This window comes from Streptococcus mitis SK597, assembly GCF_000148545.1.
Classification (GTDB): domain Bacteria; phylum Bacillota; class Bacilli; order Lactobacillales; family Streptococcaceae; genus Streptococcus; species Streptococcus mitis_C.
The window spans coordinates 1-43,574 of record NZ_AEDV01000043.1; the positions used below are offsets into that span (position 1 = coordinate 1).

General features: G+C 39.2%; 33 protein-coding genes and 4 pseudogenes. 12 read left to right on the forward strand and 25 right to left on the reverse strand.

Annotation, left to right across the window (positions count from 1 at the left end; all coding sequences use genetic code 11):
- Positions 1 to 21: 21 nt before the first annotated feature.
- Positions 22 to 219 carry a hypothetical protein gene (locus SMSK597_RS07560; protein ID WP_000680772.1) on the reverse strand — a complete coding sequence of 66 codons (198 nt, stop codon included), beginning with the start codon at positions 217 to 219 and terminating at the stop codon, positions 22 to 24.
- A 427-nt stretch (positions 220 to 646) separates the two neighbouring features.
- Here SMSK597_RS07560 and SMSK597_RS07565 point away from each other — a divergent pair, with 427 nt between their 5' ends.
- The gene (locus SMSK597_RS07565) at positions 647 to 1,405 is read left to right on the forward strand and encodes an ABC transporter ATP-binding protein (RefSeq protein WP_000173358.1); all 759 of its coding nucleotides are present in this window, start codon (positions 647 to 649) and stop codon (positions 1,403 to 1,405) included.
- A gap of 1 nt (position 1,406) precedes the next feature.
- Positions 1,407 to 3,395: an ABC transporter permease gene (locus SMSK597_RS07570; RefSeq protein WP_000489395.1), complete on the forward strand. Its 1,989-nt coding sequence runs from the start codon at positions 1,407 to 1,409 to the stop codon at positions 3,393 to 3,395.
- A 147-nt stretch (positions 3,396 to 3,542) separates the two neighbouring features.
- Here SMSK597_RS07570 and SMSK597_RS07575 read toward each other — a convergent pair whose 3' ends face one another.
- Positions 3,543 to 4,238, reverse strand: a complete 696-nt coding sequence (locus SMSK597_RS07575; RefSeq protein ID WP_000005269.1) for a VIT1/CCC1 transporter family protein — start codon at positions 4,236 to 4,238, stop codon at positions 3,543 to 3,545.
- 513 nt (positions 4,239 to 4,751) lie between these two features.
- Between SMSK597_RS07575 and SMSK597_RS07580 the strand changes: the two genes are divergently transcribed.
- From SMSK597_RS07580 to SMSK597_RS07595, 4 genes are all read left to right on the forward strand, one after another.
- Positions 4,752 to 5,516 carry a hypothetical protein gene (locus tag SMSK597_RS07580; RefSeq protein ID WP_001126653.1) on the forward strand — a complete coding sequence of 255 codons (765 nt, stop codon included), beginning with the start codon at positions 4,752 to 4,754 and terminating at the stop codon, positions 5,514 to 5,516.
- A gap of 16 nt (positions 5,517 to 5,532) precedes the next feature.
- Positions 5,533 to 6,165, forward strand: coding sequence for a hypothetical protein (locus tag SMSK597_RS07585; RefSeq protein ID WP_000312620.1), 633 nt, complete (start codon positions 5,533 to 5,535; stop codon positions 6,163 to 6,165).
- Positions 6,166 to 6,314: 149 nt separating this feature from the next.
- Positions 6,315 to 7,016 carry a response regulator transcription factor gene (locus SMSK597_RS07590; protein WP_000101116.1) on the forward strand — a complete coding sequence of 234 codons (702 nt, stop codon included), beginning with the start codon at positions 6,315 to 6,317 and terminating at the stop codon, positions 7,014 to 7,016.
- Positions 7,013 to 7,891 (forward strand): sensor histidine kinase, encoded by an 879-nt coding sequence (locus SMSK597_RS07595; RefSeq protein ID WP_000221839.1) that lies wholly within the window; start codon positions 7,013 to 7,015, stop codon positions 7,889 to 7,891. The genes SMSK597_RS07590 and SMSK597_RS07595 overlap by 4 nt, the downstream gene beginning before the upstream one ends.
- 40 nt (positions 7,892 to 7,931) lie before the next feature.
- Here SMSK597_RS07595 and SMSK597_RS07600 read toward each other — a convergent pair whose 3' ends face one another.
- The 4 genes from SMSK597_RS07600 to SMSK597_RS07615 form a co-directional block, all read right to left on the reverse strand.
- A complete protein-coding gene (locus SMSK597_RS07600) occupies positions 7,932 to 8,684 on the reverse strand; it encodes an ABC transporter permease (protein ID WP_000581962.1) in 753 nt (250 codons plus the stop codon).
- Positions 8,685 to 8,694: 10 nt separating this feature from the next.
- Positions 8,695 to 9,603 (reverse strand): ATP-binding cassette domain-containing protein, encoded by a 909-nt coding sequence (locus tag SMSK597_RS07605; RefSeq protein WP_000859638.1) that lies wholly within the window; start codon positions 9,601 to 9,603, stop codon positions 8,695 to 8,697.
- A gap of 141 nt (positions 9,604 to 9,744) precedes the next feature.
- A complete protein-coding gene (locus SMSK597_RS07610) occupies positions 9,745 to 10,554 on the reverse strand; it encodes a Cof-type HAD-IIB family hydrolase (RefSeq protein ID WP_000593610.1) in 810 nt (269 codons plus the stop codon).
- Positions 10,555 to 10,823: 269 nt separating this feature from the next.
- On the reverse strand, positions 10,824 to 11,111 hold the full coding sequence (locus SMSK597_RS07615; RefSeq protein WP_001145223.1) for a DUF3270 domain-containing protein: 288 nt from the start codon (positions 11,109 to 11,111) through the stop codon (positions 10,824 to 10,826).
- 447 nt (positions 11,112 to 11,558) lie between these two features.
- Between SMSK597_RS07615 and metK the strand changes: the two genes are divergently transcribed.
- The 3 genes and pseudogenes from metK to SMSK597_RS12825 form a co-directional block, all read left to right on the forward strand.
- Entirely contained in the window at positions 11,559 to 12,749 is a 1,191-nt protein-coding gene (gene metK, locus SMSK597_RS07620) for a methionine adenosyltransferase (RefSeq protein ID WP_000003911.1), read from the forward strand.
- A gap of 504 nt (positions 12,750 to 13,253) precedes the next feature.
- Positions 13,254 to 14,324: a tyrosine recombinase XerS gene (gene xerS, locus SMSK597_RS07625; protein WP_000817864.1), complete on the forward strand. Its 1,071-nt coding sequence runs from the start codon at positions 13,254 to 13,256 to the stop codon at positions 14,322 to 14,324.
- A 262-nt stretch (positions 14,325 to 14,586) separates the two neighbouring features.
- A pseudogene (locus SMSK597_RS12825) lies at positions 14,587 to 14,745 on the forward strand (integrase); the annotation flags it as partial.
- Between the two features lie 137 nt (positions 14,746 to 14,882).
- On the opposite strand, the gene eno reads toward SMSK597_RS12825, so the two are convergent.
- On the reverse strand, positions 14,883 to 16,187 hold the full coding sequence (gene eno / locus SMSK597_RS07630; RefSeq protein WP_000022821.1) for a surface-displayed alpha-enolase: 1,305 nt from the start codon (positions 16,185 to 16,187) through the stop codon (positions 14,883 to 14,885).
- A 163-nt stretch (positions 16,188 to 16,350) separates the two neighbouring features.
- Between eno and SMSK597_RS07635 the strand changes: the two genes are divergently transcribed.
- Positions 16,351 to 16,797 carry a YueI family protein gene (locus tag SMSK597_RS07635; RefSeq protein WP_000131090.1) on the forward strand — a complete coding sequence of 149 codons (447 nt, stop codon included), beginning with the start codon at positions 16,351 to 16,353 and terminating at the stop codon, positions 16,795 to 16,797.
- Here SMSK597_RS07635 and SMSK597_RS07640 read toward each other — a convergent pair.
- The 18 genes and pseudogenes from SMSK597_RS07640 to SMSK597_RS13835 all read right to left on the reverse strand — a co-directional run.
- Complete coding sequence (locus SMSK597_RS07640) at positions 16,794 to 17,909, reverse strand: glycerate kinase (protein ID WP_000706389.1); 1,116 nt, start codon at positions 17,907 to 17,909, stop codon at positions 16,794 to 16,796. The genes SMSK597_RS07635 and SMSK597_RS07640 overlap by 4 nt on opposite strands.
- Before the next feature lie 9 nt (positions 17,910 to 17,918).
- Entirely contained in the window at positions 17,919 to 18,563 is a 645-nt protein-coding gene (serB, locus tag SMSK597_RS07645; protein ID WP_000084485.1) for a phosphoserine phosphatase SerB, read from the reverse strand.
- 58 nt (positions 18,564 to 18,621) lie between these two features.
- Positions 18,622 to 20,055, reverse strand: a complete 1,434-nt coding sequence (gene glgA / locus SMSK597_RS07650) for a glycogen synthase GlgA (RefSeq protein WP_000697308.1) — start codon at positions 20,053 to 20,055, stop codon at positions 18,622 to 18,624.
- On the reverse strand, positions 20,052 to 21,191 hold the full coding sequence (gene glgD / locus SMSK597_RS07655) for a glucose-1-phosphate adenylyltransferase subunit GlgD (protein ID WP_000687040.1): 1,140 nt from the start codon (positions 21,189 to 21,191) through the stop codon (positions 20,052 to 20,054). The genes glgA and glgD overlap by 4 nt, the downstream gene beginning before the upstream one ends.
- Positions 21,181 to 22,323: a glucose-1-phosphate adenylyltransferase gene (locus SMSK597_RS0102420; protein ID WP_000787246.1), complete on the reverse strand. Its 1,143-nt coding sequence runs from the start codon at positions 22,321 to 22,323 to the stop codon at positions 21,181 to 21,183. Before SMSK597_RS0102420 ends, glgD begins: the two co-directional genes overlap by 11 nt.
- A complete protein-coding gene (gene glgB / locus SMSK597_RS07660) occupies positions 22,313 to 24,241 on the reverse strand; it encodes a 1,4-alpha-glucan branching protein GlgB (protein ID WP_000361118.1) in 1,929 nt (642 codons plus the stop codon). Before glgB ends, SMSK597_RS0102420 begins: the two co-directional genes overlap by 11 nt.
- Before the next feature lie 275 nt (positions 24,242 to 24,516).
- Complete coding sequence (locus SMSK597_RS07665) at positions 24,517 to 25,941, reverse strand: NADP-dependent glyceraldehyde-3-phosphate dehydrogenase (RefSeq protein ID WP_000199363.1); 1,425 nt, start codon at positions 25,939 to 25,941, stop codon at positions 24,517 to 24,519.
- 520 nt (positions 25,942 to 26,461) lie between these two features.
- On the reverse strand, positions 26,462 to 28,741 hold the full coding sequence (pulA, locus tag SMSK597_RS07675; RefSeq protein WP_000288993.1) for a type I pullulanase: 2,280 nt from the start codon (positions 28,739 to 28,741) through the stop codon (positions 26,462 to 26,464).
- Positions 28,742 to 28,759: 18 nt separating this feature from the next.
- The gene (locus tag SMSK597_RS07680; RefSeq protein WP_004237965.1) at positions 28,760 to 29,719 is read right to left on the reverse strand and encodes a diacylglycerol kinase family lipid kinase; all 960 of its coding nucleotides are present in this window, start codon (positions 29,717 to 29,719) and stop codon (positions 28,760 to 28,762) included.
- 2 nt (positions 29,720 to 29,721) lie between these two features.
- On the reverse strand, positions 29,722 to 31,680 hold the full coding sequence (gene ligA / locus SMSK597_RS07685) for an NAD-dependent DNA ligase LigA (RefSeq protein WP_001042578.1): 1,959 nt from the start codon (positions 31,678 to 31,680) through the stop codon (positions 29,722 to 29,724).
- 92 nt (positions 31,681 to 31,772) lie between these two features.
- Positions 31,773 to 32,951 carry an MFS transporter gene (locus SMSK597_RS07690; protein ID WP_004237967.1) on the reverse strand — a complete coding sequence of 393 codons (1,179 nt, stop codon included), beginning with the start codon at positions 32,949 to 32,951 and terminating at the stop codon, positions 31,773 to 31,775.
- Positions 32,952 to 33,030: 79 nt separating this feature from the next.
- Positions 33,031 to 33,894, reverse strand: coding sequence for an Rgg family transcriptional regulator (locus SMSK597_RS07695; RefSeq protein WP_004237969.1), 864 nt, complete (start codon positions 33,892 to 33,894; stop codon positions 33,031 to 33,033).
- Positions 33,895 to 33,896: 2 nt separating this feature from the next.
- Positions 33,897 to 35,798, reverse strand: coding sequence for an ABC-F family ATP-binding cassette domain-containing protein (locus SMSK597_RS07700; protein ID WP_000584905.1), 1,902 nt, complete (start codon positions 35,796 to 35,798; stop codon positions 33,897 to 33,899).
- Positions 35,799 to 35,958: 160 nt separating this feature from the next.
- Positions 35,959 to 36,834 carry an Rpn family recombination-promoting nuclease/putative transposase gene (locus SMSK597_RS0102425; protein WP_000218325.1) on the reverse strand — a complete coding sequence of 292 codons (876 nt, stop codon included), beginning with the start codon at positions 36,832 to 36,834 and terminating at the stop codon, positions 35,959 to 35,961.
- A 240-nt stretch (positions 36,835 to 37,074) separates the two neighbouring features.
- Complete coding sequence (locus SMSK597_RS13820; protein WP_029745442.1) at positions 37,075 to 37,725, reverse strand: mucin-binding protein; 651 nt, start codon at positions 37,723 to 37,725, stop codon at positions 37,075 to 37,077.
- 66 nt (positions 37,726 to 37,791) lie between these two features.
- Positions 37,792 to 38,034, reverse strand: a pseudogene (locus SMSK597_RS13825) (mucin-binding protein); the annotation flags it as partial.
- Positions 38,010 to 39,113: pseudogene (locus SMSK597_RS13830) on the reverse strand (MucBP domain-containing protein). The pseudogenes SMSK597_RS13825 and SMSK597_RS13830, both read right to left, overlap by 25 nt.
- Before the next feature lie 1,759 nt (positions 39,114 to 40,872).
- Positions 40,873 to 40,977: pseudogene (locus SMSK597_RS13835) on the reverse strand (YSIRK-type signal peptide-containing protein); the annotation flags it as partial.
- A 276-nt stretch (positions 40,978 to 41,253) separates the two neighbouring features.
- Between SMSK597_RS13835 and SMSK597_RS07720 the strand changes: the two are divergent.
- Both SMSK597_RS07720 and SMSK597_RS07725 read left to right on the forward strand, forming a co-directional pair.
- The gene (locus SMSK597_RS07720; protein ID WP_000121685.1) at positions 41,254 to 42,972 is read left to right on the forward strand and encodes a phospho-sugar mutase; all 1,719 of its coding nucleotides are present in this window, start codon (positions 41,254 to 41,256) and stop codon (positions 42,970 to 42,972) included.
- A gap of 110 nt (positions 42,973 to 43,082) precedes the next feature.
- A complete protein-coding gene (locus SMSK597_RS07725) occupies positions 43,083 to 43,430 on the forward strand; it encodes a thioredoxin (protein ID WP_000434635.1) in 348 nt (115 codons plus the stop codon).
- Positions 43,431 to 43,574 lie beyond the last annotated feature (144 nt).

The window sequence follows — 43,574 nt, forward strand, 5'->3', positions numbered from 1 at the left end:
CATCTTTTTGAACTCATGTTTCTAATCTGATTTTTCATGCTGAGACAATACATTTTTTGAAAAATGGTGGATGCTGATAACAACTGATAGCCAGCAAATAGCATAAGCAGTAGCTGTAAATTGTGTACCGATAAAGTATGTCTGTTTAACTAAGAGCTGACCGATGAATGGAGAGAGGAGATAGAGAAGTCCGATGAGTATATGTTCTTTGTGTTTCATTAAAGCGCACCTTCTTTCCTGATACTTAGAACGACTTACAAGTGTTCAATTTAATGGTATGTTATCTAGGTAAGCTTACTCAAATGTTAGTTCCCGATTCCTCCTTTCCAAAGTAAGCCTTTTTACACTTATATTTTACAATTTTAAAAATAGAAAATCAAATTATTTTCTAAGTAATTTTGCTTACATTTCCCCCAATCTTACAAAAATGTAAGATTAAAGTCTCTTTTGTAAGGTTAGGTTATGGCAAGCGGTCTTTTTTTGATGTAAACTAGTCTCATAAAGAACAAAGGAGTAACATCATGAAACAAATCTTACAGAAGAAAACAAGAAAACCAAGTCACAAAGAAATCGAGCGTGTTCAGCTGGGATGCGCTATGATGCAAGCTACATTTCATTTGATGGGATATTAAGAAAGGAGATTCTCATGACACTTTTAGATGTAAAACACGTTCAAAAAATTTATAAAACACGTTTTCAGGGCAACCAAGTAGAGGCCCTCAAGGATATTCACTTTACCGTAGAAAAGGGTGACTACGTTGCCATCATGGGTGAGTCTGGTTCTGGTAAATCCACTCTTCTCAATATCCTAGCTATGCTGGATAAACCAAGTCGTGGTCAGGTTTACTTGAATGGAACTGACACCGCAACCATTAAAAATTCACAGGCTTCTAGCTTCCGTCGTGAAAAGCTGGGATTTGTCTTCCAAGACTTTAATTTGTTAGATACTCTGTCTGTTAAGGACAATATCTTGCTTCCGCTTGTCTTGTCAAGAAGACCTATTACGGAAATGATGAAGAAGTTGGTGGTTACAGCTGAGAATCTAGGCATCAACCAATTACAAGAGAAGTACCCTTACGAGATTTCAGGAGGGCAGAAACAGCGTGTAGCAGTAGCTCGCGCCATCATCACAGAACCTGAAATTCTCCTTGCGGATGAACCAACAGGTGCCCTTGATTCCAAGTCCTCTGCAGCCTTACTTGATGTCTTTGATGAAATCAATGAGCGCGGCCAAACCATTCTTATGGTAACCCACTCAACAGCAGCAGCCAGCAGAGCTAAACGTGTACTCTTTATCAAAGACGGCATTCTTTACAACCAAATCTACCGTGGAGAGAAGACAGAACGTCAGATGTTCCAAGAAATCTCTGATACCTTGACTGTGATGGCAAGCGAGGTGAATTAGTATGTTTCGATTAACCAATAAGTTAGCGGTATCGAACTTGATTAAAAACCGCAAACTCTACTACCCTTTTGCGCTGGCTGTTCTCTTGGCAGTCACAGTCACCTATCTCTTTTACTCTCTAACCTTCAATCCCAAGATTGCTGAAATCCGTGGAGGAACAACCATTCAGGCTACACTTGGATTTGGTATGTTTGTCGTCACCCTTGCGTCAGCTATTATCGTCCTCTATGCCAATAGTTTTGTTATGAAAAACCGTTCCAAGGAACTGGGAATTTATGGCATGTTAGGCTTGGAGAAGCGTCATCTTATCAGTATGACCTTTAAGGAGTTAGTGGTATTTGGGATTCTAACTGTTGGAGCAGGTATCGGTATTGGAGCCTTGTTTGACAAGTTAATTTTCGCTTTCTTGCTCAAACTGATGAAATTGAAGGTTGAGCTGGTCGCTACCTTCCAAATGAATGTTGTCATTGCAGTACTTGTTGTCTTTGGTTTGATTTTCCTAGGCCTCATGTTCCTGAATGCCCTTCGAATCGCCCGTATGAATGCCCTCCAGCTCTCACGTGAGAAAGCTAGCGGAGAGAAAAGAGGTCGTTTCCTTCCTCTCCAAACTATTCTTGGTTCGATTAGTTTAGGGATCGGCTACTATCTTGCCCTTACGGTAAAAGATCCTCTGACAGCCCTAACAACCTTCTTCCTAGCTGTTTTACTGGTTATCTTTGGGACCTATCTCTTGTTCAATGCAGGTATTACCGTTTTCCTTCAAATCTTAAAGAAAAACAAGAAATATTATTACCAACCAAATAATCTTATCTCTGTTTCCAACTTGATTTTCCGTATGAAGAAAAATGCGGTTGGACTAGCAACTATCGCTATTTTGTCAACAATGGTCTTGGTTACCATGTCTGCAGCGACAAGCATTTTCAATGCTTCAGAATCCTTTAAAAAAGTGATGAATCCGCATGACTTTGGAATTACTGGACAAAATGTTGAAAAAGAAGACTTGGACAAACTCTTGAGCCAGTTTGCAAGTGACAAAGGTTATAGTGTCAAAGAGAAAGAAGTGCTTCGTTACAGTAACTTTGGTATTGCAAATCAAGAAGGAACCAAGTTAACTATTTTTGAAAAAGGACAAAATCGTGTCCAACCTAAAACAGTCTTCATGGTATTTGACCAAAAAGATTACGAAAATATGACTGGTCAAAAGCTTTCTCTATCAGGGAATGAGGTCGGTCTTTTTGCCAAAAATGACGGACTGAAAGGACAGAAAGCTCTAACTCTAAATAACCATCAATTTTCTGTCAAAGAAGAATTTAATACAGATTTTATTGTGAATCATGTCCCAAATCAGTTTAATATTTTTACTACTGATTACAATTACCTTGTTGTTCCTAATTTGCAAGCATTTTTAGACCAATTCCCAGATTCGGCTATCTATAATCAGCTGTACGGTGGTATGAATGTAAATGCCAGCGAAGAAGAACAACTCAAGGTCGCTGACGAGTATGATAAATACCTCGATCAATTTAATGCACAATTAAACACTGAAGGTAGCTATGTGTATGGTAGCAATCTAGCAGATGCTAGTGCTCAGATGAGTGCCCTCTTTGGTGGTGTCTTCTTTATCGGTATTTTCCTATCCATTATCTTTATGGTCGGAACTGTTCTGGTTATCTACTACAAACAAATTTCTGAAGGCTACGAAGACCGTGAACGCTTTATTATCTTGCAGAAAGTCGGTTTAGATCAAAAGCAAATCAAGCAAACCATTAACAAACAGGTTTTAACTGTTTTCTTCCTTCCTTTGCTTTTTGCCTTCATACACCTAGCCTTTGCCTACCATATGCTTAGTCTGATTCTAAAAGTGATTGGTGTACTGGATACGACTATGATGTTGATTGTGACCTTGTCTATCTGCGCTATCTTCTTCATCGCCTATGTGCTGATTTTCATGATTACTTCTAGAAGCTATCGCAAGATTGTACAAATGTAAAAAAAGATACCTCGACTTCAACATCGAGGTATTTCTTGTATTTTATACTCAATGAAAATCAAAAAGCAAACTAGGAATCTAGCCGCAGACAGTACTTGAGTACGGCAAGGCGAAGCTGACGTGGTTTGAAGAGATTTTTGAAGAGTATTAAATGCTGAAAAGTTGTCCTAGCAGAAAGGTAACTCCCATGGTTAAAAGACCGATAGCAAGGTTCCGAATCATAGCTGTTTTGGTTGGTGCTTTTCCAAGTCTGGCACTAGTGTAACCAGTGAGAAGAAGGGCCACACCGACAATCAGGACAGTAGCAGGGATGCGGTAATCACTTGGGAAAATGGTCACTGAGAGCATTGGAGGCAAACTTCCAAGGAAAAAAGAAATAAAGCTAGAGATGGCAGCATGCCAAGGATTGGTAAACTCTTCATACTCAATCCCGTATTTTTCCTCTACCAGAGCCTTGAGTGGATTTTTAAGAAAGGCCTTGTTGGTTAAGAGTTGGGCAGAGGTTTCGCATTCTCCATTTTGGATATAGGCGGCATAGAGAGACTTTTTGGCTAACTCTATATCTTGATCCAGCAAGACTTGCTCACGCGCAACGGCTGCTTCCTCGGTATCTTTTTGAGTTGAAACGGATACGTACTCCCCACCAGCCATAGAAAAGGCACCAGCCAAGATAGCCGCAAAGCCTGATAAAAAGATAATCCAGATATTGGTCGTGGCACTGGCAACCCCGATAACCACACCAGCAATGGAAATAATCCCATCATTGGCACCAAGAACGCCCGCACGCAGGATATTTAAACGACCTGCAAAATTTGAATCAATTTCGTGATTTGTTTCTGACATATTATTCTCCTTTTTATCCAGTATAAAGGAAAAATATAAGGAAATCAATCTTTTAAAAGTATCTGAAAAAAGTTGCACGATTTTAATTTTACGAGCTTTTTTTAAAAGTTAGAAACACCACTAGCTAGTAGAGAAGGATAAAAGCAAAGCAAAGCTGATAGACTAGTCCTTTTTCTAGTTATCTATGGTATAATAGGAGGTAGATTTACTAATCGGAGTAAGAAATATTTTATGATTAAACTAGTAGCAACAGATATCGGTATAAGTAAATTGATACAATAGAATATAAAGAAAGCCTTGGAAAAAAGTTGTTTTAAGGATTTTTACTGTCTATAGATAGAAGGAAATGGGTATCAGAAATACTTTGATTCTATGGAGACACCCTTGATTTGTTAAACGTTAAATTGTATGTTTCCAAAGTCAATCATCTTGAGACAGTATAAACGTATGTTATAAAATGCTATAATCATTCATAATATTTAATTTTAAATTACTGTATGCGAGGAATGGAATATGCCAAAATCATTTGATGAATTTTACTTTTACACTGCGGATAAGAAAGAAGATATTCAGATTTTAAATGATTATTTTGTAAAATATAAAAATCTAGGAATTTATCAAGATAATATGTTCTGCCCAGAGTGTAAACAAGCAGAGTTATCTTACATCCCTAAGACTTCACAAAGGAGAGCACATTTAAAAAGAAAGACTAGTTCTAAACACACTAATTGGTGCTCTTATCAATTTGATTATGCTAGCAAAGAGTATATAGAGGAATATTTTAAAAATCTTCGTGATGACCAAATTAAAGATAAGCTTGATGCCATGATGAGAAGTCTTTTTTTAAAAAAAGAATATTTGCCTCAAACACCGATAGCTCTAGGAGATTCTAGTGATGAAAATCCTGTAGTTCTGACAAGAAAGGTTGAAAGACAAGTACATCATAAATCTTTAAGAAGAAAAAGTATTGAAAAATGGCTAGATAAAGAACTTGAAGATGAACTTCATCTTTTCTATGGTAAAGTACGTTTAAGCATTTCAGAATGGCATAATGAACAAGGATATACTCTTTATTTTTTGAATATTTTTTGTAAGGATTCGAATAGGAAATGGAAAAAGAAAGCAAGTATATATCTTGGTGGTAAAGTTTTGCTTAAAGTTGAAGAAGATACAGATTATTATTTAGTTGCAATTGGTCATTTAGATTTTTCAAAAGGATTTCCTCCAAAACTGAAGTTGGCAAGTAGACAAGCTTTCTCCATTGAGAAAGTTTTATGATAAGCAGAGGTGTAAAATGGCTTGGGTTGAATATTTAATTGATAGTTTAAAGAGAATTTTCTTAAAAAAGTCTATATCTGATTTTGAAAACGAAACAGAGAATGGAGAGGAAGGATATGATTCTAGATTTAATGATTCTACTTCAGAAGAACGAGGGATCAATATTAAAACGTATTATGAAAATTGGGAGAATCAGACATTTGAATCTCTATTACAAGAGCATGGCTGTGTAGAATTAAAATTTCTGATTAATAATAATGAAATTTCTGAGAGTTTTAGTTTTTGTAATATTGGTATAAACTATAGTATTACCAAAACTGCAGATTTTAATTTCAGGTATAGAAGTATTAGTGTGCTACCTAAGTATAGAGAAAGAGGTGTATGTAGCTACTTGCTATTAAAATCAATTATTGTAGTTTTAGAAACACTAGAAAACAAAAATGTAGAATTTTCTTTAGTAAATACAGTAAAAATTGAAATTGAAGACAGATTTTCAATTTACGATTCTATTTTAACGGAAAAAATGCCTAATAAAAATATGCAATATAGGGTATTTTTATCTGAAAATAGAGATACTGATTTAGCACAGTTAAGGGAAATGTACAATAGCAAACTAGAAAAAATAACTGCTAATTTAAAATTTGCTTAGTATGAAAGTATCGATCTAGTCATCATTTAATCAATATTTCATCTGAAAGAAATTATTTAGTTCACATAAAGTGTGTTGTTCTGCTTGAAAAATTGAGAGACTTTGAAACAATAAAACATGCTATAATAGTTGCAGAAAGGTTGGTATTTATGGCTAGGATATTGGTTATTGAAGACAATAGTGACATTCAAGAGATTTTGCGAACACTTCTTACTGAGGAGCATGAGGTAATTCAAGCCTTTTCTGGTACAGAAGGAATCATGCGTTTTGACCAAGGTGGGATTGACCTCGTTTTGCTAGATATCATGCTTCCTGGGAAAAATGGTGATCAGGTTTTAAAAGCCATCAGGGAACAAAGTCAAACTCCAGTCATTATGCTAACAGCTTTGAGCGATAAGAAGTTAATCAGTCAATACCTCTTAGACGGTGCCAATGATTACATAGTCAAACCTTTTGATTTGGACGAAGTCTTTGCCAGAGTTACTGTTCAATTACGTCAAAGTGCAGAAAAACAGCCTATGGAAATAGGAAAAACTGAAAATCTGCCACAAAACTTGAAAAATATCCAGTTTGATGCCGAAAGTTTTGAAATCAACAATAGTCAGGAAACGATTCGCCTTGCCAAAAAAGAATGCTTGATTCTCCAAACTCTCCTTAAACACCCTAAGAAAATTTTTACAAAAGAAGAACTTTATGAATTGGTCTGGGAGGATAGCTACCTACCTGGAGATAATACCCTCAATACGCATTTGAGTAATCTTCGAAAAAAATTAAACCAGCTTGACCCAAATCAAGAATATATTGAAACCATTTGGGGAGTTGGTGTAAGATTAAAAGGAGACAAGCAATGACCTACATGATAATCTTTATCCTACTGGTTCTCTTAATTATTTTATCGATTGCATTGATTCGCTACCATCTAGCACTTAAAAACTTGAGTCAACAGATTGAAGACAAGATTCTCACGGGTAGTATGAAAAGAGTCGGAGTCAGTATTTTTTCCAAACATTTTTTACATCTCTACCAGCAGATTGAAAATCTATTTCAGGAAGTGGAACAATCTCGGTTGGTAATGAAAAGGGAGAAGCAGACTCTGGATATGGCCATCAGCAATATCGCCCATGATATTCGGACGCCTTTGACTATCGCTTCAGGCTACACCCAACAATTGATAAAGTCTCCTGAAGACAAAGCAGAAACCTTACAAAAAATCGCCCAGCATCTTGATTTAGTTTCTAAACATTTGGAGGCTCTTCTAGAATATCGTCGTTTGATGGAAGGAGCTGTCAAACCGAAACTGGAAGAAGTGGATTTTTCAGCTTTTATCACCAAAAAGACTCTGGCTTATTATGATGTTTTTCAGGCGGCAAATATCATGTTTGATTTTAAGGTTGAAGCTGGTTTAACAACGAGAACTGATGAAGACTTGCTGGATCGAATTTTACAAAATCTGCTTGGAAATGTCCTCAAGCATGGTAAGGAAGAAGCGCGTCTATCTTTGCGAAAGGAAAAGGAACAGCTTGTCTTAGAGATTGCAAACCTTGTTAAACAGCCCATCAAAAGAATAGAAAATCTCAGCAACCGTTTTTATTCTGAAAATCTATCAGACACGGAAGAATCCTCTGGTTTAGGACTTTATATCACTGAGGAATTATGCCATCTTCTCGGTGCAGAGATGAAACTAGGCACAGATGGGCAGTGGTTATCGGTTTTTATTTACTTTTAACAAAAAGAAACCTCCTCTGTAGGCTAGAGGAGGTCATTTTTTATAGACTTTTCTTTTTGAAAACTGTCAGTCCACCTATATTAAAGATTACAATAACAGCTAGGCTAACTATAAGTGTGTAGAGAATTGACTCACTATTAGCAGTCATATCATAGAAAAATTGCAATGATAAATATGGCAAAATTTTGATACTTGGGAAGATGAGCATTGGCATAGAAAGTAAGATAGAGCTGACCAAATAGCCAATAAATACTGCAAGATAAGAATGACTAACATAGAGAATAAAGGAAACAATGGAAAGCCAAGCAAGGAGGCAAAGGAATTGAAGGGAAATGGTTATCAGTAGATTTCCAATAAAGCCATCAGGCATAGTGCCAAATCCATTTAAGATCGTTGCTGGAATAAAGGCAATCACAAGGCTAATGATGACTTGCAAAAGTGCAATAGAAGCCAATACAAAAGCTTTGGCGAGGAAAAACTCGGTACGAGAAACACCCACTGTTAAATTATTTTTATAGAGTTTGCCGATTAAATCAACTCCAAGCACGAGGCAGGCTAGGACGATGCAGAGAAAAACGAGGTTTGAACCTTGACTAGATGCGTTAATCAGGGCTTGTACACCGTCCCAACCATGGGTTGGAATTTCTGGTTCTTCTGTCTGGATTGCCATTAGATGACCAGTAGCTCCAAAAATAGCCCCCATTAACATGATTACAAAGAGAATGAACTCTGTAATCCAGAATCCTTTGGAACGGAAAAGACGGTAAAAGTCTGCTTGAATGGTATGTATCATGATTTTCCTCCTATTCGACCAATTGAGTGAAGTATTCTTCTAGGTTTTGACGGGCATAGTAAATCTCGTCAATAGCAACATCTGCCAAGGTTAATTCCTTGAGAATCTGTTTGACATCTTGTTCCTGACCAAAGATATGGATTTCATTTTCTGGATTAACAACCTTGAACTGGAGCTGGATTTGTTCTTTCAATACTTGACAAGCTTTCTCTTTATCAGCTGTCTTAAGAACAATATAATCCTCACTTAGTGTTTCAAATTCAGCTTTGCTGATTTCACGGATAATCTTGCCTTGATCTAAAATACCAAAACGATTAGCTAGGAGATAAAGTTCTGACAAGATATGGCTAGAGATGAGAATGATTATTCCTTTTTCTTGATTGAGCCGTTGAATCATCAGACGAAATTCTTTGATACCGATTGGGTCGAGACCGTTGATAGGTTCATCTAAGATCAGGAAGTCTGGTTTGGATAGGAGTGCAATGGCGATACCAAGTCTTTGTTTCATTCCTAGCGAGAAATCACGAAAGACTTTCTTACCTGTATCTGCCAAACCTACATAGTCCAGCGTTTCTCGAATAACTTGATCAGCATTTGGAATATGACGAATCATACAGTAATATTTCAGATTTTGATAGGCTGTTAAGTGATTATGAGCTACAGGTGATTCGATAACAGAACCTACTCGAGATAGAGCCTTGGTCCACTCATTTTCCGTTTTGCTGGAGAAGAGGGAAATAGTTCCTTTATCCGCAAACAGTAGTTGCGTAATAATTTTTATCAAGGTGGTTTTCCCAGCTCCGTTCTTCCCTATAAGTCCATAAATATCTCCCTCTCTTATCGTTAGATGAATATCCTGAAGGATAGCTTGTTTGTCAAAGTTTTTGGACAATCCATGAATGTCAAGTACTGTTTTCATGTTTCTCTCCTTTTGATTTATTTTGATAACTTTAGTATAAAGCATAGAAATCAAAGAAAGCTCAAGTATTTCTAAAGAGTTTCTAAAGTTTTAGGAATTCTTAAATATCAAAACCCAGTTGATATGAACTGGGCTTCTTAATTATAAAATATATTTCTCAATGGAACGCGCAACGCCGTCTTCTTCGTTGCTTGCTGTAACGGAATCCGCAAGAGATTTGACATAATCGCTGGCATTTCCCATTGCAATGCCAAGTCCTGCAAACTGGAGCATTTCGATATCGTTATTAGCATCGCCCATAGCCATAATCTCTGAGGAATCAATCTTCAAAATATCTGCTAGTCGTGAAAGAGCAGTAGCCTTTGTCGTTCCAAGTGGCATGGCTTCATAAATAACAGGCTGCGAACGAACTCCACTAAATCGTTGACAGAGTTCTCCAGCAAAACGCTCTTCAAAATCGTCTGTTTGGCTCTCTGTCCCCAAAAACATCCCTTGGAACATGCGATACTTGCCACTAGTCGCTTCCTCAAGAGAAATTTCAGTCAGGTCTGAAAAGACTAGCTTAGCATCATTTTCAATGATTTCATTAGGCTTACCACCGAGGACAAAATAATGCTCCTCATCAAAAAGAGTCAACTGAACATCACTTTTTTCAGCAAGGTCATAGAGGTACTCGATGTCTGCTGGACTGAGTTCTTGCCAATCAACCAGACTCCAATCACTGGTCTGGTGAGTTGAGCAACCGTTGTTAACAATCACATACTCATTCTGGAGGTCAAGTCCCAGTTTTTTATAGTAGGGGAGGACACCGAAAAGCGGGCGACCAGTACAAAGTACAAGTTTGACACCTTTTTCAATAGCTTGGTGAATAGCAGTAATGTGAGCTTGTGGGATTTCCTTGGATTCATTGAGGAGGGTCCCGTCCATATCCAAGGCTAGTAGTTTAATCATAGGTCTTCCTTCTTTATCTTTTGGTATTATTATAGCATATTTTGGAGAAGAAATTGATAGGAAGCTTGGGGCTAATTGATTTTACAGTTTAGGATGTTTGGAGAATGTTTATTAGAAAAGGTTACACGTTATTCAATTAAGTAGATAATTATATTTGGCAAGCTGGTCAAAAAAACAGAGGATTTAAGATGAATAACACATTTTCCATCTTAAATCCTCTGTTTTCCTTAATTTTTTACAAATCAACTTGATTAGACGTGGGGTATGATTTATCTTCTAAATTTTCGTTTGATAATAGAGCGTTGGACTTTTAAAACAAGTAAGCTAAATCCGATTGCTGCGACAAATGCAAGAGCAGTTGATAATTTTAATGCTAAAAAGATAAAACTAAAGATAGCAACACAGATACAAAAAACAGCAATATTAACAAAAAATAGGATTTCCTTGAGATTGGCATCAGATTGTGCTTCAGGTGTATAATCTTGATAGCGAGGAATCTGATGATTTAATTCTTCTTGATAGTCTACCTCATAGGATTGTAATTTTCTTACAGGCATTATTCTCTCCTTAACTGTACATACCTATTTTATCATTTTTTAATCGGATAATTATTACAGTAAGGTTACAAAAAGAATAAAGTCCCTTTTCATTTTCAAACTATTGTTCAGGACACGATAGTTTGAAAATAATAGTACGCATAATATTAAGGTTGTTAAACACCTATTGAAAATAGATTAGTAGAAATTGAAACAGTACATTAATACTCTTTAAAACAAGTTAGCGTCATCTTGTATTAGGTATATGTTACTAATTTGGTCAGTTTTATCTACAATCAAAAAGCTGTTCTTTGATTTTTATTGAGTATATAGACTGCAAATTGCACTTAAAAATGGTATAATAGTAAAGTTATATAGTCCCGATAAGATGGTAGGTATTTATCACTAAGAGTTTTCCTACCAGTACTTTGTAACTCTATAACACTATTTTTAAGGGGGGACATTTTTATGTCAGAACGTAAATTATTCACGTCTGAGTCTGTATCTGAGGGGCATCCAGATAAGATTGCAGACCAAATTTCAGATGCGATTTTGGATGCTATTTTAGCAGAGGATCCAGAGGCGCACGTTGCTGCTGAGACAGCTGTATACACTGGATCTGTCCACGTTTTTGGTGAAATTTCTACAAATGCCTATGTGGATATTAACCGTGTGGTTAGAGATACCATTGCAGAGATTGGCTATACCAATACCGAATATGGATTTTCTGCAGAGACTGTAGGAGTACATCCATCTTTGGTGGAACAATCTCCTGACATTGCCCAAGGTGTTAACGAAGCCTTGGAGGTTCGTGGGAATGCAGACCAAGATCCGCTTGACTTGATTGGCGCTGGTGACCAAGGGCTCATGTTTGGATTTGCAGTGGATGAAACAGAAGAGCTCATGCCATTGCCAATCTCACTCAGTCATAAATTGGTTCGTCGTCTGGCAGAACTTCGTAAGTCTGGTGAAATTAGCTATCTTCGCCCAGATGCTAAATCACAAGTTACAGTTGAGTATGATGAAAATGACCGTCCAGTACGTGTGGACACAGTCGTGATTTCAACTCAGCACGATCCAGAAGTCAGCAACGAACAAATTCACAATGATGTCATTAACAAGGTTATCAAAGAGGTTATTCCAGCCTCTTACTTGGATGAGCAAACAAAATTCTTCATCAATCCTACTGGTCGTTTTGTAATCGGTGGACCTCAAGGGGACTCAGGTCTGACTGGTCGTAAGATTATCGTAGATACTTATGGTGGCTACTCTCGTCATGGTGGTGGTGCCTTCTCTGGTAAAGATGCGACTAAAGTGGATCGTTCTGCTTCTTATGCAGCTCGCTACATTGCTAAAAACATTGTTGCAGCAGGTCTTGCAAAGAAAGCAGAAGTGCAATTGGCATACGCTATCGGTGTTGCCCAACCTGTTTCTGTTCGTATCGATACCTTTGGTACAGGAAGTGTAGCTGAAAGCAAGCTTGAAAAAGCGGCTCGTCAAATCTTTGACCTTCGTCCTGCAGGAATTATTCAAATGTTGGATCTTAAACGTCCAATTTACCGTCAAACAGCGGCTTATGGACACATGGGACGTACAGATATTGATCTTCCGTGGGAACGTTTGGACAAGGTAGATGCTTTGAAAGAAGCGGTAAAATAAAATCTTGAGAGGGGGACTTCCCCTCTTTTTTGCTGATAAAACATTTCACATACAAATAATTGAACTTTGGTAAAAATAAGACTATAATTAAGTTAGAAATGATAAAGCTAGAAAAGAGTTTACTGTATCAAATCTGTACAGTAAGATTAAAATCATGAAAAAGAAAACAATAGCAATTATACAATGTATTTTGTATCTCATAGCTCCTTATATAGCTCTTCAATTATGTAGAATGAACAGAAGTTTCGTTACTGATCATCTCTTTTTTATTTTCCTTATTCTGCTGACTATTTCATTCTGGTTTAGTATTTGGAAGCTAGAAAAAGCACTAGATAATGATTCACAATAATAGCTCCAAAGACTTAGATCTGTTTTGTTTGCAGGTCTAAGTCTTTTTATCACTTTAAAAAACTCCTATAACATCTTTCCGAAAAACTATAATTTTCTTGAAAAATACATAAGCCTATGCTATACTACTAGTAGACTTATTTATGGAGAAAATACATGAAACGTGAGATTTTACTGGAACGAATTGACAAACTAAAACAAATCATGCCCTGGTATGTTCTGGAATACTACCAATCTAAGCTTGCTGTTCCCTACAGTTTTACAACCTTGTATGAATACCTCAAGGAATACGATCGATTTTTCAGCTGGGTTTTGGAGTCTGGTATTTCAAACGCTGATAAAATGTCTAATATTCCTTTATCTGTCTTGGAAAACATGTCAAAGAAAGATATGGAAACCTTTATCCTTTATCTACGAGAACGACCTTTGCTGAATGCTAATACAACAAAACAAGGTGTTTCACAGACAACTATCAATCGGACCTTGTCAGCACTTTCTAGTCTTTATAAGTATTTGACTGAGGAAGTTGAAAACGATCAGGGAGAGCCTTATTTCTATCGTAATGTAATGAAGAAAGTTTCAACCAAGAAAAAGAAAGAGACTCTTGCTGCCAGAGCTGAAAACATCAAACAAAAGCTCTTTCTAGGTGATGAAACAGAAGGGTTTCTGACTTATATAGACCAAGATTACCCACAACAGCTCTCAAATCGAGCTCTTTCATCATTTAATAAAAATAAAGAACGTGATTTGGCCATTATTGCCCTTCTCTTGGCATCGGGTGTTCGCTTATCTGAAGCTGTTAATCTGGATCTAAGAGATCTCAATCTAAAAATGATGGTTATCGATGTCACTCGAAAAGGGGGCAAACGTGACTCGGTCAATGTAGCTGCCTTTGCAAAGCCTTATTTAGAGAATTATCTGGCCATTCGGAATCAACGCTATAATACTGAAAAAACGGACATTGCACTCTTTCTAACTCTCTATCGAGGTGTTCCCAATCGTATTGACGCTTCCAGCGTTGAAAAAATGGTTGCTAAATACTCTGAGGACTTCAAAGTCCGTGTAACACCCCATAAACTACGACATACCCTAGCAACTAGGCTCTATGATGCTACTAAATCTCAAGTTTTGGTCAGTCACCAGCTAGGACATGCCAGCACACAAGTCACTGACCTCTATACCCATATCGTCAACGATGAACAAAAGAATGCTCTGGATAGTTTATAAACTACATAAAATAAATTATGTAATTTATAAAAAAGGGATTCAATAAACTATTAATCTTATTTGATCATATCAAATACAATTGCTAACAGAGTAAATAGCTTTAAAGAATATGAAATAAAATTTATGTGGCCACTAGCTTGCCTTTCTTTGTAATATCCTGGATATGCAAATCACTTATAATTGGTATTCATCTCAAAATAAGAGGATTCCACAAAAATAAATCAAATTAAGCACCTATAAAAGCATGCTGTCTGCGATGGCCAATATTTTATCAGAAAATAAAATTCCTTTAAAAACAATCACGGACATGGTTGATCATTCCGACTCTGAAGTCACTACTTCCATCTACACCCACGTCACAAAGAACATGAAAGATGAAGCAATCAATGTACTGGACAAAGTGATGAAAAAGATTTTTTAAAAAGTTTTGCCCCTTTTTTGCCCCCTAAATACAAAAATAGCCCTTCGAATAAAATCCGAGGGGCTAGAAACGTTGTTACATCAACGGCCGAACTTTTAAATTTCAAGGTTCGAGATAAAATAGTTCAGTGAACTATTTTATTTTTTCAAGTTGTAGAATGATTTCAATCCACGGTATTCTGCTACTTCACCAAGTTGGTCTTCGATGCGAAGCAATTGGTTATATTTAGCGATACGGTCTGTACGTGAAAGTGAACCAGTCTTGATTTGTCCTGCGTTAGTTGCAACTGCGATGTCAGCGATTGTTGAATCTTCAGTTTCACCTGAACGGTGTGATACAACGGCAGTGTAACCAGCTTCTTTCGCCATTTCGATAGCGTCGAATGTTTCAGTAAGAGTACCGATTTGGTTAACTTTGATAAGGATTGAGTTAGCAGCACCTTCTGCAATACCCTTTTCAAGGTAAGAAGTGTTTGTTACGAAGAAGTCGTCACCAACCAATTGAACTTTACCACCAAGACGTTCAGTAAGAGCTTTCCAACCGTCCCAGTCATTTTCATCCATACCATCTTCGATAGTGATGATTGGGTATTTGTTTACCAATTCTTCAAGGTAGTCGATTTGTTCTGCAGCAGTACGTACAGCTGCTCCTTCACCTTCGAATTTAGTGTAGTCGTAAACTTTACGTTCTTTATCGTAAAATTCTGATGAAGCACAGTCAAATCCGATAAATACGTCTTTACCAGGAACATATCCAGCAGCTTCGATCGCAGCAAGGATAGTTTCAACTCCGTCTTCAGTTCCTTCAAAACGAGGAGCAAATCCACCTTCGTCACCTACGGCTGTTTCCAAACCACGAGATTTAAGGATTTTCTTAAGTGCATGGAAGATTTCAGCACCCCAACGAAGAGCTTCTTTGAATGATGGCGCACCAGCAGGTACGATCATGAATTCTTGGAAAGCGATTGGAGCGTCAGAGTGAGAACCACCGTTGATGATGTTCATCATTGGAGTTGGAAGAACTTTAGTGTTGAATCCACCTAGGTAGCTGTAAAGTGGGATTTCAAGGTAGTCAGCAGCAGCACGAGCTACAGCGATAGACACACCAAGGATTGCGTTTGCACCCAATTTACCTTTGTTAGGAGTACCGTCAAGAGCGATCATAGCACGGTCGATAGCTTGTTGATCACGTACATCGTAGCCAATGATAGCTTCAGCAATGATGTTGTTTACGTTGTCAACAGCTTTTTGTGTACCAAGACCACCGTAACGAGATTTGTCACCGTCGCGAAGTTCAACTGCTTCGTGTTCACCAGTAGACGCTCCTGATGGAACCATACCACGTCCGAAAGCACCTGATTCAGTGTAAACTTCTACTTCAAGTGTTGGGTTACCGCGTGAGTCTAGGACTTCGCGAGCGTAAACATCAGTAATAATTGACATTTTTTACTCTCCTTATGAGTTAAATTTTTTACACCTCTATAATACCTTAAAAACCCTCCTTTTTCAAGAAAAAATGTTATCTTTGTGCAAATTTTCCTTAACTTTATAAAGTAATCGCTTTCTTTTGTCTGTTTTATTCTAACTTTTATGATATACTGTTTTCATGACAGATTTATCAAAACAATTACTTGAAAAAGCTCATGGTGGGCCAAAATTAAATCCAGATGAGCAAAGACGCTATCTTGGTACCTTTGAGGAAAGAGTTCTTGGATATGCAGATATTGATACAGCAAATAGCCCTCAGCTAGAAAAAGGCTTTTTATCTATTTTAGAAAACCTTCAGGAAAAAGCAGAGCCACTATTTGTGAAGATTTCTCCAACTATCGAATTTGACAAGCAAGTTTTCTACTTAAAAGAAGCAAAAGAAACTGATAGTCAAGCCACCATAGTATCTGAAGAGCATACTACTTCTCCCTTCGGTCTGGTTATCCATAGCAATGCACCCGTTCAAGTAGAAGAAAAGGATCTTCGACTTGCTTTTGCAAAGCTTTGGGAAGTTAAAAAGGAAGAACCATCCAAAACATCCTTATGGAAAAAATGGTTTGGCTAAATCTTACTCAGACTTAATAAACGCCCAATATTGGTAGCCGTGTGCTCCAGATAGAGACTGGCATTTTTCAAACTATCTTCCAAAGGTTCACATTTCTCCAAAATTGAAAAAACCGCTTGGATATTTTCAAATGGTAAGGGAGGCAAATCCTCAGCAAGACTACCGCAAATAGCAATAACAGGAACTCCAACAGGGGTTCTTTTTGCAACACCTATAGGCGCTTTACCTGCTAAACTTTGACGATCTAGCTTTCCTTCTCCAACAATAACCAAGTCAGCATCTAAAACTTTCTTATCAAAATCAATCAAATCTAAACAGGTATCAATCCCAGATACGATTCTTGCTTGAGCAAAGGCACACAAACCAGCAGCAATGCCTCCACCAGCTCCTGCTCCTTTAATTTCTAATGTTGCAGGGGAGACTTTTTCATAAAAATCTTGGATTGCCTGATCTACGACTGCAAACATAGTAGGATCTAGGCCTTTTTGTTTGCCAAAAATATAGGTCGCACCTTGAGGACCACATAAGGGACTGACGACATCTGCTAAAATACGAATTTGTACATCTTCAGGAATTTCATAGCAATTTTCTGTTGACATAGAAGCTAAGTTTAATAAGGACTGCCCGCAAGCGGGCAAGACATTTCCATCCCTATCATAAAGTCGATAACCTAAACCAGCAGCGATCCCAATTCCTCCATCATTACTGGCCGTACCGCCAACGCCAATATAAATTTCTTTAATCCCTTGAGAAATGAGGTGGCAAATCAATTCTCCAATACCACGAGTTTGGATTTGTAGTGGATTTCGTTTCTCCAGAGGAATTTTTCCAAGGCCGACCAAGTCAGCTACTTCAAATAGGGCTAATTCCCCTTTTTTAAAATAGCGCATGGATTCTTTTGGGCCAAAAGGTCCTGTCACTTGGATCCATTTTTCTTCTAGGTCAAGAGAATGTCGGATAGCATCTACAGTGCCTTCTCCACCATCACCAACAGGGCAGAGGAGATAGTCTACATCTGCAAGCGATTGTTGGAAACCTCTTTTTATAGCTTCAGCCACCTCTTCAGAGCTCAAACTTTCCTTAAATGAATCTGGTGCAATTACAATCTTCATATTTTCCCCTCATTCTAAACAGTCAATCAAAGGAAGAACTTCTAAAAAATCCCTCTTGTCAACATGATTCGGTATTTCTTTTTTGAGCACTTCTTTAGCACAAAAAGCAATTCCTAGTCCTGCTGATTTCAACATTAATAAGTCATTGGCACCATCACCGATTGCAACCGTTCTTTCTCTAGGAAGTTTTAGTTCCTCTCTCCATTGTTCCAGAGTTGCTTTTTTGACTTCAGGATTAATAATTTGTCCAACTAACTTTCCTGTTAGATGACCGTCTTTAACTTCAAGTTGGTTGGCAGATAAATAGGCAATACCAAGGGATTTTGCAAGCCTCTCAACTATTGGAGTAAATCCACCAGACACAAGACCAACTAGGATGTCGTTCTTTTGGAGAATTGAGATGAATTCTTGGGCATTTGGCGAGAGATGAATGGAGTTGAAGACTTTCTCAAAAACCGAAATAGGAAGGCCTTCCAACAAGGAAACTCTGTCTCGTAAACTGCTTTCAAAGTCTACCTCTCCTCGCATTGCCCGACTTGTAAGCTGCGCAATTTCCTCCTCACAACCTGCCTCTCTTCCCAACAAATCAATCACTTCTTCTAGGATTAAGGTTCCATCCACATCCAACACACACAAGCCTTTTACTTGAGACATCAGTTCTCCTCTCTAAATAGCCTAAAAATCGTATGAAGTCATCATACGATTTTATCTATTAATTAACTAAACTATGGTACAAGTCAAGGTATGACCTGCAGGCTGTATCCCATGAGAAATCACACTCCATAGCTTGTTTTTGTAGATTTCTCCAAACATCAGGATGGTTTCTATACAAGTCCAAAGCTGTTTGGAAAGTCCAATTTAACCAGTAAGGAGATAGATTGTCAAAGCTAAAGCCAGTACCGCTTCCTTCGATTGGATTGAAAGCGCGAACGGTATCTCGCAAGCCACCAACTTCATGAACCAATGGCAAGGTTCCGTAACGCATAGCCATCATCTGAGACAAGCCACACGGTTCGAAACGACTTGGCATGAGGAAGAGGTCACAAGCAGCGTAGATTTCTTGAGCAAGTTTGACATCAAAAGTGATATTTGCTGATAGCTTGTCTGGGTAAATCTGAGCAAACCATGAGAAAGCTCCTTCAAAGGCCGGATCTCCAGTTCCCAAAAGAACAATCTGAACATCATTTTGCAAGATATGGTGAAGACTTTCCACCACCACATCAAAACCCTTTTGACGTGTCAAACGAGAAACAATTCCCACCAGTGGAACGTCAGCTCTAACTGGCAAGCCAACTCTCTCTTGTAATTTTGCCTTGTTTTGGGCTTTCCCAGACAAATCTTCCTGATTGAAATGATAATCTAAAAGAGCATCCGTCTGAGGATTATACAGGTCAGCATCAATCCCATTCACGATACCAGATACCTTGCCAGATTCCATTCGAAGAATCTGATCCAAGTTACAACCAAACTGACTGGTCATAATTTCATGAGCATAACTAGGTGAAACCGTTGAAACACGATCCGCATAGAGAATACCTGCCTTCATCCAGTTCAGACAGTTGTTCCAGCGAAGGGTACCATCAGCATAACGCTCAAAGCCAACTCCAAACAAATCCCATAACATTCCTTCTGAAAATTGTCCTTGGAATTCCAAATTATGAATGGTTAAAACAGTTTTAATACCTTGATAGGCTTGAATCCAACGGTATTTTTCCTTTAACAAGAAAGGAATCATAGCTGTATGGTAGTCATGAACATGGAGAAGGTCAGGAATGAAGTCAATCCTTTCCATAGCCTCAATGGCAGCCAGTTGGAAGAAAGCGAAGCGTTCCCCATCGTCAAAATCACCGTAAACATGGCCACGGAAGAAATAATATTGGCTGTCAATAAAGTAGAAGGTTACACCGTTTAAGACGGTTTTCTTAATCCCACAGTACTGTCTGCGCCAACCAACACTCACCTCAAAATGAAGCACATCTTCAATCTGATTTCCAAATTTAGCCTCTACCATGTCATAGTAGGGTAAAATCACTGCAACTTCGTGCCCAGCTTTTACCAGTGATTTGGGAAGAGCGCCAATGACATCTCCCAAACCACCTGTTTTTGAAAAGGGTGCACCCTCAGCTGCTACAAATAAAATTTTCATGAATGAATATCCTCTGTTACTTTGCTACCTTTCTTAACGACAACTGGATGTTCTGCAGTTCCTCGAATCACAACACCAGGCTCAACTTCAACACCCTTGTCCAAGATAGCATATTCGACCTGAGCGCCTTCTCCAATAACAACACGAGGGAAGAGCAGGCTATCTTTAACCAGGCTATCCTTATGAACATGAGTATTACGTGATAAAACAGAATTAGCCACTTGACCTTCAATAATACTACCAGAGGCAAACTGAGAAGTACTTACCTTAGATGTATTAGCATAATAAGTTGGCTCTTCGTTTTTGACCTTTGTATAAATCTTTTGATTTGGTGAGAAGAGAGAGTAGAATTTTTGTGATTCAAGCATATCTTTGTTAGCTTTGTAATAAGACTCTACAGAATGAATATTTGCCAGATAACCTGTGTACTCGTAGGCGAAAGCTCCCTCTTTTGCAGCCAAATCCCGTAAAACATAGCGCAACTTCTCTGGATGTTCTTTTTTAGCTTCTTCTTCCAAGCGTTCTATCAACCAAGGTGTATCAACGACAAAGATATCTGTGGACATATTATAGACTTCATCTGATGATTTACTATCAAAGAGTTTATGAGAACGAACATGGTCTGTTTCATCTACTTCCAAGATTGCATTTACTTCTGAAATATCTTTCTTAGCTAGTTTTTTATAAACTACAGTGATAGGCCCTTTTGTTGTACTATGTAGGTGGAAAACTTGGTTCAAATCAATGTTAATCAGAACATCGCAGTTGAGGGAAACCGTTTGGTTTGACCCAGAACGTTTCAAATAAGTAAGAAGCTGTTGGTAGTATTCTTTTCCAACTGTGCTACTTTCCACACGGGTATTGTAAATACCTAGATAATAGTGGCTAAGAAGGGTTGACAAGCCCCACTCACGTCCTGAACGAATATGGTCAAAGACTGAGCTGATATTATCCTGCTGAAAAATACCAAAAACACTGCGAACACCAGCATTGGCAAGACTTGAGAGCGGGAAGTCAATCAAACGATATTTACCGCCAAATGGCAAACTAGCTACTGGACGGTGGTCTGTCAATGTTGACATATCATGAAAACCAACTGTGTTTCCTAAAATGGCAGAATATTTATCAATCTTCATCTGTTGCTACCCCCACTACTTCATTATATCCTACAACTTGTACTTCTTCTGTTCCATCAATTTCGACACCATCAGAAATAACTGCACCTTCACCAATAATAGCACGTTTGATTTTAGCTCCGTGTCCAATAATGGCTCCACTCATGATAACTGAATCTACTACTTCTGCTCCTTCGCGAACTTGCGCACCTGTTGAAAGAATAGAGTGTTTAACCGTTCCATCTACAAAACAGCCATCGACAACCAAAGAATCTTCCACATGTGCATTTGCCCCAAGGAAGTTTGGTGGTGAAATCAAGTTTCTTGAATAAATCTTCCATTGACGGTTACGGCTATCCAAGGCATTTTCTGGAGAAATGTACTCCATGTTGGCTTCCCAAAGAGACTCAATAGTACCAACATCTTTCCAGTAACCATTAAATTCGTAAGCATAGACACTTTCACCTGACTCAAGGTAATTTGGAATGACATTTTTACCGAAGTCTGACATATCGACATTGCTCTTTTCAGCAGCTACTAACATATTGCGCAGACGTTGCCAATCAAAAATGTAAATCCCCATAGAAGCCTTTGTAGATTTAGGTTGAGCTGGTTTTTCTTCAAACTCAACGATACGATTGTTAGCATCTGTATTCATGATACCAAAACGACTAGCTTCTTTAAGAGGGACGTCTAAAACCGCTACTGTCAAGCTGGCATTATTATCCTTGTGAGACTGGAGCATATCATCATAGTCCATTTTATAGATGTGGTCCCCAGACAGAATCAAGACATACTCAGGGTTGACACTGTCGATATAATCGATATTTTGGTAAATAGCGTGGCTAGTCCCTTCGAACCAACGATTTCCTTCACTTGCAGAATAAGGTTGAAGAATAGAGACACCAGAATTGATACCGTCTAGTCCCCAGCTTGAACCGTTTCCAATATGGTTATTGAGAGCAAGTGGCTGATACTGTGTAATGACTCCAACATTGTGAATCCCTGAGTTGGCACAGTTTGAAAGAGCGAAGTCAATGATACGGTAGCGTCCGCCAAATTGTACAGCTGGTTTCGCAAGGTTTTGAGTGAGTTTTCCGAGACGAGTTCCTTGCCCACCGGCAAGAATCAAAGCTAACATTTCATTCTTCATTTTCTACTCCTTTTTGGTTTTTATTTGTGACGGTTTTAGTAGATTTCAAGCGGCGTTTGATTTTCCAAACACTTGCTCCCATGGCCGGTAGGGTAAAGGTCAAGGTCTGCTCATAATCTTTCCATAGTCCTTCTTGCGTTTGAACAGTTTGATTATGTTCTTTCCAAACGCCTCCCCACTCTTCTAACTCAGTATTCCAGACTTCTTCATAAATCCCTGCAACAGGCAGACCGATTGTAAAATCTTTTCGTTCAACAGGTGCCATATTAAAGACGCAGACTAGCATGTCGCCCTTCTTACCCTTACGGATGAAGGAAAGAACACTCTGGTCTCGATTATCTGCATCAATGATTTCAATACCATCATAGCTGGTATCGATTTCCCACAGACAGCGATGATCTTTGTAAAACTGGTTTAGCTGAGAAGTGAAATACTTCATCTTAGCATTCATAGGGTCTTCTAGATTAGACCATTCCAACTGCTCTTCAGATCTCCATTCTAGGAATTGGCCGTATTCGCTACCCATGAAGAGCAATTTCTTACCAGGGTGACAAATTTGGTAAGTGTAGATATTGCGTAAGCCTGCGAATTGATTATAGCGATCTCCCCACATCTTGTGCATCATACTCTTCTTACCGTGAACCACTTCATCGTGCGAGAATGGTAGGATATAGTTTTCATTGAAAACATACATAAAGCTGAAAGTCACCAGGTTAAAGTCATATTTACGATAAATCGGATCTTCTTCATAGAATCGGAGGATATCATTCATCCAGCCCATATTCCACTTGTAGTCAAATCCTAGACCACCAAGCTCTTTCATTCCCGTAATCTTGGTTGCTGACGAACTTTCTTCTGCGATCATCATCACATCTGGATGTGCTAGTTTAATGACATCATTCAAGCGTTGAAGGAAATAATATCCTTCATAGTTGAGATTGCCACCATCTTTATTAGGTGTCCATGGAGCATCATCGTAGTCAAGATAGAGCATATTGCTAACTGCATCCACCCGAATACCATCTAGATGGTAAAAGTCAATCCAAAACTTAATACTAGAAATCAAGAAGGATTGGACTTCATTCTTTCCAAGGTCAAAATTGAGTGCACCCCAACCGTAATTATGAGCCTTATTATGGTCTTGGTACTCAAAAGTCGGTGTCCCGTCATAATAAGCTAAGGCATCATCATTAATGGTGAAATGACCAGGTACCCAGTCTACAATAACCCCAATATTGTTTAAGTGACATTCCTCAACAAAATCTTGAAACTCTTCAGGGCGACCATAGGCATGCTCTAAAGCGAAGTAACCCATAAGCTGGTAACCCCAACTCAAACCGAGAGGGTGAGACAACAAAGGCATAAACTCAATGTGAGTATAGTTCATCTCAACTAGGTAAGGAATGAGTTCATCTTTCAATTGAGCAAAACTATAAGGACTTCCATCTGGATTTCTCTTCCACGATCCAGCATGAACTTCGTAGATATTGACAGGACGTTCAAAGAAAGTCCAACGTTTTCTGCGAGCTAACCAAAGCCCATCCTTCCATTTCTTTTCTGGAATCTCTGTTAAAATAGCTCCAGTACCAGGTCGTGCCTCATACCGTACAGCCAAAGGATCAATCTTCATCAGCTGATGACCATTTGCGCGTGTGATATGATACTTATAAATTTGGCCTTCTTGAGCAAGAGTGGTAAAGACTTCCCAAACTCCAAATTCATTTCGTTCCATCGGAATTTGATTTTCTACCCAATTGGTAAAATCCCCCACCAAGTGGACAGCCTGAGCATTGGGAGCCCACACACGAAATGTATAACCGTACTCTCCATTTAGTTCTTCCCTATGTGCTCCTAGATAATGCTGAAGGTGAAAATTTTCTCCTGTCATAAATGTGCGCAAAGCTTCTCTTTTATCCATAATACCTCCCCTTCTTCTGTAAGCGTTTTCTATAGATTTATTATACTACCTTTTTAGGGAAGATTCAAGTAAATTACGGAATTTGCAAAAAAATCTTTTGAAAGTCTTCAACAAATTCACTGATGTATTCACTTGTAAATCAAGAAATTTTCAAACAGATTATGAAAACGAATTGTTTTTTTACAATACTATCATAAAGTTCGTCATTTTACTAATAAAATTGTTGTTTTAAAGTAAAAAACAAAACCAGGAAAACAATTTCCTGATTTTACATTTCATTTCACATCAAAAACAATGGATTTGACATTTGTCATCGCTTCAATGCTATATTTAATTCCTTGAACACCAGCACCAGAACCTTTGACACCAAGGAAGGGGAAATTATCTGGACCACGTTGGGTTTTATTATTAATATGAACTGTACCCACTTCAAGTTTTTCAGCAATTTCAAAGGCCTTTTTGAAATCATTTGTAAAGACTGAAGATTGAAGGCCGAATTCAGATTCGTTGGCAAAGGCAATTGCTTCTTCTACATTAGTCACACGAATAATTGGTAAAACAGGGCCAAATGGCTCTTCCCATGCTACTTTCATATCTTTTGTCACTTGGTCAAAAAGAACTGGCCAGAGAAGATTGCCCTCACGTTTGATTGGTGTAAGAGCCTGAGCCCCTTTTTCTTGTGCATCCTCAATCAAGCCCCAAATAAAGTCGGCTGAAGCATTGTCAATAACAGGTGTAATATCAGCATTGTCAAATGGGTCACCAACTGTTAATTTAGCAACCTCTGCTTGAAGAAAAGTAGCTAATGTATCTGCTACACTTTCGAGAACAATGACACGTTTAATGGCCGTGCAACGTTGGCCTGAATAGCTAAAGGCACCCGCAACAATTTGCTTGGCAGCATGTTCCAAATCTGCATCTTCTAGTACAAGAGCTGCATCTTTTCCGCCAAGCTCCAGCATGATAGGACGCATACCAGCTAAACGACCAATACGTTCTCCGATTGGAGTTGAACCTGTAAAGTTGATGAAGTTGACTTCTTTGTGCTCAATGATATAATCCCCAATTTCTGAACCACGACCTGTAATGGTATTGAAAACACCTGCTGGAATCCCTGCTTCTTCAAAAGCTTTAGCCAACAAAAGACCAGAAATAGAACCTTGTGTTGGTGGCTTAAACATGACCACATTCCCTGCAATCAAGGCCGGAGCAATCTTAGATCCGGAAAGGTTGACTGGATAGTTAAAGGGAGCAATAGCTAGCACGACTCCAACCGGCTCACGACGAACAACAGCCAGTTTGTTTTTACTTGCTGCCTCAAAACCACCACCTTCCATTGCTTGTCCAGTGATACGGAGACCTTCCTCAGCAGCATACCGAATCAAGTCTGCTGTACGCACTACTTCTCCAATGGCTGCTTTAATCCCTTTTGCTACTTCTTTGGCAAGGATAGTACCAATTTCTTCCTTATCACGTTCTAAAATAGCTGCTGTTTTATGCAAATAAGCCGCACGTTCAACTGCTGATAAAGCTCGCCATGCTGGCAGGGCTGCACGCGCAGCTTTCATAGCCTCATCAACTTCTGCTTGGCTCATAGCTGGAACTGTACCCAATTCTTCTTGATTGATTGGTGAATAAATCGTAATTTCTTTTTCAGATGATTTCCATTCTCCATTTACTAAATTCTGATATCTTGTCAAATTCTCGTCCTCCTGAAAATGATTAAGATATATTTTACCAAATTTTCAGAAAATTACAACCCTTTTTGCAAAATTTTTGAGATTATTTTCACAAGCTTGATTGTTCAAAGTATACTCAATAAAAATAAAAAAATCAGACTAGGAATCTACTACGTCAAGGCGAAGCTAATGTGGTTTGAAGAAATTTTCGAAGAGCGTGAATGAGTATTCTCTATAATTGATATAGATTACTGAAACAGAATCTAGGTATAGTATATTGAATCAAGAATAGTACTCCACGACTGCTAAAATATTTCTATATATTAATTGACTTTCCTAATCGATTTGTTCACATCTTATTTCAATCTACTATAAAAGTCTTTAAAACAAAAAGACGTCCTATCAAGTGTTCAAACACTTTGATAGGATGCCTTGTTTCGTGAAAATATTTATCAAATTTTCTATACAAGTGAGTTATCAGCTAAGTTCTTTCTATTCGTTCACTTCCAATGATGTGTTAGAATAGCGAGATAGATGGTCTTTATAAAACACTCAAGACGGCTAGGCTAATATCATCTAACACATTGTCTTCTTTTGAGCGACTGTTAGTTACCAACATAGCTAAATTTCCTGCATTTTCAAATTGATAGGGTTCTGATTTAGCATTCACAACCACCAAGAGGTGTTCTTTCCCATGAACTTCATAGATAAGGCAGCCGCTATGTTCAATCGCAGAATGCACAAAGACATGATGGTAAATTTCATCATAGCTAGAGTAAGAAAAGGCACCAGTTTTTGTCTTCAATCGGATGACTTGACGAATAAATTCAATACTGTCTTGACGCTCATTAATCAAGTCCCAGTTGACTTGATTCACACTGTCAGGAGCATTATAGCTATTCATCGCACGCTCTCTATCATCATGTGTCAACTCACCATTCTCACCAGTCGCAACGAGTTTGGTACGACCAAATTCTTGACCGATTTCCATAAAGGCCATCCCCTGCATGAGTAGGTTCATAGCTGTGGCTGTCTCAACCTTGCGCATGATTTGTTCTGAACTTTGGTCTGGATGAAGGGTTGCCAATAAATCGTGAAGATTGTAATTGTCATGGGCTTCTACATAGTTAAGCACCTGATTTGGATGTGTATAGGTTCCTAATTCACGACTTCCTAGGATTGCTTTGGCTAGAATTGGCTCTGTCGCAGCACCGCTGACAAAACCTGACTTGATAGCACCATAAACTTCTCCACCTTTGACAGCATCACGCTGATTGTCATTAAAGAAACCAATATTTGGCATTTCGTAGGCGTTGTCTTTCTTAGCCTTATCATAAGGGGCAAGACCTGTTCCCATGTCCCAACCTTCTCCATAAAGAATAATGTTAGGATCAACTTCATCTAAACTTTGACGAATCATCTGCATAGTCTTGACATCATGAATCCCCATCAAGTCAAAACGGAAACCGTCAATATTGTATTCTTGCACCCAGTATAGAAGAGAATCAATCATGTACTTGCGGAACATTTCGTGTTCACTGGCTGTTTCATTTCCAACACCCGTTCCATTCTGGAAGGTACCGTCTGGATTCATACGATAATAGTAATCAGGGACAGTTGTTTGGAAAGGTGCATCAACAACTGAGAAGGTATGGTTATAGACCACATCCATAATGACACCAATACCCGCATCGTGATAAGCTTGAACCATGGTTTTCAAATCACGAATGACCTGAGCTGGATCATCTAGATTAGTTGAAAAACTAGTTTCTGGCGCGTTATAGTTTTGTGGGTCATAACCCCAGTTGTAGGTTATATTTCCATCCTCATCGTATTCTTTGTGACGGTCTGCAATTGGTTGCAACTGAACATAATTGTAGCCCAACTTCTTGATGTGATCAAAAGCAGTTGACTGACCGTACTGGTTAACCGTTCCAGTCTGAGCAGCACCCAAGAACGTTCCTCGAAGATGTTCATCCACACCTGAGGTCGGTGATTGGGTCAAATCACGAATGTGCATTTCACAGATAACTGCCTTACATGGATTTTCCAAGCGCCAAGTAGCCTCCGAACCGTGCTTGACCTCGAAGTTTGCAACCTGCTTTTCTGCATGACTCAAAATAGCTGAACGTTTGCCATCAGGACTGGTCGCGATAGTATAAGGATCACGTGTCAGTGTTTGGTGGTGAGGGAATTGGACTTGATACTGATAAGCCTTACCAGTCAAATCTTCCTCAACATCCAAACTCCAGACACCAATAGTATTGTCCTTATGATTATAGGAGTAGCTATTGCCTCTCTCCATATCAAAAGTCTTCCAAACAGAGGCATCATTAGCAGCTGATTCATAGACTAGGACTTGCACTGCTGTCGCTGTTGGTGACCAGAGGGAAAAATGAGCCTGATTGTCCTCTACACGGCAACCCAATTCCCCTTGGTAACCCCAATGATGGTCAAAACTAGCACTGTTAATAGCCTTATCAAAGGCAAAAGGATTTTGATTTTTATAGAAAGGACTGGCAATAGCAGGATTTTCAGAGTAATAAATCTTATCATCTCCTTCCAAAATCCAGACCTCTGTTAATAGGGGATAGTGATTAAAACGGATAGCATATTCTTTACTGGTTTGGCCGGTATGAACCACAAAATTCAAGCTTTCTAAGGGATGAGCGCTTGTGTGTTCAAAGCTAAATAAAGCTCCAAAATAATCTTCTTTGTAGGTTAGCAAATCAATTCGGTGATCATGGCTTTTTACAAAAGAGCAAGTGTCGTATTCACCATTCTTGCGATGGTAATGAATGCGCATAGGGTAGGTATACATTTTTATTTTTTCCTTTTTTTAATTTGTTTCTGTTTCACTAATAAATTCTTGACCAATCTCGTATCGATTGACAAAAAATTCGATGTGATGATGGCAGACTTGAAGTTCAACTGGGGTATCTCCTCCATATTCCCCATCTAGGTTCAGCATAAATGGTTCTTGGTCATCTAAAACTTCTAAACGTAGTTTGCTAGTTTTGAGGTATTCGATATTGACATCTGAGACGTGCTGACCACCATTAATGGCCTGTATCAATAAGCCCAACATATCAAATAGCTTGTCTGTCTTGACCAAAATCAGAGTAAAATTACCATCGTCTAACTTGGTATCAGGCGCTAACTGCTCAAACCCTCCAATGGAATTGGTCAAGGCAACAAAAATCAAGGACACCTCTCCTTCAAAGACCCCCTGATCGTGTGTGATTCTCACTGGACGAACCTTGGTCTTAGGAAACATTTCAATGCCTTTAGCAACATAGGCAAAATAACCAAGACGCGTCTTGACTTCACTTGGAACACTGTAGGTCAATTCTGTTAGAGTACCCGCAGCGGCAATATTGATAAAATATTTATCCTCAAAAGCACGGCCAATATCCATATGAATGGTTTCGTTTTTAGTGATAATCTGAGCAGCTGCAACAGGATCCCCTATTGGAATTTTTAGGGCACGCGCATAATCATTAGTCGTACCTGTTGGGATGATGGCAAGCCGAGGTCTCTTATCGAGCGAGGCAACCCCATTGACTACCTCATTAATTGTTCCATCACCACCTGCAGCAATAATCAAAGCAAAACCAGCTTTGGCTGCTCTCTCAGCTTCTTTTTGTGCTGAAAGAGGTTCTGGAGTCGTTTGAAAGGCACTGGTTTCATAGCCAATATCTTCCAAAACATCCAGCACTTCTGCTATATTTTTCTTGATAATTTCCTGCCCTGAGGTTGGGTTATAAATTAAACGCGCACGTTTTCTTTCTTCTGTCATTGTTACAAACTTTCTAGCCATACCTCGTCTCTAACCTCAATACCAAGTTCTTGTGCCTTTTGAAGTTTACTTCCAGCATCTGCTCCTGCCACGACGAGGTCGGTCTTTTTAGACACACTGCCTGTTACCTTGGCACCTAGACTTTCGAGTTTACTTTTAGCTTCTGAGCGCTTGAGACGTTCCAATTTTCCAGTCAATACCACGGTCAAACCTGACAAGGCTGCATCTGCTACTACAGTCTGACCTTTGTAGGCCAGATTGACTCCAGCTTCTCTCAATTCTCTGAGGAGAATTTCAGAGCCTTCTGTCGCAAAATATGTCTGAAGACTCTTGGCGATCACGCCACCCAGACTTTCAATACTAGCCACTTCCTCTGGATCTGCCTGAGCCAGAGTTTCGATTGAATGAAAATGTTGAAGTAATAGCTGACTGGCCTTGCTTCCGACATGACGAATTCCCAAACCAAACAAGAGTTTCTCGGCAGAATTTTCCTTAGATGCTTGAATGGCTTGATACAGTTTAGCAGCGGACTTTTCCTTAACCCCCTCTAAAAGGAGAAAATCTTCCTCTTTCAAACGATAAATATCTGCCACGTCCTTAACCAAATTGGCAGCAAAGAGTTTCTCAACAATAGATGGACCAAGGCCTGTGATATTCATGGCATCTCGAGAAGCAAAGTGAATCAAACCTTCCATGATTTGAGCAGGGCAACGCGGATTGATACAACGTAGGGCCACTTCATCTTCAAAGTGCAACAAGTCAGAGTCACAACTTGGGCAGTTTGTTGGGATATCTAGTTTCTCTTCAGAAAACCGTTTGGACTCTACCACACGTAAAACGGCAGGGATGATGTCCCCAGCCTTATAGACGATGACCGTGTCGTCTTTGCGGATATCTTTTTCAGCAATATAATCCACATTGTGCAGGGTCGCACGGCTAACAGTTGTACCAGCTAGTTGTACTGGTGTTAGATTCGCAGTTGGGGTTACAACACCCGTACGGCCAACTGTCCAATCAACTGATAAGAGTTGAGCTTCTTTTTCTTCAGCTGGGAACTTGTAGGCCACTGCCCACTTTGGTGCCTTGACGGTAAAACCGAGTTCTTCTTGGCCTGCTAAGTCATTGACCTTGATCACCACCCCATCGATATCATAAGGCAGATTCTCCCGTTCCTCTCCTACTTCTTGGATAAAATTCCAAATCTCATCCATGCTTTCAGCCAAGATTCGCTTAGGATTGACCACAAAACCTAGTTGTTCTAGGTGCTTCAAAACCTTTTCTTGGCTGTCACGAGTTGAAGGGCTGGCTTCTTGATAGAGAAACGTTGCAAGATTGCGCTTGGCAACTACTGCTGTATCCAACTGTCGCAGGGTGCCTGCCGCCGCATTACGAGGATTGGCAAATTCAGGCTCTCCATTTTCTTGGCGAGCTTGGTTGACCTGGTCAAAAGAAGCGCGTGGCATATAACATTCCCCACGAACGGTGATATCTAGTTCTTCTGGCAAGGTCAAAGGAATGTCCTTAACACGCTTGAGGTTTTCCGTGATATTCTCCCCAACAGAACCATCTCCACGCGTTGCCCCAGCAACTAAAATCCCCTTTTCATAAGTCAGCGAGATAGATAAGCCATCGATTTTCAACTCACAAATATAGGTTGGATGGGCCACTTCCTTACGAACACGCGCATCAAAAGCTTCAAGCTCCTCACGTGAAAAAGCATCCTGCAAACTATAAAGAGGATACTGATGACTGTATTTTTCAAAACCATCTAAAACCTTGCCACCAACACGATGGGTCGGACTATCTGCTAACACTTGATCTGGATAGGCAGTTTCTAACTCAACCAACTCACGGTAAAGACGGTCATACTCACTGTCTGAAACCGACGGATTGTCGCTGGTATAGTACTCAGTCGCATAGCGATTAAGCAAGGCGACTAACTCATTCATTCTTTTATTCATAAAACCATTTTACCATAAACTAAGCCCTCCTCACAAACGAGAAGGGCGGAAAAAACACTTAGATTGGAATTATTTTTGAAGTCCTAGCAAACTTATGTCTCTTTTTCAAAATGAGTTCGAACATATCCGAGAGCTAAGAAAGATAAGGCTACAACTCCAAGTCCAATAATCAAGAAAGAATAAAGATGGACACTTGGAAGCCAGGTCATCAAACCTGTTGCAATTGGCATAAATAGTATAGCTAAGGTATAAATCGAACTAAGGACTCTACCCAGATATTCACCATCAACCTTGGTTTGTACTTGAGTAAAAAAGTGAATATTGAAAATCGTCATAAATAGTTCACAAATGAAATTCCCTGAAAAAGCAAGATAGGTGGGGAAGTCGAATCCCATTATCATCACTCCAAGTCCAGTCAGAGCTAATAACAACAAAAGCTTTTCCATACTAGCTTTAATCTTACTAGCTAACAAAGCCCCAACAATAGATCCGATAGCACCCATTGTCAAAATAGTGGCATAGGAACCTTGTACTCCATATAGCTGATTTGAAAAGGGAAGGAGATAATTAAAGGCTGCGAAGAAAAAATTGACACTTGAAGCCATGACTAATAAAAAGAAGATTTCCTTTTGCTTCACAATATAGTGAACCCCCTCCTTGATATCAGAAAAAATAACTCTGAATGTGAGTTTCTTTTCACCCAAAGTCTTCTCTTCTTTCTTTGGAAGCAAGGCTACCAAACCAAAAGCGAGAAAAAAACTAAGGGCATCTAATACCAAGGTAATGCGAAGACTTGCGAATTGTAAGACCAGAAAAGAGAGTACAGGAGAACTCACACTGACAACTTGCAAGACCAACTCCAAACGAGAATTGTAGAGGACCAGCTCATCCTTCTCTACCAATTCTGTGATAATGGCCTTATTTGCAGGTCTAGAAAAGGCAAAAGCAATAGCCTGCACAATATTAGCAACAATCAAAGCCCCAATCATCCAGTTGTCATTCCTTATAAAAGAAATAGCTAGACAAAGAATCCCACAAACAAGGTCTGTCACCATTAAAATCCTACGACGAGAAAAACGGTCTGAAATGACTCCGCCAAAGGGGTTGACGAGAATAGATGTGACGAGTTCAGAAATCTGATACATTCCTAAAACTGTCTGTCCGATAGTCCCCATGGAAGCCAACCAGACACTATTTCCATAATCATAGAGCATATTCCCTATCTTGTTAACAGCTCCACGGCTAATCAACTGTACTGCATAGCGATTCATATAAAAACTCCTCTCAAATTTTGAAACTATTGTATCAAAACCGAAAGGAGCTTTTTCATTTTTCCCTTATTTGGGAAAATTAATCTTTGACAAATTTTTCGTAGTGTTCCTGATAGTAGGCTACTTGCTCTGGAAGACCTAGCACGTCAAAAATATGCATGGCCTCTTGCATCTGCTTACAGCCTTCTGTACACTGTCCTTTTTGGTATAAGGCAAAGCCTTTTAGGTAATGGAAAATATTACGCTCATAAAGCTTAATACCTTTACCAATAATCTTCTCTGTATAAGTCTCAAAATAGCTTGCATTGTCAAAAGAAAGATGCTCTAAACAATGCTGGTAACAATTGAGGGCCAAAATCAACACTAATCTCTTATGGCGACCAATCTCTTGGTAAAATTCCTCCCTCTCCATAACTTCTCTACCAATCCGAGTGACATAGTCCACATCGTAGAAACTATAGAGGTTACCGAAAAGAATCAACTCATACATGGTCCATTCTTCTGTTTTGAAGAGATAATCTGCTACCTTATCCAAATCATCCTGCTTCATATGATAACTCGAATCTCTTTGACAAATCAGACCTTGCAACAAAATCCAGTTTAGCTCAAAATAGAGGGGATTTGTCGAACTCTTAGCCTTTTCAAGTTGTTCTTCTTGAAGCTTTTGAAAACCTGCAATATCATTGGAATAGTAAAGAGGCACAATTTGTCCCATCATTGCAACATGTTCATGATTGTGAAAATTCCTTGCCTTGTCCATGAAATTTTCGATTGTTACATGAATGTTATCCAAAAGCTCAAAGAAACGTGAGACTGCTAGGTCAGACTCCCCAAGCTCAAAGCGAGATAACTGAGAGGTAGAGCAAGACTCCCCTGCCGCCTCCTTTAAAGAATAATTTCCACTTGTCCGAAATTCACGAAATACTTTTCCAAGATGTTCCATCTTTACACCTGCTCTGATAATTCTTCCCATTCAAGCATAGCTTCTTCCTGACGGTGGCTGATTTTGTCCAGCTCAGCCTGCAATTCCATCAGTTTTTCGGCATCGTTTGTTTCCAACATTTGTTCAGAAATGGCTTGACTTTGACTTTCTAACTCTTCGATTTCAGCTTCTAGATTTTCAATTTGTCGCATGAGTTTGCGAACTTCTTTTTGACTTTCTTTCTGAGCTTGATAATCATTGACTGGGCTCGGTTCTTTTACTTGATTGCTAGTTGAAGTTTCCTCTATCTGACTGACTTCCATTTCATCCTTTTTATCGACATAGTAGTCGTAATCTCCCAAGTAGAGAGTTGAGCCATTCTCAGATAATTCTAGAACATGAGTTGCTACACGATTGATAAAGTAACGGTCGTGGCTGACAAATAGAATAGTTCCATCAAAGTCAATCAAGGCATTTTCTAGCACTTCCTTACTATCAATATCCAAGTGGTTGGTCGGCTCGTCAAGGATCAGGAAGTTGTTGTTCTCCATAGATAATTTAGCCAAAAGCAAACGAGCTTTCTCTCCACCTGACAACATGCCAACTGATTTTTTAACATCATCACCAGAGAAAAGAAAGGCACCTAGACGGTTACGGATTTCAACTTCTGGTATCAGTTTAAAATCATTCCAAAGTTCATCAAGCACCGTATTACTTGGTGTCAGCTTGCTTTGGGTTTGGTCATAGTAACCAACCTCAACATTAGCCCCAAATCGCTTTTCTCCCTTGATAAATGGAATCTGGTCCACGATTGATTTGATAAAGGTTGACTTGCCAATACCATTAGGACCAACAATCGCAATAGCATTCATTTTACGAAGGTCTAGGTTGATTGGCTCTGACAATATTTCCCCATCATAACCAATGGCTGCATTTTCAACTGTCAAGACAACATTACCAGACGTTTTTTCAGACTGGAAGGTCATATTGGCTGATTTCTTGCCAGCTTCAGGCTTTTCCAAACGCTCCATTTTTTCCAGTTGTTTACGACGGGATTGGGCACGTTTGGTCGTTGAAGCTCGGACTAGATTACGATTGACAAAGTCTTCCAGAGCAGCGATTTCCTTCTGTTGCTTTTCATAGTTTTTTGCCTCAGTAGCTAGCTTTTGCTCCTTCAACTCGACAAAACGAGAATAATTACCCACATAGCGATCCAAGGAATGCTTGGTCAAATCTAGCGTAATTGTCGCAACCTTGTCCAAGAAATAACGGTCGTGGCTGACAATAATGAGAGCACCGCTATAGTTTACCAAGTAATTCTCTAGCCAAGCGATGGTTTCAATATCCAAGTGGTTGGTTGGCTCGTCCAAGACCAAGAGATTGGGCTTTTCAAGGAGCATTTTGGCTAGAGCCAAGCGAGTATTTTGACCGCCAGAAAGCTCGGCAATTTTCATCTGCCACATAGATTCGTCAAACTTGAATCCATTTAAAATCGCTCGTATATCAGCTTCATAGGTAAAGCCACCTGCTTGGCGAAAATTCTCAGATAAGCGGTCGTAATCTGACATCAGTTTATCCAAATCCTCACCAGACTTTTCACCCATCTCCAACTCCATCTGACGAAGTTGTTTCTCAGTCCGACGCAGGTCATCAAAGACATGAAGCATTTCATCGTAGATGGTATTTTCAGACTCAAAACGGCTATCTTGGGCTAGGTAAGACAGAGAAATATCTTTTTTCTTATTGATTTCTCCACTAGTTGGCTCCTCTTCTCCAACCAAAATCTTCAAAAGAGTAGACTTACCTGCACCATTTTTCCCAACGAGGGCAATTCGGTCTCGTTCATCAACCTGCAGGTTGACATTATCAAAAAGAACCTCTCCTGCAAAAGAACGTTCAATTTTATTAGCTTGTAAAATAATCATACAAGTAGTATAGCATGTTTCCCTAAGGCATTCAAGATAATGGTAAGTATTAACCCAAATATCCTAGAAAAACCAGCTCTGCTTATTCTCAGTATTCAAAAATATTTGGATTAGAAACTCTATTTATTTTGTAAGATAGCTGTAAAATATTTTCACTCGTTTACAATAGTGCCTCAAACTCAGATACTGACATACCCAACTGCTGACTGGCAACCTCAGATGTCAAAAGATGCTTACGAACCATATCTAAAAAAGCAAGCAGTTTTCCACGTTCAATACCCTTTTCCTCAGCTTGTTCCAAGGCATAGTCCTGTGCTAACAAGGCTTGTTCTTCTCGCATACGTAATTGACTAAACATTTTCCTGTCCTCCTCGGACCAGCTCTTGTAGTCTAGCAGTTGGTCTGCTTGGCTGATGGCTCGCTCGGGTTGTTGAGTAAAGGGCTTGTTCCCGAAAAACTCCAACCACGGCTTGCGAACCTCGTCTTTGCTGGTTTCTCTGTATTTTTTTAGTTCCAAGAATGCCATCTTAACCAGATGGTTTTCCTGTCCATTGTTTGTAATTGTTAAAACCTCACCTGTCGTATCCTCGCGCATACTGAAACTGTGAAAAGCTAAGTCATCTGAGAAGTAATTACTATCGACAATTGCGATAGCGTATACTGGTGCGATGTGTTTGTAACTCTGGTGGGTATCACCTTCTCGTTGGCGAATTTTTTCTAGGTTTTGATTGACCTGACTACACAGATACGCCCACAGGCGATTGATGGAAAAATTCTGATGATGAACTTGAATTTCAATAATTACTTGCGTTCCATTATCCAACTCCGCCAAAACATCTATACTGGTATAGAAATCCTGGGCCGAGTACGGCATGGAAGGCAAGACGTGAATATTGCTTCCCTCCAAAATGGTTACATTTTTGGCTGGCAGATCCAGCATATCGCGAATAAATTGACAAGTGATTTCCGGATTGCTAAAGATTTTCTTAGCTACCAAGTCATTGGTTGGACTGATGCCCGGATGACGTACAGTCATATTTCTTCTCCTTTCATTATAGCACATTTTTAAATCTAGGTTTACTAGATTCTCTGGCTCTATCTATTTATTCGGAAAAAGAGTAGAAAAAACAAAATGAAGTAAATCTTCCCACAATAAAACGCATAGTCTCAAGTTTTTCAATACCTGATACTATGCGTTTTTCTGATTTGAGAGGCTTTTTTCTCAGCCTCTTCTTAATCTTAGCTTTTCTCAACCTGCTACAGTTGATAAAGAGCTTTATTTTTCATCTTCTTTTTTCTTGAAGAATCCTAATCCTAGACCAGCTAACAAGGTCATGATACCAGCGCTAGCCAAGGTAGCATTCGCTTCTGTACCTGTGTTGGGCAAACTCCTCTCTCTTACCTCTCTCTTATCTGTCTCATAAGTCGGAACTTCTGAGTCTGGATTCACTGGAGTTTCAGGTCTTGGAGTATCTGGTTCTGGAGTTGGCTCTGGGATTGGTGTCGGAACACTTGGATGCTCTGGATTTGGTTGTGGGGTTGGTTTATCTGGATTAGGTACATCTGGGGTACCGGGCTCCTGAGGGTTTGGAATTTCCGGTTTTTCTGGAGTTGGTTTATCTGGTGTTGATAAACGGTCATACCTTATCAAAATAGTTGTATCTTTTGAATTTGCTGTTACTTCTTCATTCGATACTTTTGGTAAATCTGGTTTACCATAATTTGCAATTTCTGGCGATACCACTTCGTCCCAGTTACCTGTTGACCAAGCGCCTTCTGTTACTTCACCTGTCACTTTGTTACGCTTGTTGGTTCTTGTTAACTCAACTGTTTGCGTTACTGAATCAGCCACTTCTTTTGTTTCGTTGGCTTTATCGACATACTTGATGGTACGAGTAACGGTTTTGGTTTCTTTTACATCTTCTATAGCTTGCGGATATTTCACCACGACTGTCGTATTGTCTGTCGTTGAAGTAACCGTTGCTTCCGCTACACTTTCTGTATCTGGTGCGTCATAGTTAGTGACGGTTGGAGAGACTTGAGTAGCCCATGTACCTGTTGACCAAGCGCCTTCTGTTACTTCACCTGTCACTTTGTTACGCTTGTTGGTTCTTGTTAACTCAACTGTTTGCGTTACTGAATCAGCCACTTCTTTTGTTTCGTTGGCTTTATCGACATACTTGATGGTACGAGTAACGGTTTTGGTTTCTTTTACATCTTCTGTTTTGGGAACCACTGTTTCTTCAACATTCTCACGGTAGTAGTAGTTAACGGTTGCACCGTCTTCTGGTACAGTTCCTGTGGCATTTTCAGGAGTTGCTACCAAGGTGTATGTTGTTTTCCTTGTGATAACTCGGTCTTCTTTGTCCTCAGTTGTTGTTTTCCCTTCAATAGTTTTTGCTTCTGTGGTATATTCAGAACCTATCGCTAAATCAGCTTGTATAACAGACTCCGCCAACTTCTCTTGGGTACCTTCTTTATAGTAATTGGCTGTTACTGTAGCGGTAGTAGGTGCTTCTCGCTCCTCATAAACATAAGTGATCGTTCTGACTCCGTTTACGATACTTCCTTCAGTAGGATCAGAATTTTCCCCTAAATCTCTTTTGGCTCTATAATGTTTCCCATTAGTCGTTGAGATAGTGCTGAGTTTTTTATCTGTGACATTATAGCTGGTACCAATAAGCTGTCTTTTATTGGTAATGTAGATTCCGTCGCTTTCTTTTTCTCCAATTCCAGTGTCATTTTTTAATGATAATAAATTCCCTTGTTCATCAACATAACGAACTTTCACATTTCCTGAGATTAGTTCTGTCAATTCTGATGTTTTCTTCTTTTTCTTGATTTCTTCGGTTATTTTATCTTTCTCTGCTGGTGGAATATTTAATTTTGGAATGATTTTTTCAACAACGTTTCGTGATGGTTCCACAGTATCTTGGATGACTGAAAAGTCAGCTAGAATTGGGAGATTATACTGAACACGGTGACTTTGAGGATTTACCCCTACTCTGTTATTATTCTCTGAAAATACTTGTACGGTATAAGAAACAACATCTTTTCCTAATAAAACATCCCCAGTAGAGAAGTAACCACCTTTTCCTAGATTGCTATCTCCAGGACCCACTGCGTCCCTAATCTTATCAGATAGTTCTTTATCAGTCAGTACCTTCGTTCGCACAATCCCTTTATCTACCCCTACATAGTGGGAGAAGTTTTTGAACTCTTCAGAACCAGCTCTAGCCCAGCCATTATTAAGGGCATTTGCTTTTGTATTTGTATTCTCTCTCTCAAAGGTTTGGCGATTAGCATTATATTCATCGGCACTTGCAGTTGCTTCTATATTTGACCCTTGGATACCCGCTTCCTTACTACCATTTCTAGCGGCAGTATATGTGTATTTATCTGTTTCAACTTCTAGCTGATCATCCTTAACATGATAGGTAATTTTCTTAGCGCCTGGTATAAGAGTCCTCAGTAGTTTATATGCTCTGTCATCGGCTTTAGCTTTAGCTGCCTCCTTACTCGCGTTTATCCAAGTTGGAGTATTAGGAGTCTCTTGATCAGCAAATTTCAATAAAGTATTTAATTCGTTTGATAGCTTTGCAATTGACTGAGATGTGTTTGTAAATGTTTTTTTCCACTCTGAATCTATTGCTTTTGATTTTTCTATACTTAAGAAGTCTTCCGTAACATTTAACACAATATCGCCTTGTTTTTTGGCTTCTTCCCTTGCTTCTGCTTCAAATTTATTGTACAGTTCTTTTTGTGCTTCTGTATATTTATTTTTGTTTACCTTACTTAATGGACTATTTTTTACTTTCTCATTACGAATTTTATTAACACGGTAATCAAACTCATATGTAAAAAACTTCAAAACAGTTTTGTGCGCCAGTTCTACATCCAAACCTTTTTTGTACAAGTTTTCATTTTGAACGATTTCGGCTACACGGTGAATGGTTTCATCGTATACCGTCTTCTCTTTGCCAGCAGTATCCTTAGTTTTAATGACTACTCGATAGGTTCCTTTAGAACCGTTAATATCTGAGATATACCCTGTTACAAATTCCACACGAACACGGCTTCCGAAGGCAGGAGAAAAGGCAGTAAACTGCTTTTCTATCCCATTATATCCAACGACACCTGGAGAATATTTTTTATAGGTATCCTTTTCTAAAAATGGAAGTTTATCATAAGAAGCACCTGCACGTTCATTTTGAGCACGTGGATCATAATCCGAATTATCTGAAACCTTTTCGTTTCGATTAGCTCGTGTACGTCCTTTAACAAGCATGAGCATGTATTTAAAACGACGATCTAAGGCTTGTTCGTGCACATAGATGTTATCTAAGGCGTCTGCCCCAAGCATACCACCTTGTATTTTTTCACCTTTTTCGTTGACATACCAACCTGTAAAGTAGCCTTGCTCATTTTTCTTACCGATTACAAATTTACCAGGATTCCCTTCTTTATCAATGGCACTCCAACCACCGAAGTCATGAAGCTCTCTAATTTCACCTGGTTCTAAGTTCAGAGCATCCCCAAGGGTATTCATATTACGCAAATAAGAACGTTCATTATTTTGGAAGTCATCCGGCATATTTTTTACAATATCCCATAATTCTTCAGCAGTTAGATTTTTCTTAGGGACATCAAATCTCAGATTGGCATTCTTATCATTCGCTCCCTCTTCTCCGTCTTTGGGCACAATGACCCCGGGCTGGTGTTCTTTTACTGTCTCACCTTTACGATTAGCATCCAGTAAAGCTGGATCTGTTTCTGCTGGGTCTGAACCTCCATCATTTCCAGAAGTCGGCTCTGATTCAGTCCCTGTAGCTCCATTCGATGGATTACTTGTGTTCCCATCAGCTAATTCTCTTTTACTACGAATACGAGGTTTCGTACTTTCTGGAGCTACTAGCGGATTTTCAGCTACTGGAGCATTATAGGTGCTAGCTGCTGCGTCAGTATTGCTGAGGTCAGGTTTGTTTCCTGTCTCTCCGGTTCCAGACTGTTCTGGATCTGCTGGGCTTGATGTCCTATTAGCTTCCCTAGCTGACTCCACACCCTCAGCATGAGCAATCCCAGCTCCCATCAAAAGATAGAGCGCCCCAATAACAATACTGGCTGCACCGATGCTTACTTTTCGAATACTGTATTTTAGTTGTTTTTCTGGACTATTCATGAGCACCTCTATATATATATATATATAACAGACCTTATATAATAATCCTTATTCTAAATTATACAAAAAATAAGGTCTAATTTCAATTTTTAGAGACTATAAATAGGATAAAATTGAGTTGTCATTTCTGTTGGTAATTAACATACTTAAATCAAAATTATGAATAGTATAGTCTTATTCGTTCATTGACTAAAAACTTATGCTAAGGTTTTACTAAAATGCTAAAAAGTGCTATAATGTGAACGGTTAAAACAATTTACAAAAAGGAGAATTTTAATGTCTTACCAAGAAAATTACCAGAAATGGGTTGATTTTGCGGAGCTTCCTGACTACCTTCGTCAAGATTTAGAAAATATGGACGAAAAAACAAAGGAAGATGCCTTCTATACAAATCTTGAATTTGGTACTGCAGGGATGCGTGGCTTGATTGGTGCTGGTACAAACCGCATCAACATCTACGTTGTTCGTCAGGCTACTGAAGGATTGGCTCGTTTGATTGAGTCAAAAGATGGAAACGAGAAAGAACGCGGTGTCGCAATCGCCTACGATAGCCGTCACTTCTCACCAGAGTTTGCCTTTGAATCTGCGGCAGTTCTTGCTAAACACGGCATCAAATCTTACGTATTTGAAAGCCTTCGTCCAACTCCAGAACTATCATTTGCGGTTCGTCACCTCAACTGTTTCGCAGGTATCATGGTCACAGCCAGCCACAACCCTGCACCATTTAACGGTTACAAGGTTTACGGTGAAGACGGTGGACAAATGCCTCCACACGACGCGGACGCTTTGACTACTTATATCCGCGCAATCGAAAACCCATTTGCGGTAGAAGTTGCTGATGTGGAAACTGAAAAAGCTTCTGGCTTGATTGAAGTTATCGGCGAAGCTGTCGATGTGGAATACCTCAAAGAAGTCAAAGATGTGAACATCAACCCAGCCTTGATTGAAGAATTCGGTAAAGACATGAAGATTGTCTACACACCACTTCATGGTACTGGTGAAATGTTGGCTCGTCGTGCTCTTGCCCAAGCAGGATTTGACTCTGTTCAAGTCGTTGAAGCGCAAGCAACTGCTGACCCAGACTTCTCAACTGTAAAATCTCCAAACCCTGAAAGCCAAGCAGCCTTTGCCCTTGCTGAAGAACTTGGTCGTCAAGTTGGTGCAGACGTTCTTGTCGCAACTGACCCTGATGCTGACCGTGTTGGTGTTGAAGTTCTTCAAAAAGATGGTAGCTACCTCAACCTTTCAGGTAACCAAATCGGTGCTATCATGGCTAAGTACATCTTGGAAGCCCACAAAAACGCTGGAACTCTTCCTGAAAATGCAGCCCTCTGCAAATCTATCGTTTCAACTGACTTGGTAACAAAGATTGCTGAAAGCTACGGCGCAACTATGTTCAACGTCTTGACTGGTTTCAAATTTATTGCTGAAAAAATCCAAGAATTCGAAGAAAAACACAATCACACATACATGATGGGATTTGAAGAAAGCTTCGGTTACTTGATTAAACCATTCGTACGTGATAAAGACGCTATCCAAGCTGTTCTTGTCGTTGCTGAACTTGCTGCCTACTACCGTTCACGCGGTTTGACACTTGCTGATGGTATCGAAGAAATCTACAAAGAGTACGGCTACTACGCAGAAAAAACTATCTCTGTTACCCTTTCAGGTGTCGATGGTGCCGAACAAATCAAAGCGATTATGGCTAAATTCCGTAACAATGCTCCAAAAGAATGGAACGCAACAGCTATCACTATCGTAGAAGACTTCAAGGCACAAACTGCTACTGCTGCTGACGGAACTGTTACAAACTTAACAACTCCTCCAAGTGATGTGTTGAAATATACACTTGCTGACGGTTCATGGATTGCTGTTCGCCCTTCAGGGACAGAACCAAAAATCAAGTTCTACATTGCAGTTGTAGGTGAAACAAACGAAGAATCACAAGCTAAAATTGCTAACATCGAAGCAGAAATCAATGCTTTTGTAAAATAAAGACCTAAAAAGATGAGACCAACCAATCTCATCTTTTTTTCGTATCAAATCTAAGCAATTTTAGAAACTTTATGGCATACTAGACTTATCAATGAAAGCGAGGTAATCTCATGGAACAATTTTTAGATAACATTAAAGACCTTGAAGTCACTACAGTTGCGCGTGCACAAGAAGCTCTTGATAAAAAAGAAACTGCAACCTTCTTTATTGGTCGCAAAACTTGCCCTTACTGCCGTAAATTTGCTGGTACCTTGGCAGGTGTCGTAGCTGAAACCAAAGCTCACATCTACTTCATCAATAGTGAAGAACCAAGCCAACTCAATGAGTTACAAGCATTCCGCTCACGCTATGGAATTCCAACTGTACCAGGCTTCGTTCACATTGCAGATGGACAAATCAATGTCCGTTGCGACTCTTCAATGTCAGCACAAGAAATCAAAGATTTCGCAGGATTGTAAAAAATTAGCTAACAAGTTTTAAAATCACAAAAACGCATAATGGAGCCAAAGAACACTTTGCTAAGTACATAGATTTTTAGGATACGACAAAAACGTTGTATCCTTTTTTCGCAAAAGAATACCAAGGAATACCAAAGACAAAAA

Excerpts from the sequence above, each read along its gene's own strand:
- xerS (WP_000817864.1), top strand. The coding sequence starts at position 13,254 with ATGAAACGTGAGATTTTACTGGAACGAATTGACAAACTAAAACAAATC.
- SMSK597_RS0102420 (WP_000787246.1), bottom strand. The coding sequence starts at position 22,323 with ATGAAGAATGAAATGTTAGCTTTGATTCTTGCCGGTGGGCAAGGAACT.
- SMSK597_RS0102425 (WP_000218325.1), bottom strand. The coding sequence starts at position 36,834 with ATGACTGTACGTCATCCGGGCATCAGTCCAACCAATGACTTGGTAGCT.
- SMSK597_RS07570 (WP_000489395.1), top strand. The coding sequence starts at position 1,407 with ATGTTTCGATTAACCAATAAGTTAGCGGTATCGAACTTGATTAAAAAC.
- glgD (WP_000687040.1), bottom strand. The coding sequence starts at position 21,191 with ATGAAGATTGATAAATATTCTGCCATTTTAGGAAACACAGTTGGTTTT.
- SMSK597_RS07720 (WP_000121685.1), top strand. The coding sequence starts at position 41,254 with ATGTCTTACCAAGAAAATTACCAGAAATGGGTTGATTTTGCGGAGCTT.
- SMSK597_RS07605 (WP_000859638.1), bottom strand. The coding sequence starts at position 9,603 with ATGAAAACAGTACTTGACATTCATGGATTGTCCAAAAACTTTGACAAA.
- SMSK597_RS07610 (WP_000593610.1), bottom strand. The coding sequence starts at position 10,554 with ATGATTAAACTACTAGCCTTGGATATGGACGGGACCCTCCTCAATGAA.
- SMSK597_RS07575 (WP_000005269.1), bottom strand. The coding sequence starts at position 4,238 with ATGTCAGAAACAAATCACGAAATTGATTCAAATTTTGCAGGTCGTTTA.
- SMSK597_RS07615 (WP_001145223.1), bottom strand. The coding sequence starts at position 11,111 with ATGCCTGTAAGAAAATTACAATCCTATGAGGTAGACTATCAAGAAGAA.
- SMSK597_RS07690 (WP_004237967.1), bottom strand. The coding sequence starts at position 32,951 with ATGAATCGCTATGCAGTACAGTTGATTAGCCGTGGAGCTGTTAACAAG.
- SMSK597_RS07635 (WP_000131090.1), top strand. The coding sequence starts at position 16,351 with ATGACAGATTTATCAAAACAATTACTTGAAAAAGCTCATGGTGGGCCA.
- serB (WP_000084485.1), bottom strand. The coding sequence starts at position 18,563 with ATGTCTCAAGTAAAAGGCTTGTGTGTGTTGGATGTGGATGGAACCTTA.
- SMSK597_RS07590 (WP_000101116.1), top strand. The coding sequence starts at position 6,315 with ATGGCTAGGATATTGGTTATTGAAGACAATAGTGACATTCAAGAGATT.
- SMSK597_RS07695 (WP_004237969.1), bottom strand. The coding sequence starts at position 33,894 with ATGGAACATCTTGGAAAAGTATTTCGTGAATTTCGGACAAGTGGAAAT.
- ligA (WP_001042578.1), bottom strand. The coding sequence starts at position 31,680 with ATGAATAAAAGAATGAATGAGTTAGTCGCCTTGCTTAATCGCTATGCG.
- eno (WP_000022821.1), bottom strand. The coding sequence starts at position 16,187 with ATGTCAATTATTACTGATGTTTACGCTCGCGAAGTCCTAGACTCACGC.
- glgA (WP_000697308.1), bottom strand. The coding sequence starts at position 20,055 with ATGAAAATTTTATTTGTAGCAGCTGAGGGTGCACCCTTTTCAAAAACA.
- SMSK597_RS07725 (WP_000434635.1), top strand. The coding sequence starts at position 43,083 with ATGGAACAATTTTTAGATAACATTAAAGACCTTGAAGTCACTACAGTT.
- SMSK597_RS07585 (WP_000312620.1), top strand. The coding sequence starts at position 5,533 with ATGGCTTGGGTTGAATATTTAATTGATAGTTTAAAGAGAATTTTCTTA.
- SMSK597_RS07565 (WP_000173358.1), top strand. The coding sequence starts at position 647 with ATGACACTTTTAGATGTAAAACACGTTCAAAAAATTTATAAAACACGT.
- glgB (WP_000361118.1), bottom strand. The coding sequence starts at position 24,241 with ATGGATAAAAGAGAAGCTTTGCGCACATTTATGACAGGAGAAAATTTT.
- SMSK597_RS07560 (WP_000680772.1), bottom strand. The coding sequence starts at position 219 with ATGAAACACAAAGAACATATACTCATCGGACTTCTCTATCTCCTCTCT.
- SMSK597_RS07595 (WP_000221839.1), top strand. The coding sequence starts at position 7,013 with ATGACCTACATGATAATCTTTATCCTACTGGTTCTCTTAATTATTTTA.
- SMSK597_RS07640 (WP_000706389.1), bottom strand. The coding sequence starts at position 17,909 with ATGAAGATTGTAATTGCACCAGATTCATTTAAGGAAAGTTTGAGCTCT.
- SMSK597_RS07580 (WP_001126653.1), top strand. The coding sequence starts at position 4,752 with ATGCCAAAATCATTTGATGAATTTTACTTTTACACTGCGGATAAGAAA.
- metK (WP_000003911.1), top strand. The coding sequence starts at position 11,559 with ATGTCAGAACGTAAATTATTCACGTCTGAGTCTGTATCTGAGGGGCAT.
- SMSK597_RS07680 (WP_004237965.1), bottom strand. The coding sequence starts at position 29,719 with ATGACAGAAGAAAGAAAACGTGCGCGTTTAATTTATAACCCAACCTCA.
- SMSK597_RS07700 (WP_000584905.1), bottom strand. The coding sequence starts at position 35,798 with ATGATTATTTTACAAGCTAATAAAATTGAACGTTCTTTTGCAGGAGAG.
- SMSK597_RS07600 (WP_000581962.1), bottom strand. The coding sequence starts at position 8,684 with ATGATACATACCATTCAAGCAGACTTTTACCGTCTTTTCCGTTCCAAA.
- pulA (WP_000288993.1), bottom strand. The coding sequence starts at position 28,741 with ATGTATACCTACCCTATGCGCATTCATTACCATCGCAAGAATGGTGAA.